The 57,475-nt window shown below is 61.7% G+C and carries 50 protein-coding genes and 1 tRNA gene (2 of these 51 running past the window's edge); 10 read left to right on the top strand and 41 right to left on the bottom strand.

The genetic code is table 11. The features are described from left to right. The 5 genes from cysW to dibA form a co-directional block, all read right to left on the bottom strand. Positions 1 to 853, bottom strand: the 5' portion of a protein-coding gene (cysW, locus tag AC1Z1G_RS01015; protein WP_483624136.1) for a sulfate ABC transporter permease subunit CysW. Its footprint begins 20 nt before the window's first position; 853 of the gene's 873 nt are visible here — the first part of the coding sequence; it begins with the start codon at positions 851 to 853; its stop codon lies beyond the left edge, outside the window. A gap of 13 nt (positions 854 to 866) precedes the next feature. Beyond that, positions 867 to 1,685 (bottom strand): sulfate ABC transporter permease subunit CysT, encoded by an 819-nt coding sequence (gene cysT, locus AC1Z1G_RS01010; RefSeq protein ID WP_347903157.1) that lies wholly within the window; start codon positions 1,683 to 1,685, stop codon positions 867 to 869. Positions 1,686 to 1,862: 177 nt separating this feature from the next. Beyond that, on the bottom strand, positions 1,863 to 2,873 hold the full coding sequence (locus AC1Z1G_RS01005; protein WP_483624134.1) for a sulfate ABC transporter substrate-binding protein: 1,011 nt from the start codon (positions 2,871 to 2,873) through the stop codon (positions 1,863 to 1,865). Between the two features lie 157 nt (positions 2,874 to 3,030). Next, positions 3,031 to 3,213, bottom strand: coding sequence for a sulfur starvation response protein OscA (oscA, locus tag AC1Z1G_RS01000; RefSeq protein ID WP_007941032.1), 183 nt, complete (start codon positions 3,211 to 3,213; stop codon positions 3,031 to 3,033). Positions 3,214 to 3,528: 315 nt separating this feature from the next. After that, complete coding sequence (gene dibA / locus AC1Z1G_RS00995; RefSeq protein WP_483624131.1) at positions 3,529 to 5,448, bottom strand: phosphodiesterase DibA; 1,920 nt, start codon at positions 5,446 to 5,448, stop codon at positions 3,529 to 3,531. A 147-nt stretch (positions 5,449 to 5,595) separates the two neighbouring features. Between dibA and desA the strand changes: the two genes are divergently transcribed. Both desA and AC1Z1G_RS00985 read left to right on the top strand, forming a co-directional pair. Then, positions 5,596 to 6,780 carry a delta-9 fatty acid desaturase DesA gene (desA, locus tag AC1Z1G_RS00990; protein WP_483624129.1) on the top strand — a complete coding sequence of 395 codons (1,185 nt, stop codon included), beginning with the start codon at positions 5,596 to 5,598 and terminating at the stop codon, positions 6,778 to 6,780. Between the two features lie 251 nt (positions 6,781 to 7,031). After that, positions 7,032 to 8,021 (top strand): GGDEF domain-containing protein, encoded by a 990-nt coding sequence (locus tag AC1Z1G_RS00985; RefSeq protein WP_483624128.1) that lies wholly within the window; start codon positions 7,032 to 7,034, stop codon positions 8,019 to 8,021. A 131-nt stretch (positions 8,022 to 8,152) separates the two neighbouring features. On the opposite strand, the gene AC1Z1G_RS00980 is transcribed toward AC1Z1G_RS00985, so the two are convergent. The 10 genes from AC1Z1G_RS00980 to AC1Z1G_RS00935 form a co-directional block, all read right to left on the bottom strand. Continuing rightward, the gene (locus AC1Z1G_RS00980; RefSeq protein WP_483624126.1) at positions 8,153 to 9,367 is read right to left on the bottom strand and encodes an HDOD domain-containing protein; all 1,215 of its coding nucleotides are present in this window, start codon (positions 9,365 to 9,367) and stop codon (positions 8,153 to 8,155) included. Between the two features lie 139 nt (positions 9,368 to 9,506). Beyond that, positions 9,507 to 10,784, bottom strand: coding sequence for a 4-aminobutyrate--2-oxoglutarate transaminase (gabT, locus tag AC1Z1G_RS00975; RefSeq protein WP_483624124.1), 1,278 nt, complete (start codon positions 10,782 to 10,784; stop codon positions 9,507 to 9,509). 175 nt (positions 10,785 to 10,959) lie between these two features. Continuing rightward, on the bottom strand, positions 10,960 to 12,402 hold the full coding sequence (gene gabD, locus AC1Z1G_RS00970; protein ID WP_483624122.1) for an NADP-dependent succinate-semialdehyde dehydrogenase: 1,443 nt from the start codon (positions 12,400 to 12,402) through the stop codon (positions 10,960 to 10,962). Between the two features lie 478 nt (positions 12,403 to 12,880). Next, the gene (locus AC1Z1G_RS00965; protein ID WP_347903142.1) at positions 12,881 to 13,198 is read right to left on the bottom strand and encodes a RebB family R body protein; all 318 of its coding nucleotides are present in this window, start codon (positions 13,196 to 13,198) and stop codon (positions 12,881 to 12,883) included. 59 nt (positions 13,199 to 13,257) lie between these two features. Next, the gene (locus AC1Z1G_RS00960; protein WP_347903141.1) at positions 13,258 to 13,575 is read right to left on the bottom strand and encodes a RebB family R body protein; all 318 of its coding nucleotides are present in this window, start codon (positions 13,573 to 13,575) and stop codon (positions 13,258 to 13,260) included. 103 nt (positions 13,576 to 13,678) lie between these two features. Further along, positions 13,679 to 14,164: a hypothetical protein gene (locus AC1Z1G_RS00955; protein WP_483624120.1), complete on the bottom strand. Its 486-nt coding sequence runs from the start codon at positions 14,162 to 14,164 to the stop codon at positions 13,679 to 13,681. A gap of 12 nt (positions 14,165 to 14,176) precedes the next feature. Further along, positions 14,177 to 14,821, bottom strand: a complete 645-nt coding sequence (locus AC1Z1G_RS00950; RefSeq protein ID WP_483624118.1) for a hypothetical protein — start codon at positions 14,819 to 14,821, stop codon at positions 14,177 to 14,179. A gap of 24 nt (positions 14,822 to 14,845) precedes the next feature. Next, positions 14,846 to 15,076 carry a RebB family R body protein gene (locus AC1Z1G_RS00945; RefSeq protein ID WP_347903138.1) on the bottom strand — a complete coding sequence of 77 codons (231 nt, stop codon included), beginning with the start codon at positions 15,074 to 15,076 and terminating at the stop codon, positions 14,846 to 14,848. A gap of 121 nt (positions 15,077 to 15,197) precedes the next feature. Beyond that, entirely contained in the window at positions 15,198 to 15,740 is a 543-nt protein-coding gene (locus AC1Z1G_RS00940) for an RNA polymerase sigma factor (protein WP_483624116.1), read from the bottom strand. An 86-nt stretch (positions 15,741 to 15,826) separates the two neighbouring features. After that, positions 15,827 to 16,525, bottom strand: a complete 699-nt coding sequence (locus tag AC1Z1G_RS00935) for a Crp/Fnr family transcriptional regulator (RefSeq protein WP_483624114.1) — start codon at positions 16,523 to 16,525, stop codon at positions 15,827 to 15,829. 264 nt (positions 16,526 to 16,789) lie between these two features. Between AC1Z1G_RS00935 and AC1Z1G_RS00930 the strand changes: the two genes are divergently transcribed. Further along, positions 16,790 to 16,866 (top strand) — tRNA-Arg (locus AC1Z1G_RS00930). A 97-nt stretch (positions 16,867 to 16,963) separates the two neighbouring features. Next, positions 16,964 to 17,809, top strand: coding sequence for a hypothetical protein (locus tag AC1Z1G_RS00925; protein WP_483624112.1), 846 nt, complete (start codon positions 16,964 to 16,966; stop codon positions 17,807 to 17,809). Here the strand turns inward: AC1Z1G_RS00925 and AC1Z1G_RS00920 are convergent. From AC1Z1G_RS00920 to AC1Z1G_RS00880, 9 genes are all read right to left on the bottom strand, one after another. After that, entirely contained in the window at positions 17,769 to 17,975 is a 207-nt protein-coding gene (locus AC1Z1G_RS00920) for a hypothetical protein (protein WP_483624111.1), read from the bottom strand. The genes AC1Z1G_RS00925 and AC1Z1G_RS00920 overlap by 41 nt on opposite strands. Before the next feature lie 82 nt (positions 17,976 to 18,057). Next, complete coding sequence (locus AC1Z1G_RS00915) at positions 18,058 to 18,732, bottom strand: hypothetical protein (RefSeq protein ID WP_483624109.1); 675 nt, start codon at positions 18,730 to 18,732, stop codon at positions 18,058 to 18,060. Continuing rightward, positions 18,729 to 19,322, bottom strand: a complete 594-nt coding sequence (locus AC1Z1G_RS00910; RefSeq protein ID WP_483627716.1) for an RNA polymerase sigma factor — start codon at positions 19,320 to 19,322, stop codon at positions 18,729 to 18,731. Before AC1Z1G_RS00910 ends, AC1Z1G_RS00915 begins: the two co-directional genes overlap by 4 nt. 16 nt (positions 19,323 to 19,338) lie before the next feature. After that, entirely contained in the window at positions 19,339 to 21,084 is a 1,746-nt protein-coding gene (locus AC1Z1G_RS00905) for a vWA domain-containing protein (protein ID WP_483624107.1), read from the bottom strand. Between the two features lie 94 nt (positions 21,085 to 21,178). Next, on the bottom strand, positions 21,179 to 21,667 hold the full coding sequence (pgaD, locus tag AC1Z1G_RS00900; RefSeq protein WP_483624105.1) for a poly-beta-1,6-N-acetyl-D-glucosamine biosynthesis protein PgaD: 489 nt from the start codon (positions 21,665 to 21,667) through the stop codon (positions 21,179 to 21,181). Further along, positions 21,664 to 23,010 (bottom strand): poly-beta-1,6-N-acetyl-D-glucosamine synthase, encoded by a 1,347-nt coding sequence (gene pgaC, locus AC1Z1G_RS00895; RefSeq protein ID WP_483624103.1) that lies wholly within the window; start codon positions 23,008 to 23,010, stop codon positions 21,664 to 21,666. The genes pgaD and pgaC overlap by 4 nt, the downstream gene beginning before the upstream one ends. Positions 23,011 to 23,013: 3 nt before the next feature. Next, a complete protein-coding gene (gene pgaB / locus AC1Z1G_RS00890) occupies positions 23,014 to 25,011 on the bottom strand; it encodes a poly-beta-1,6-N-acetyl-D-glucosamine N-deacetylase PgaB (protein ID WP_483624101.1) in 1,998 nt (665 codons plus the stop codon). A 12-nt stretch (positions 25,012 to 25,023) separates the two neighbouring features. After that, positions 25,024 to 27,489 carry a poly-beta-1,6 N-acetyl-D-glucosamine export porin PgaA gene (gene pgaA, locus AC1Z1G_RS00885; protein WP_483624099.1) on the bottom strand — a complete coding sequence of 822 codons (2,466 nt, stop codon included), beginning with the start codon at positions 27,487 to 27,489 and terminating at the stop codon, positions 25,024 to 25,026. A gap of 258 nt (positions 27,490 to 27,747) precedes the next feature. Continuing rightward, positions 27,748 to 29,259: a YdgA family protein gene (locus AC1Z1G_RS00880; protein ID WP_483624097.1), complete on the bottom strand. Its 1,512-nt coding sequence runs from the start codon at positions 29,257 to 29,259 to the stop codon at positions 27,748 to 27,750. A 235-nt stretch (positions 29,260 to 29,494) separates the two neighbouring features. On the opposite strand from AC1Z1G_RS00880, the gene parS reads away from it, so the two are divergent. Both parS and AC1Z1G_RS00870 read left to right on the top strand, forming a co-directional pair. Continuing rightward, positions 29,495 to 29,983: a type II RES/Xre toxin-antitoxin system antitoxin gene (gene parS, locus AC1Z1G_RS00875; protein WP_483624095.1), complete on the top strand. Its 489-nt coding sequence runs from the start codon at positions 29,495 to 29,497 to the stop codon at positions 29,981 to 29,983. Further along, complete coding sequence (locus tag AC1Z1G_RS00870; protein WP_483624094.1) at positions 29,983 to 30,450, top strand: RES family NAD+ phosphorylase; 468 nt, start codon at positions 29,983 to 29,985, stop codon at positions 30,448 to 30,450. The genes parS and AC1Z1G_RS00870 overlap by 1 nt, the downstream gene beginning before the upstream one ends. 9 nt (positions 30,451 to 30,459) lie before the next feature. Here AC1Z1G_RS00870 and AC1Z1G_RS00865 read toward each other — a convergent pair whose 3' ends face one another. From AC1Z1G_RS00865 to AC1Z1G_RS00830, 8 genes are all read right to left on the bottom strand, one after another. Beyond that, on the bottom strand, positions 30,460 to 31,095 hold the full coding sequence (locus tag AC1Z1G_RS00865) for an NADH:ubiquinone oxidoreductase subunit N (protein ID WP_483624092.1): 636 nt from the start codon (positions 31,093 to 31,095) through the stop codon (positions 30,460 to 30,462). 83 nt (positions 31,096 to 31,178) lie between these two features. Next, on the bottom strand, positions 31,179 to 32,627 hold the full coding sequence (locus tag AC1Z1G_RS00860; protein ID WP_483624090.1) for an efflux transporter outer membrane subunit: 1,449 nt from the start codon (positions 32,625 to 32,627) through the stop codon (positions 31,179 to 31,181). After that, entirely contained in the window at positions 32,624 to 33,499 is an 876-nt protein-coding gene (locus AC1Z1G_RS00855; RefSeq protein ID WP_483624088.1) for an efflux RND transporter periplasmic adaptor subunit, read from the bottom strand. Before AC1Z1G_RS00855 ends, AC1Z1G_RS00860 begins: the two co-directional genes overlap by 4 nt. After that, positions 33,496 to 33,705: a DUF1656 domain-containing protein gene (locus tag AC1Z1G_RS00850; protein WP_483624086.1), complete on the bottom strand. Its 210-nt coding sequence runs from the start codon at positions 33,703 to 33,705 to the stop codon at positions 33,496 to 33,498. Before AC1Z1G_RS00850 ends, AC1Z1G_RS00855 begins: the two co-directional genes overlap by 4 nt. Further along, positions 33,702 to 35,783, bottom strand: coding sequence for an FUSC family protein (locus AC1Z1G_RS00845; RefSeq protein ID WP_483624084.1), 2,082 nt, complete (start codon positions 35,781 to 35,783; stop codon positions 33,702 to 33,704). Before AC1Z1G_RS00845 ends, AC1Z1G_RS00850 begins: the two co-directional genes overlap by 4 nt. Beyond that, complete coding sequence (locus AC1Z1G_RS00840) at positions 35,780 to 36,208, bottom strand: MarR family winged helix-turn-helix transcriptional regulator (protein WP_483627714.1); 429 nt, start codon at positions 36,206 to 36,208, stop codon at positions 35,780 to 35,782. The genes AC1Z1G_RS00845 and AC1Z1G_RS00840 overlap by 4 nt, the downstream gene beginning before the upstream one ends. 342 nt (positions 36,209 to 36,550) lie before the next feature. Then, complete coding sequence (locus tag AC1Z1G_RS00835; protein ID WP_483624082.1) at positions 36,551 to 36,796, bottom strand: DUF2789 domain-containing protein; 246 nt, start codon at positions 36,794 to 36,796, stop codon at positions 36,551 to 36,553. 318 nt (positions 36,797 to 37,114) lie between these two features. Beyond that, entirely contained in the window at positions 37,115 to 37,576 is a 462-nt protein-coding gene (locus AC1Z1G_RS00830; protein ID WP_483624080.1) for an aminoacyl-tRNA deacylase, read from the bottom strand. Between the two features lie 216 nt (positions 37,577 to 37,792). Between AC1Z1G_RS00830 and AC1Z1G_RS00825 the strand changes: the two genes are divergently transcribed. Further along, on the top strand, positions 37,793 to 38,332 hold the full coding sequence (locus AC1Z1G_RS00825) for an NfeD family protein (RefSeq protein ID WP_483624078.1): 540 nt from the start codon (positions 37,793 to 37,795) through the stop codon (positions 38,330 to 38,332). A 2-nt stretch (positions 38,333 to 38,334) separates the two neighbouring features. Further along, complete coding sequence (locus AC1Z1G_RS00820; protein ID WP_483624076.1) at positions 38,335 to 39,093, top strand: slipin family protein; 759 nt, start codon at positions 38,335 to 38,337, stop codon at positions 39,091 to 39,093. A 100-nt stretch (positions 39,094 to 39,193) separates the two neighbouring features. On the opposite strand, the gene AC1Z1G_RS00815 is transcribed toward AC1Z1G_RS00820, so the two are convergent. From AC1Z1G_RS00815 to AC1Z1G_RS00785, 7 genes are all read right to left on the bottom strand, one after another. Beyond that, positions 39,194 to 40,183: a sulfotransferase family protein gene (locus AC1Z1G_RS00815; RefSeq protein ID WP_483624074.1), complete on the bottom strand. Its 990-nt coding sequence runs from the start codon at positions 40,181 to 40,183 to the stop codon at positions 39,194 to 39,196. Continuing rightward, the gene (locus AC1Z1G_RS00810; RefSeq protein WP_483624072.1) at positions 40,171 to 40,962 is read right to left on the bottom strand and encodes an aspartyl/asparaginyl beta-hydroxylase domain-containing protein; all 792 of its coding nucleotides are present in this window, start codon (positions 40,960 to 40,962) and stop codon (positions 40,171 to 40,173) included. The genes AC1Z1G_RS00815 and AC1Z1G_RS00810 overlap by 13 nt, the downstream gene beginning before the upstream one ends. Continuing rightward, positions 40,959 to 41,564 (bottom strand): adenylyl-sulfate kinase, encoded by a 606-nt coding sequence (gene cysC / locus AC1Z1G_RS00805; protein WP_483624070.1) that lies wholly within the window; start codon positions 41,562 to 41,564, stop codon positions 40,959 to 40,961. Before cysC ends, AC1Z1G_RS00810 begins: the two co-directional genes overlap by 4 nt. Further along, positions 41,548 to 43,062 carry a TolC family protein gene (locus tag AC1Z1G_RS00800; RefSeq protein WP_483624069.1) on the bottom strand — a complete coding sequence of 505 codons (1,515 nt, stop codon included), beginning with the start codon at positions 43,060 to 43,062 and terminating at the stop codon, positions 41,548 to 41,550. Before AC1Z1G_RS00800 ends, cysC begins: the two co-directional genes overlap by 17 nt. A gap of 40 nt (positions 43,063 to 43,102) precedes the next feature. Beyond that, the gene (locus AC1Z1G_RS00795; protein WP_483627712.1) at positions 43,103 to 51,304 is read right to left on the bottom strand and encodes an Ig-like domain-containing protein; all 8,202 of its coding nucleotides are present in this window, start codon (positions 51,302 to 51,304) and stop codon (positions 43,103 to 43,105) included. 111 nt (positions 51,305 to 51,415) lie between these two features. Next, positions 51,416 to 52,252 carry a sulfotransferase family protein gene (locus AC1Z1G_RS00790; protein WP_483624067.1) on the bottom strand — a complete coding sequence of 279 codons (837 nt, stop codon included), beginning with the start codon at positions 52,250 to 52,252 and terminating at the stop codon, positions 51,416 to 51,418. Positions 52,253 to 52,459: 207 nt separating this feature from the next. Beyond that, the gene (locus tag AC1Z1G_RS00785; protein ID WP_483624065.1) at positions 52,460 to 54,061 is read right to left on the bottom strand and encodes a glycosyltransferase family 39 protein; all 1,602 of its coding nucleotides are present in this window, start codon (positions 54,059 to 54,061) and stop codon (positions 52,460 to 52,462) included. 247 nt (positions 54,062 to 54,308) lie between these two features. On the opposite strand from AC1Z1G_RS00785, the gene AC1Z1G_RS00780 reads away from it, so the two are divergent. Together AC1Z1G_RS00780 and AC1Z1G_RS00775 are read left to right on the top strand one after the other, a co-directional pair. Next, complete coding sequence (locus tag AC1Z1G_RS00780; protein ID WP_483624063.1) at positions 54,309 to 54,896, top strand: phage tail protein; 588 nt, start codon at positions 54,309 to 54,311, stop codon at positions 54,894 to 54,896. Positions 54,897 to 54,949: 53 nt separating this feature from the next. Beyond that, positions 54,950 to 55,261, top strand: coding sequence for a DUF6916 family protein (locus AC1Z1G_RS00775; RefSeq protein ID WP_483624061.1), 312 nt, complete (start codon positions 54,950 to 54,952; stop codon positions 55,259 to 55,261). 75 nt (positions 55,262 to 55,336) lie between these two features. Here the strand turns inward: AC1Z1G_RS00775 and AC1Z1G_RS00770 are convergent, their stop codons facing one another. Beyond that, a complete protein-coding gene (locus AC1Z1G_RS00770) occupies positions 55,337 to 55,837 on the bottom strand; it encodes a GNAT family N-acetyltransferase (protein ID WP_483624059.1) in 501 nt (166 codons plus the stop codon). A 16-nt stretch (positions 55,838 to 55,853) separates the two neighbouring features. After that, positions 55,854 to 57,475 carry the 3' portion of a site-2 protease family protein gene (locus tag AC1Z1G_RS00765; protein WP_483624057.1) on the bottom strand. 475 nt of this gene lie beyond the right edge of the window, so 1,622 of the gene's 2,097 nt are visible here — the last part of the coding sequence; its start codon lies beyond the right edge, outside the window — the gene reads right to left on this strand; its stop codon occupies positions 55,854 to 55,856.

Raw genomic sequence — 57,475 nt, 5'->3', positions numbered from 1 at the left:
CGCGCAGGCGGTTAATACGGGACTCGCTCCACTGCTTGAGCAGCAGGATGAAGAGCGCCAGGATCAGCAACAGGCTCGCAACGGCAAACGCGGCGACGTGGTTGTATTCGTTGTAGAGGATCTCGACGTGCAGCGGCAAGGTGTTGGTCACCCCGCGAATGTGCCCGGACACCACCGACACCGCACCGAACTCGCCCATTGCCCGCGCGGTACACAGCACCACGCCGTAGATCAGGCCCCACTTGATGTTGGGCACGGTCACATGCCAGAACATCTGCCAGCCGTTGGCACCCAGCAGCCGCGCGGCTTCTTCTTCCTGCGTGCCCTGTTCCTGCATCAGCGGGATCAGCTCACGGGCGACGAAGGGCACGGTGACGAAAATCGTCGCCAGCACGATGCCTGGCAAGGCGAAGACGATCTGAATGTCGTGATCCTGCAACCACGGGCCGAAGAAGCCCTGGGCGCCGAACATCAGCACATAGACCAGACCCGCAATCACCGGCGACACCGAGAACGGCAAATCGATCAGCGTCACCAGCATGCTCTTGCCACGGAACGAATACTTGCTCACGCACCAGGCCGCGCTGACGCCGAACACCAGGTTCAGCGGCACCGAAATCAGCACGGCGATAACCGTGAGTTTCAGGGCCGACAAGGCGTCGGGTTCGAAGATCGCGGTGAAGAACGCACCGAGGCCCAGCTTCAGCCCCTGGGACACCACGATCAGCAGTGGCAGCAACAGGAACAGGGCAAAGATCAACCAGCCGAGGCCGATCAGTACTCGCCGCGAGACCGCACTGCCACGACGGGCCGCGTTGGCCGAAGAGGCGGCCGCAATAGACGATTGGGACATGTTCCGCGCCTCCTTATGGGGTTTCGATGCGCCGCTGCAACAAGTTGATCAGCAGCAACAGGACGAAGGAAACCACCAGCATCAACACGCCAATGGAGGTAGCACCGGTGTAATCGTACTGGTCGAGCTTGACCATGATCAGCAGCGGCAGGATTTCGGTTTTCATCGGCATGTTACCGGCGATGAAAATCACCGAACCGTACTCACCTACGCCACGGGCAAACGCCAGGGCGAAGCCGGTCAGCCAGGCCGGAAGCAGAGCTGGCAGCAGGATGTAGCGGAAAACCTGCAGCGGTTTGGCACCCAGGCACGCGGCGGCTTCTTCGATTTCACGCGGGATATCGGCCAATACTGGCTGTACTGTACGTACCACGAATGGAAGTGTAACGAACGTCAGTGCCAGGGTGATGCCCAGGGGGGTGTAGGCGATCTTGAAACCCAGGTCCGCTGCAAACTGACCCACCAGCCCATTGGGTGCGTACAACGCGGTCAGCGCGATACCGGCCACGGCCGTCGGCAATGCGAAGGGCAGGTCGATCATCGCGTCGATGACTTTGCGCCCCGGGAAGGTATAGCGCACCAGCACCCAGGCGAGCAGCGTGCCGATAATGCCGTTGATGATCGCGGCACACAGCGCGGTGCCAAAACTGAGCTTCAACGCTGCCAGCACGCGGGGTGCCGAGATGATGGCCCAGAACTGATCCCAGGTGAGTTGGGCGGCATGCACGAACATCGCTGCCAGGGGAATGAGCACAATCAGGCTGAGGTACACCAAGGTGTAGCCCAGCGTCAGCCCGAAGCCGGGTATGACGGGGGAGATACGACGCGACATAAGAGTCCTTGGTTGAAAAAATCAATCAGCTAAACGCATCCATGTGGGAGCGGGCTTGCTCGCGAAGAGGGGATATCAGTCAACATTTAAGTCGTCTGACACTCCGCCTTCGCGAGCAAGCCCGCTCCCACATGTTACGAGCCTAAGCTTAAGGTTCGTTGTGTGGCTCAAGTCAGGTTACTGCGCCTGATAGATCTGGTCGAACACGCCGCCGTCATTGAAGAATTTCGGTTGGGCGGTTTTCCAGCCGCCGAAGTCCTTGTCGATGGTCACCAGGTCCAGTGTCGGGAACTGCTTGGCGTACTTGGCAGCCACGTCCTTGTCACGCGGGCGGTAGAAGTTCTTTGCCGCGATCTCCTGACCGGCCGGGCTGTACAAGTGCTTGAGGTAGGCCTCGGCGATCTGCTCGTTACCCTTCTTCTCGGCGTTCTTGTCGACGACTGCCACCGGCGGCTCGGCCAGGATCGACAGCGAAGGCACGACGATGTCGAATTTGTCAGCGCCGCCGTCTTCTTTCAGTGCCAGGAAGGCTTCGTTTTCCCAAGCCAGCAACACATCGCCCTGACCGTTGTTGACGAAGGTGATAGTCGAACCGCGAGCACCGGTGTCCAGCACCGGAACATGCTTGAACAGCTCCTTGACGTACTCCTGGGCCTTGGCTTCGCTGCCGCCAGCCTTCAAACCATAGGCCCAGGCGGCGAGGAAGTTCCAGCGCGCTCCGCCGGAGGTTTTCGGGTTCGGGGTGATGACTTCAACGCCGTTCCTGGTCAGGTCGCCCCAGTCCTTGATGCCTTTGGGGTTGCCTTTGCGCACCAGGAACACGATGGTCGAGGTGTACGGCGTGCTCGCTTCAGGCAGACGCTTCTGCCAGTCGGCCGGCAGGGTCTTGCCCAGTTTGGCGATTTCGTCGATATCACCGGCCAGGGCCAGGGTCACCACGTCGGCCCGCAGACCATCGATCACCGCCCGGCCCTGCTTGCCGGAGCCACCATGGGATTGCTGGATCTTCACGGTGTCGCCCGCGTGGTCTTTCTTCCAGAAGTTGATGAACTCGGCGTTGTAGTCCTGATACAGCTCGCGGGTCGGGTCGTATGACACGTTGAGCAGCTCATAATCCTTGGCAACCGCGGAACCAGCAAAAAGGGCACTGGCCAGAGCGGCCAACGCGTAACGGCGAATCGACGACATAGTGGAGCTCCTGAAATTCTGGGTGTTGGCTTTTCTTATTGGCGCTTCAGGCCCGCATTCGTGCTTGAACGCTTGTATACACGCTGGTTGGGGTCATGGGATGACGCCCTCCGGTTGACCAGTCGGGGCTCTCACACGTGAGAGGGTGACGCGGGGTTCAACTCGGTTTGTTGCCGGGGTTCTGCAAACGGAATTTCTCTTTGCGCTCGATCTGCACCACTTGGGCGTTGTGCACGGTGATCTCCACCGCACCGAAGCGCAGATCGCGCAGGGCGCTTTGGATTTCGCGCAAGATGGTGGCTTCGTCCTGACCGTCAACGCTACGTAGAGATGCGCTCATGGTGTTGCTCCTGAAATGAGTAGTGCCTGGCAGTGGCGGCACTGCTTGCGGCGTGAGAGCAATAGTAGATAGCCGCAGATATTCTTAAAAATACTATTTAAGAATGCTTATATAACTAAAAGTAAATACCCGATAAGAGAAGGGTTTGCGGGGAAAATCCACGATTTTCACAGCCGACTTAGAACCCTGTGGCGAGGGAGCTTGCTCGCGCCCGGCTGCGTAGCAGACGTAAGATTTCTGGGGCCGCTGCGCGCTGGAGCGCCAGCCCGGCCCAGCGGGAGCAAGCTCCCTCGCCACAAAAAGCGGGCCGCATGTTTACCCAATTAACGGTGCACACGCCCAATCCAACTGCTCAGCCGGCACCGGCCGGCCAAACCAGTAGCCCTGGCCCAGGTCGCAATCATGCTCAAGCAGGAAGCCCGCCTGCTCGGCCTGTTCGATGCCTTCGGCGTGGACCTGCATGCCCATGCTTTGCGCCAGGGCGATGATGACCCGCACGATCGCAGCGTCATCTTCGTCCCACGGCAGACCGGCGACAAACCCCTGATCAATCTTGAGCTTCTGCACCGGCAAGCGCTTGAGCCGCAGCAATGACGAGTAACCCGTGCCGAAATCATCAATGGCCAGCCGCACGCCCAACTCGCGCAGACGGTGCATTTGCTCCAGCGCCACTTCCGGGTCCTCCATCACTGCGCTTTCGGTGACTTCCAGCTCCAGGTACGCCGGATCCAGCCCCGTGTCATGCAGCACCTGGGCGACGCGCTCATACAGCTCGCGACGGGCAAACAACCGCGTGGAAACGTTCACCGCCACAAACGACAACACCACACCCGCCTGCTGCCACTGGCACATCTGCTGACACGCCTGCTGCATGACCCACGCATCGATTTCGGCGATCAACCCGGTGCGTTCGGCAATCGGGATGAACTCCGCAGGCGACACCAGCCCCCGCTGCGGGTGCTCCCAGCGCACCAGCGCTTCGACGCCGATCAGACGGCTGCTCTTGAGGTCATGCACCGGCTGGTAGTACACCCGCAACTCCTGCTGCTCCAGGGCGCGGCGCAACTCGAACGCGATCTCGACCCGCTGCTGGGCATGGGCCGTCAACTCTTCGGTGTACAGCGCGTAGCCATCGCGCCCCGCGCTTTTGGCCTTGAACAGCGCCGAGTCGGCATTGCGCAACAACTGCTCGGCACTCAGGGCATCGCTGGGAAACAGGCTGATGCCGACACTGGCGTTAATGAACAACTGATGGCCGGCAATCTGAAACGGTTCTTTGAGGCCATCCAGGATCCGTTGCGCCAACGCTGCCGCCTGCACCAGTTGCGGGCAACTTTCGGCCAGCACCGCGAACTCGTCGCCACCCAGGCGCGCCAGCGTAATGCCTGGGCCGAACATGTCGCGCAAACGCGAGGCCACGGCCTTGAGCAATTTGTCGCCAACGTTGTGCCCCAGGCTGTCGTTGATCATCTTGAAGTGATCCAGATCGATCATCAGCAAGGCGCAGCCACGCTTGTGGATTTGCGCGGAGGCCAGCGCCTGCTCGGCACGGTCGGTGAATAACAGGCGATTGGGCAGGTCGGTCAGCGGGTCGTGGTGGGCCAGGTGCGCCAGCTCGTGCTCCGAATCCTTGATTGCGCTGATGTCGGAAAACACCGCCACGTAATGGCTGAGCTGGCCACGCTCGTCGTGGATGACCCGGATGGTCTGCCATTGCGGATAGATTTCGCCGCTCTTGCGCCGGTTCCAGATCTCGCCACTCCACTCGCCGCAGCCTTTGAGCGTGGAGAACATGCCTTGATAGAAGGCCGGGAGGTGATGGCCGGACTTGAACATACTCGGCTGGCGGCCCAGCACTTCTTCACTCTGGTAACCGGTGATTTCCATGAACGCCCGGTTCACATGGACAATCAGGCCCCGGCAGTCAGTGACCAGCACCCCCTCGCGCGTACAGTCGAACACCGCCGCTGCCTGACGCAAGCGCACGCGATCTTCGCTGCGGCGCCGCAGCTTCGCGCCGATTCCGATGAAACTGAACAATCGCGCCCGCGCCAGGAAGATCAGATAGGCACTGAACAGCACCCACAGGTAACCGTTGATCAGTTGCCATCGCGGCAGATCAGCGGATTGATCGAAGAATTTGTTCAATAAATAACCAGTAATGCCCAGCCAAACGACCGAAATCACCAGATAAAGCAGCGATGCACGCAAAGCATCGCGAAAAGAGGCCGACATTAGGCGATCCATGTCCTTACAAAAAGGTTGGAATTATAGAGTAAAGAAACATTCCGCCACTCTTATCTGAAAGGCCGACTGGTTTTATCTGTGTGCTGAGTGATAATGCGCGGGCTGTTTTTTTCTTTATCGAGGGCCATACAGCCTATGTGGTACGAAGGTTTACTCGGCTTGTCGCCTTGGCAACTGGTGGCAGTCACCCTGTTAATGACCCACATCACCATCGTGGGCGTCACGGTCTATCTGCATCGTTATTCAGCCCATCGCTCCCTTGAGCTCAATGCCGGCCTGAAACATTTCTTCCGCTTCTGGCTGTGGCTGACCACGGCGCAGAACACCCGCGAGTGGACCGCGATCCACCGCAAGCACCACGCCAAATGCGAAACCGTCGATGACCCGCACAGCCCGGTCATCCTGGGCTTGTCGACCGTTCTGCGCAAAGGCGCCGAGCTGTACCGTGCCGAAGCGGAAAACCCCGAGACCCTGCGCATCTACGGCAAGAACTGCCCCGAAGACTGGATCGAGCGCAACCTCTACAGCCGCTTCCCGTTGCTGGGCGTGGCGATCATGGGCGTCATCGACCTGTTGCTGTTCGGCACCATCGGCATCACCATCTGGGCGATCCAGATGATGTGGATCCCGTTCTGGGCCGCCGGCGTCATCAACGGCCTGGGCCACGCCATCGGCTACCGCAACTTCGAGTGCCGTGATGCGGCAACCAACCTGGTGCCGTGGGGCATCCTGGTCGGGGGCGAAGAACTGCACAACAACCATCATACCTACCCGAACTCGGCAAAACTGTCGGTGAAAAAGTGGGAATTCGACCTCGGCTGGGCCTGGATCCAGGTCTTCAGCTTCCTGCGCCTGGCCAAGGTCCAGCGTGTAGCGCCGATCGCCCACCGCGTCGAAGGCAAGGGCAGCCTGGACATGGACACCGCCATGGCGATCCTCAACAACCGTTTCCAGATCATGGCCCAGTACCGCAAGCTGGTCATCGCCCCGCTGGTCAAGCAAGAGCTGGAAAAGGTCGATCACTCGGTGCGTCATCAATTCCATCGCGCCAAGCGCCTGCTCTCCCGTGAAACCAGCCTGCTGGATGACAAACACCACGTGCGCATCCAGACCATGCTCGAGCACAGTCAGGCGCTGAAGGTCATTTACGAAAAACGCCTGGCCCTGCAGCAGATCTGGGTCAAGACCAGTTCGAACGGTCACGACATGCTGGCCGCGATCAAGGACTGGGTGCACGAAGCCGAAGCCAGCGGGATCCAGTCGCTGCGCGATTTCGCCAACCAGTTGAAAACCTACTCGCTGCGCCCTGCCGCCGTCTGAAGGGCTGCCTGTGGCGAGGGAGCTTGCTCCCGTTCGATTGCAAGGCAGCCGCAAAACCGGCGACGCGTTTTAACTGACAAAACGCAGTCGCCCGGTTGGGGCGGTATACCGCCCAGCGGGAGCAAGCTCCCTCGCCACAAAAAGCGGGAACTTAGCTCAAAATCCCCTATCTCAAAGAGCACTTCGCCATCCAGGCGGGCTTTGCTGTGGCCGCTGTCGAACTCACGGCATGCCCTTTGAGACGTGTGCCGATGGTCAATAAAAACCCAAAAGACTCATCCCTCCCCCAGTGGCCAGAAGCCGCGCAAACCCTGATGGCGCTGATGCACGCCCAAGGTGAAGTGGCGCGCCTGAGCGAACGCGAACAGTTGTTCAGCTCGCTGCTGGTCAGCGTCAATGCCGTACTCTGGGCATTCAACTGGGAAACCCGGCAAGTGCTGTATGTCAGCCCGGCCTATGAACGGATTTTCGGCCGCTCCGCAGGCTTACTGCTGGCCGATTACCACGAATGGCGTGACAGCATTTACCCCGATGACCTGGACTACGCCGAACGCAGCTTGGCCGAGGTGCTGGAAAAAGGTGCCGTGGAAGACCGCGAATACCGGATCATCGCCGCCGACGGCCAGGTGCGCTGGCTCAGCGACAAGTGCTTTATCAACCGCCAGGCCGAGCCTGGCCAACCGGTGATCGTGGTCGGCATTGCCGAGGACATCACCGAAAAGAAGCAACTGGAAACCGAACTGCAACGCCTGGCCACCACCGATGCGCTGACCCAGAGCAGCAACCGTCGACATTTCTTCGAATGTGCCAACCGCGAGTTCGAACAGGCGCGCCAGCAAGGCTCGCCACTGGCATTTTTGTTGCTGGACATCGATGACTTTAAAACCATCAATGACACTTACGGCCACCCGGAAGGCGACAACGTGCTGCAACGGATCGCCGAATGTGGCCGGGCGGCGCTGCGCCGAGGTGATCTGTTTGGGCGGATCGGCGGTGAAGAGTTTGCCGCGGTGTTCCCCGGCTGTGCGCCGGACATGGCCCTGCACGTGGCCGAACGGCTGCAACGGGAAATCCAGCGCCTGGGCTTCAACCATGACGACCAGACATTCGGCATCACTGTCAGTCAGGGCCTGACCAGTCTCACTGCCGACGACGAAACCCTGGACAGCCTGTTCGCCCGCGCTGACGCAGCAATGTATGAAGCCAAGCGCCAGGGCAAGAACCGCATCATCTCCGGCTGAACTCAATACCTGTGGCGAGGGAGCTTGCTCCCGCTGGACTGCATAGCAGGCCCATTTCTTGGGGCCGCTTCGCGACCCAGCGGGAGCAAGCTCCCTCGCCACAAAAACCGTTTCTACAGGGAAGGATCGGTTTACTTTTTGCGTAAGCGCATGAGTTCTGGCAACCCGATCTTGAGCAACCGTGCGGTTCGACTTTTGGCGAGCTCTTCGACGCCTTCCGAAGGCGTCAACCGCGCCAGTTGCCCGGCCATGTTCATCACCAGTGCTTCGCGGGAGTAAACCCCGCCCCCAAGCTGATAGACCGCCGCAATCAGCTCACGCAACTCCAGCGGCAAACGCCAGCGTGTGCGCAGCGCCGACCCGTAAGCCGCGCCAAAGGCCTCCAGCGTATCGCCAACCTCTTCCCACTCGTCCAGTTCGCCGCCCGCCTGTTTCCACTCCTGCAAGCAACGCAGCAGCGCCAGGTCGCCCAAACGGTGCAGCATGCCGGCGCAGTAACAGCGCTCCTGATCCAGATCCAGCAAACGTGCCAGGGTTCGGCCGTATTCGGCGGTGTGCAGCGACAACCCCCAGTAACGTTCGGCGTAGTCGGCCAGGCACGGCTCACTGAGACGCGCGCTGCGCTTGAGGGCAAGGCCCAGGATCAGATTCATGCTTTGCCCGGTACCCAGCCGTTGCAACGCCTGAGACAGGGTTTGCACCGAGTTGCCATGATGCTGCGCAGCGCTGTTGGCTGCGGCGATCAGCACCGCAGTGACCTGTGGGTCGGTGCGGACTTCCTCTTCCAGCAACTTCAGGTCCAGACCATTGGGGTTCAGGCTGCGTTTGATCGCCAGTTGCACGTCCGTCAGCAACGGTGCACCGTCCGCCTGTTCGCGGCGCCGCTCCAGGAACGTCGACAAGGTCATGCCCGGCGCCAGCGTCGGGACGTCGCAGGCCACCGACTCCCCCGCGTTCAGCAGCAAGTCCTGCAAGCGCTGGGTCAGGCTTTCCATGTTCAGGGGTTTGGTCAGGTACGCTGTCGGCGCCAGCGGCAAGGCTTCGCGCACGCTGGCGCTGTCATTGCGGCTGCTCATCAGAATAAACGGCAACACCGGGTTGCGCCGTCGCTGGCGCACACTGCGCAGTACGCTCAGGCCATCGACACCGGGCAGTTCCCAATCGGCGATCACCAGGTCATAGGGATGCTCGCTCAGCAGGTCCAGCGCATGTTGACCGTCCGCACACAGATCCAGCCGGGCGTCGCAACGCACGTTCAACAACACCTGCTTGAGCAGGTCGCGGGACCAGGGGTCGGCCTCGGCGATCAGCACTCGCGGCACAGCGGGCAATTCAACAGCAGTCATGCAGCACGCTCCGAGGGCAATGCTTGCACCTTAGACAATGCTGGCACTTCGATACAGTGCTATGAGCACGGATAGGTTTCATAAGACGAAAAAAACCCGCCGAAGCGGGTTTTTTGTCGATCAGGTCACACTCGGCTGATCATAGCTCGGAGAAACACTCTTCGATGATCGCCAGACCTTTGTCCAGTTGCTCGTCCGGCGAAGTCAGCGGCACCAGTACGCGCAACACGTTGCCGTAAGTACCGCACGACAGCAGGATCAGGCCCTTGTCGCGCGCCTTGGCCACAACTTGCGCGACGGCGGCGGCGTTAGGCTTGTGGCTGTCGCCGTTTTCGAACAGTTCAACCGCGATCATCGCGCCCAGGGCACGCACTTCACCGATCACCGGGTACTTGGCCTGGATGGCCTTGAGGCCAGTCACCAGACGCTCGCCAACCGCTTTGCAGCGATCCAGCAGGTGCTCTTCTTCGAATACTTCCATCACCGCCAGCGCAGCGGCACAAGCGATCGGGCTACCGGCGTAAGTGCCGCCCAGGCCGCCTGGGGCGATGGCGTCCATGTATTCGGCCTTGCCGCACACACCGGCCAGCGGGAAGCCGCCAGCGATGGATTTGGCGAAGGTGGTCAGGTCGGCGGCAACACCCATCTGTTCCATGGCGAAGAAGGTGCCGGTACGGCCAGCGCCAGTCTGCACTTCGTCAGCAATCATCAGGATGCCGTGCTGGTCGCACAGCGCACGCAGGCGCTTCATGAATTCTTTAGGCGCAACGTAGAAACCACCTTCGCCCTGAACCGGCTCGATGATGATGGCTGCAATGTCACGCGGCTCGGCGTCGTTCTTGAAGATCCGTTCGATGCTGGCGATAGAGTCGTCGATGCTTACGCCGTGCAGTTCGTTCGGGAACAGCGCACGGAAGATGCCGCCTGGCATCAGGCCCATGCCGGCCGAGTAAGGCACGACTTTACCGGTCAGGCCCAGGGTCATCATGGTGCGACCGTGGTAAGCGCCGGTGAACGCAATCACGCCTGCACGGCCCGTCGCGGCACGGGCGATTTTCACGGCGTTTTCCACGGCTTCGGAACCAGTGGTCACCAGCAGGGTTTTCTTGGCGAAATCACCCGGCACCTTGGCGTTCACTTTCTCGCACAGTTCGACGTAGGGTTCGTACGCCAGCACCTGGAAACAGGTGTGGGTCAGCTTATTCAACTGCTCGGTCACGGCCGCGATGATTTTCGGGTGCAGGTGACCGGTGTTCAGCACGGCGATGCCGCCGGCGAAGTCGATGAACTCGCGACCTTCAACGTCGGTCACGGTGGCGTTCTTCGCGGAATCGGCGAAGATCGGGTGAATCTGGCCAACACCGCGGGGTACAGCGGCTTCGCGGCGTTTCATCAGGGATGCGTTGGTCTTGCTCATAGTGTCCTCATTCACCGCTCATCGGGCGGCGTGGCTCAAGGAATTCATGGCGGGAGGCAACTACGGCAGCATGCGATGATCGACTGCCACAGCTTTCCCGGCCACAGAGAAAAATCGTCCTTACAAGCAGATGGGGCATCGCTCTCGTGCCCCGTCCGCTGCACACACTACCCGATCAGATGCCCAGGCAGAGGTATTTGATTTCCAGGTAATCCTCGATCCCGTACTTGGAGCCTTCACGGCCCAGGCCCGAGGCCTTGATGCCGCCAAACGGCGCGACTTCGTTGGAGATCAACCCGGTGTTGACGCCGACCATGCCGTATTCCAGGGCTTCGGCCACACGGAACACACGGCCCAGGTCGCGGGCATAGAAGTACGAGGCCAGACCGAATTCGGTGTCGTTGGACATCGCGATCACTTCGGCTTCGTCTTTGAAGCGGAACAATGGCGCCAGTGGGCCGAAGGTTTCTTCCTTCGCCACAGCGGCGTTTTTCGGCACGTTGATCAGGATGGTCGGCTCAAAGAAGTTGCCTTCCATCGGCTTGCCACCGGCCAGCAACGTTGCGCCTTTGCTCAGGGCATCGGCGATGTGTTCCTGGACCTTGGCCACAGCTTTTTCGTCGATCAGGGGACCGGTGGTGGTGCCGTCTTCCAGACCGTTGCCGATCTTGAGCTTGGCCACTGCGGCTTTGAGTTTCTCGGCGAAAGCGTCGTAGATGCCATCCTGAATGTACAGACGGTTGGCGCAGACGCAGGTCTGGCCGTTGTTGCGGTATTTGGAAATGATTGCGCCTTCGACGGCCTTATCCAGGTCCGCGTCGTCGAACACGATGAACGGCGCGTTGCCGCCCAGTTCCAGCGAGACTTTCTTGATGTCCTTGGCGCATTCGGCCATCAACTGGCGACCGATTTCGGTCGAGCCGGTGAAGGACAGTTTGCGCACGATCGGGTTGCTGGTCAGCTCGCCGCCGATGTCGCCGGCGCTGCCGGTAACCACGCTCAGCACCCCTTTCGGGATACCGGCACGGTGCGCCAGCTCAACCAGGGCCAGGGCCGAGAACGGGGTTTGCGAAGCCGGCTTGATCACCATGGTGCAACCGGCGGCCAGGGCCGGGCCGGCTTTACGGGTGATCATGGCGGCCGGGAAGTTCCACGGGGTGATCGCTGCGGTCACGCCAATTGGCTGCTTGATCACGATCAGGCGCTTGTCAGGCTGGTGGCCCGGGATCACGTCACCGTAGATGCGCTTGGCTTCTTCGGCAAACCACTCGATGAAGGACGCGGCGTAAACGATTTCGCCCTTGGCTTCGGCCAGTGGCTTGCCCTGCTCGAGGGTCATCAGGCGACCGAGGTCATCCTGGTTTTCGATCAACAGTTCGAACCAGCGACGCAGCTTGTTCGCGCGTTCTTTGGCGGTCAGCGAGCGCCAGGCCGGCAGGGCCTTGTCGGCGGCTTCAATGGCACGGCGGGTTTCGGCAGCGCCCATTTTCGGCACAGTGCCCAGAATTTCGCCCGTTGCCGGGTTGTTGACCTTGATCGTCTGACCATTATCCGCATCGACCCAAGCGCCATCGATGTAGGCTTGCTGGCGGAACAACTGGGTGTCTTTGAGCTGCATGTGGGCTTTTCCTTAACAGCACCGCGCGAGCGCGGAGCGAATTGTTAATTATAAAAAGGCGCCTCAGGCAGGTGAGGTAAAAACGTAGCGAGCGAAGGTAAGACAAGGCAAAAACAGGCGAGGGTGCGGAATTTACGTGTTTGTAAATGAGCAGTCCGAACCTGTTTTTAACGCAAGATTACCGAGCGCAGCAGTTTTCACCTCATCTGACGGGCTGCCGTCAGGGAAATCATTCACAGGGCCGAAGCACATAAATAGCGCACTGGTTGAAACACGTGCGGTTCAGCACCCAGACAAGAGCGTTTGAAATCTCAAACGAATCCTAGGATCAAAGGGGGTAAAGGACAATAGGATGTTCGAAAAAAAGAACGAAAACGCCGCATTTGCAGAAATTATCTGATCAACGTCACCTACGGCAACGCCCCTGGGCCGTTAGGCGCAGGGGCGTTGTCAGGGGGCGTTCCAGCGGTTCAGCGACTCAAGACGGGGAGAAGGACTTGAGCACGCTCAGCAGGCTGGTGAGGTTGTCGGCTACACCGCCCTGGCTGATTTTTTCCGTGGTGGCAGCGGCAGCGCCGGTGTCGACGCTGTAGATTTGCATCACGCCCTGGTTGGCCGCGGCCTGGGCCAGGGTATTTTGCTGTTGCTGCGCCGACACGGCGTTCTGGAACAGGATGCTGGTGGAGTGCCCCATCGATTGATAGACGGTGCCGAGTGACATCGCCGGTGCTTCAGCGACGACCTTGACGTTGGTTTGGGTAACGGCATCGGTGATTTGCGGGCTTACAGTGGTCATTAGTCAAACTCCATGTATGAGACAAAGGTTTTACGCAAGCGACTCAGGGTTTCAGCCAATCAGCTCTGGAAAGACTTCATGACGGCCAAGAGGCTGGACAGGTTGTCGGCGATGCCGCCCTGGCTGACTTTTTCCGTGGCGGCCCCGGCAGCGCCGGTGTCCACGCTGTAGATCTGCATCACGCCTTGGTTGGCCGCGGCCTGGGCCAGGGTATTTTGCTGTTGCTGCGCCGACACCGAGTTCTGGAACAGGATGCCGATGGAGTGGGCCATGGATTGATAGATGGTCCCCATTGCCATGGCCGGCGCTTCAGCGACGACCTTGACGTTGGTCTGGGTGACCGCGTCTGTGATTTGCTCACTTACGGTAGTTGCCATGAATTAACTTCCTTTGTTATGACACGGTGCATTCCGTGTTATTTAATGAACGTCGCAAAACAATGGATGTGAATATTCAATCGTGCAGTTCATCGGCAACTTCTTAGTTGCTGGCCGCCGCCGCACCCTGGTCGTTAAGCCGCGCCAGCGTTGACTCGACCTGTTGAACCAGGCTCTTCATCTGCTCTTCCATGGCGCTTTTAACTTCCTGGCGTATCAAGTCCATCAACAGCTCCTTAAAGTCCGCATCCTCCACTGTCAAGATGGAAGGCTGAGGCGGTTCTTCAAGGGCCGTTAACAACTGCTTTATCAACTCTTCGCGTGTTTGCGGGGTATGTTTGAGTATGTTTTCACTGGTGCGAAACTGATCGATCACCGCGTTCGTGCGCTGTTCGTCGGCCTCGATCAGCCTGACGGTCTGTTCGCGCACCTGATCGATACTCCGTTGCGCCGCCTGGGCAAACGTCTGCGGTTTGTCCTGCACAAACGCTTCCAGTACTTGCCGTTCGGCGTGTGACAGCGGGCGCTTCATGAACAGCTCGGCGAACCGGTGAATGCTCGCCATGGGACTTTCGTTTTCCTTGCTCATCGGCGACTCCTTTTACTGTGCGGGGTTGGCAGTGGCCGCGTCATCGCCGGATGCGGCACGCATAGAACGTTTCGCCACGTTGTCGCTGTACGTGGAGAGGCTTTTGTCGATCATTTCGATCGCGGCGGCAGCACCCGCCCCCTCCATGGCACCTGCGGCGGCGCTCACAGCGGCCGCGGCGGCCACCAGCAGGTCGGTGACAAACGCGCCTTCGGCATCCTTTTCGGCGACGTCGAATCTCTCCAGCGCGATGTTTTGGGTCATTTCCTTGATCATCACCGCCTGGGCCGCCAACGCCAGCTTGCTGACACCGTCGAAGTAACCCGCTGCCGACTGCGCGACCAGGCCGGCGGCCTGTCCGATCATCATGTCCGGCGCAATGGCGATCTGCGCCGGGGCATAGCTGAGGGTCTGGGAATTGGTGAATTGCACCGCCTGAACGATCTGCTGGTTCAGCGCCGCAGTGGAATCCTTGGACGGGGTGTTCACTTGCTTGATCAGATGCTCGTTCATCACGCTCATGATCGAGCGCGATGCCTGAGCCGACTCGGGTCCGGGCTTCAGCGCGTCAGCCTGGTTTCCAGGCTTGTCGGCAGGTTTCTCGGAGCTTGATAGCTGATCGGTGAGGACCGGGGGTTTTCGTTTGAACCAGAACATGGCGGATCTCCCTTACCATCAGACCTACTCACCACCAATCTTCATGATCAGCGTGACTGCCTTGGAGATCACCGCATTGGAAATCTGGTTAAGGGCCTGTTGACTGTTGACCGCGTTCTGCAAAGACAACCCGGCGGAATGGCTCGCCACCTGGTACAGCGAAGCGATGGCTTGCGCCGGCGCTTCGGCCACCACCTTGACGTTGGTCTGGGTCACGGCGTCGGTTATCTGGGAATTGACTGTCTGATCCGTCATACATCTCTCCTTGATCGAAAGCACCACAGCGGGCGCGGTGGTGGTGGACACATTCGTCAGCAGCGGTTGCTCACAGAACTAGAACGCGCCAGAGGCCTGGCTGTGAAACAACCCGCATCGTTCAACGCAATGCCGCACGCAACATCTGCACGCGCTTGCGCACCAGAGGCAAGGTGATCCCCAGCACGGCGGCGATTTCCGGGTAGGGAAGGTCTTCGACAAATTTCATTTCAAACAGACGCTGTTGGGTCAGTGGCAATTGCGCCACCACCCGATGGACCTGGGTCAGGCGTTCAAACAGCTCGGTACGCTCCAGGACCGAGACACAAGGAGCGGCCAGGATGGCTTGGTGATCCTGCTCGAGATCGATCGAGTGATCGAAAAAACGTCCCTCGCGCAACGTGCGTCGACAGCTGTCGAAAAACACATGGTCGAGGACCAGAAACAGAAAACCCTGCGGGTCCCTGATGCGTTCCGGAGAACGCCTGAAGAACAGCAGGGCTTTGATCGCCGTGGCAGACAGCCATTCCTGGGCATGTTCCATATTGCCCTTGGCCCGGTGCCTGGCCCGGCGTTTGAGCTCGGGATATACCGCCCGCCAACTCGCTTCGAACAGTTGGTCGATCACCGCAACCTGCACACCCGCGCGAATAGAACCCTCCATGCCAGCACTCCCTGTGCGTCCTAGATGAGCTGGCAGTCTGTGGCGCGGCTTTTTCCTTCGCTGTTACTTTGGGAACACTCCTGCAACTAATTCAGCGCACAGGCTTTGCGCCGCAAATGGTCGATGTCGTTGATTACGATCCGGTCGCGCTGACTGCTGATCAGCCCCAGTCGGCGCCACAGTTGCAACTGGACATTGAGCTTGGGCCGGCTGGTGTTGAGCATCGAGGCCAGGATCCCCTGGTTCTGCGGCATCAGCACACTGGGCAACGTGGCGACATTCAGGTCGGCATCCTCCATGTTGGCCAGCAGAAACCGCGCCAGTCGTGACTCCAGTCGATACAGGCAGACCATCTCCAGCAACTCCATGACGCTCTGCAGGCGCCTCATCAACAGTGCGAGCAACCGGCGCACGAACAAGGGCTCGGCGCACAACACCGAGAAATGCCGGCGCCCCAACAGCAGAATCAGGGTCGGGCCACAGGCATAGGCGGAGGTTTCCCGCGCATGCCCGTCAATCAGCGCCGACTCGCCCACCACCTGCCCGACGTCGGTAGTGCCGACGATCTGCTCACGGCCGTCCGGGCCATGCACCATCGAATAAATCCGCCCCTCCACCACCAACGCCAGGAACTCCAGCGTGTCCTGCTTGAGGAACAACACATCCCGATCACCGAGCGAACGCTCAATGCAGTGCGTGGCCACATACTGAATAAGCGGCTCGGGCATACCTTGAAACAGATCCGAACGTCCTACCAATCGCTGTCGCCGAGGAATATCGAGCATCACTGATCCTTTGAATGCATTGACGCGCCCTGAACGTCAGAGATCTGCGCGCAAATGCGCAGCAAATTAGAGCGCCGCGGCCCACGGAGCAAAGCAAACAAAGGGACGTTCACCGGAGACAGTTGTGAAGCACTCGCGCCGGAATCGGCAGATAACACTTCAACCGCACCGCAAGAAGGTGACGGGACAGGCAGGGGAATCAAATCGCTCAAAAAACCGGCATGGACGGCCCGAACCGACATGGGTATGATGTCGCCCGCACATGCACCAGTAGCTCAGCTGGATAGAGTACTGCCCTCCGAAGGCAGGGGTCGTGGGTTCGAATCCCGCCTGGTGCACCATGATTCAACGAGAAAGCCTCAGGTCTTACGGCCTGAGGCTTTTTTGTGGCTGCCGGGAAAGCCCGGCCATTGTCTGCCGATCAGGACAGGAGGTCCCATGTTGCGTTGCCCCTACGGCACTCAGCCATTCCAGCCCACACTGCGGTTGTTGGTGAGCTGTTTCTTTCAGGAAACCCATGAAACCCTCCTGAGCGCCTACAACCCTAACGACCCGGTCGAGCTTGAGCAACTGCTCCGCCAGCATTGCCTGGTGCCTGAACCACGGGAAACCTTCCGGCATCGTCAGGCCCGGTTCGAATGTCTGGAGCAGGCCCTCGCGGACCCCGACACCGACTTCGACGATGTATGGGACATCGACGAAGAGAAGGATGGATTCGACATTTACGAATACCCATCCTGGCCCAAGGGCTGGGGGTCGATCAACGATTCTCGGGGATTGTTCGAACTCTACCTGGCGACGGCCAGGGACGTGTGGCACGAGGACCTGATCCGCGCCAACCTGCCCTCTCTGGCCACCTGCCGAGAAATACCTGCGCGTGATCGCGGCGGCTGCGACTGGCTGTTCAGTGTGGATAACCCGCAGGGCTGGAGGGAGGTTTTCGGGCACGCCTCCACGCCTCAAGACCCGTACACCCAAGGGCCGGTGTTTCATGAGGGGCGATTGAAGCTGCACCTGGAAGGTTCGCTGAACCTGTTGCGCTGCCTGCCATCAAGCTGGCCCGCCAGTGATCCGCTGACCGATTGCGAATTCGATGTGTCGGTTGAAGGCATCAGCGAAATGGAGATGCGCGGCACCGATTTCAGCGGTCGGGTCAAAGTCTGCCTGACACCGCTCAAACCCGGGTATCACCTGCGGCTGGAAATCGGATTCGATTGCGTGATCGAGTGTGTCGCGCACCATGTCAGCCTTTGCGGCGTACAGGGCTCTCGCTCGGCAAAGTGATCACTCCAGCCTCGGGCTCACCCGCCAGGGGCAGCTCGGCGGGTGTTTCGTCTTCTTCCTGCGCCGCGTTGGCCTCTTTGCGGCTTTGCGCAATGGCCTGGCGTATCTCCTCGCCCATGCGCGGGCAGTTGAGGAGTTGGGCAATGCGGTCGACTCGTTGCGTCACTTTTAGTCTCCTTCGCATCAGCAATGGTGTTGATAATGCTCGCTTTGCACGACCGACACCAATGCGTTGAACATAATCGAGCTTATGGCGTGCGCAAAGCCTCCAGCCGAGCTGCCAGGTCCTCCTTGGGAAAGCGTTTGTGCAGGGCCGCCAAGCGGGCGTCCGCCGCGTGGGTCTGGCCGGCGTCACGCAGGCGCAAAACCTCACGCAACCCTTGGTCCAGCGTTCCGAGTGGTGCCGCCGCGCGCTTGCTGACGCGTGCTTCATCAGCCATGGGTTCGGCGGCTTTTTCTTCGTACTCGGCGCTGATCGATTCACGCTGCGCAGGCGGGGCGAAATTGATCACCGGTGCAGCCGGTGCGGGTGCTGACAACGCGCCAGCGGGGGCACTTGGCGCCGGTCGTGACAATGCGCGGGGCGGCGCCATTTCAGCGGCTTCACGCTTGGCCGCCGAGGGTGCTGGAAGGGAGGCCTCTGGCGCGAACTCATAAGACTGAGGCGGCTCGGGCGAGCGCTGGACCATCACCAGCATCAACGCGACACCCGTGAGGCTCGCGAAAGCGACTTGCCAACGCGGCCGTTGGCACGCGTGCAGCCAGCGTTGCCACAGGCCAGGCTTGGGCACGGGCGTTTCGCGGCGAGCGGCAGCCAGGATGAACGCATCGAGGCTGGCCGATGGCTCTGCGGCTCGGTGCTGGCGAACGTGTTTGATGAGATCGTCGCCTTCGCGATCCGGTGTGTAACGGGCGTCAGTCATGTGATTACCTCCTCGGCCAGCAGCCGACGCAGTTTTTGCTGGGCGTAACGCAAACGGCTCTTGACCGTTTCCAGTGGCGTTTCGGTCAGGGCGGCGATCTGCGGCAGTTCGAGTTCACCATGGACGCGCAGCAGAAACACTTCACGCTGATCGACCGGCAGTGCCTGCAACGCCGCTTCAAGACGCTCGCTATCACGACTCAGGCTGAGCAACTGCTCCGGGCTGGCGGTGTTATCGAGCACACTGTGAAGCTGCTCGTCGTAGCTGTCGTGCAGCGGATTGCGAATGCCGTGCTTGCGCCAATAGTCGATCAGGCGATGACGGGCGATCTGGTACAGCCAGGTGCGAAAGTTCGCCCGTCCCTCGGGTTGAGTGGTGCTGCGAATCAGGCTTAGCCAGGTGTCCTGGTACACCTCCTCGGCCGATTCGGCCTTGCCGCTCAGCCCCAGCAAAAAACCGTACAAGCCCTGGCGATGACGTTGGTACAAAACCTCAAAGGCCGGACCGTCGCCAGCGCGATAGCGCGCCAGCAGCGTTTCATCACTGCTGGCGGTGTCGACGCCGGACGCTGTTGCGGCAGAGCTGTCGATAGTGGACTCCTTGGCGCTATTCAAGCCGTGACTCAACCGATGAGGTGGCGCGCTCGCCCAGGCTCGGCGCTGGAGTTTGCAGGCTCTGCGCCAATTCGACCAGTTGCACGAACTCGCCGCGCAGGCCGAACGGGTCATCGCCCCGAGCGCCACGGGCCAGCGCCAGCGTGTCCTTGAAGCCGAACGCGCCGGTGTAGCGCCCGTCCTTGAGCTGTTGCGAAAACGCGGCCACGGCGGCGGCAAACCGCAGGTCATCACTGGCGCTGGCCAAGGTTCCGGCCGTGGTGCCAATCGGCCGTTCGATCAAACGGCTGCTGCCACCCTCCGGCACCTGATACCGCACACGCAGCATCGCCAATTCCTCTGTTTTTCCGGACGCCTCAGGTGTCTGGCCGCTGGCATAGCGCAATGGCTCCAGCCAACCCGGCTGGCCCTTGGGCACGATTTCGTACAATGCGGTGACGCTGTGCCCAGCACCGATTTCCCCGGCGTCGACCTTGTCGTTACTGAAGTCTTCGCGCTTCAACGCGCGGTTTTCGTAGCCCAGCAAACGGTACTCGCTGACCTGCGCCGGATTGAACTCCACCTGCAATTTGACGTTCCTGGCCACCACCGCGAGGGTCGAACTCAACTGATCCACCAGCACTTTGCGGGCCTCGCGCAGGGTGTCGATGTAGGCGTAGTTACCGTCGCCGGCATCGGCCAGTTGCTCCATCAGGTGTTCATTGTAGTTGTCCACGCCAAACCCCAGGGTGGTCAGGGAAATACCGGTCTTGCGCTTGTCCGCGGCCATTTGCTTGAGGCTGTCGAAGTCGCTGATGCCGACGTTGAAATCACCGTCGGTGGCCAGCAGGATCCGGTTGATGCCGTTGGGGATGAAGGCCTGTTGAGCCTGTTGATACGCCAGCTCGATCCCGGACGCACCGGCCGTCGAGCCACCCGCACTCAACTGATCGATGGCCCGGCGAATGGTTGCCTTGTCGCGCCCGGATGTCGGCGCCAGCACCACCCGCGATTCCCCGGCATACACCACCAGCGACACCCGGTCCTGCTCGCGCAGCTGGTCGACCAACAGCTTGAGCGTGCTTTGCACCAGCGGCAGGCCTTCGCGACGATCCATCGAACCCGACACGTCCACCAGAAACACCAGGTTGGCCGGCGGCAGGTCCGCCACCGCCCGATCACTGGCCTTGATGCCAATGCGCAGCAAGCGGGTATGGGGGTTCCAGGGCGACGGCGCGAGTTCGGTGGTCACGCCAAACGGTGAGCCGTCCGTGGGCAACGCGTAGGCGTAGGGAAAGTAATTGACCATTTCTTCCAGCCGCACCGCACCTTCGGGCGGCAAGCGGCCCTGATTGAGCAAACGCCGCACGTTGGCATAAGCGCCGGTATCGACATCAGCGCTGAAGGTCGACACCGGCGCCTCGGCGACGCTATGAACAGGGTTGTCCGCCAACGCCTGATACTGCTCGCGCTGCTCGTCCCGATAACCTGCCGCAAACGCCTCGTCCTGAACGACCGGCGCATACGAGGCGGCCGGTGCCGGCTGCGCTCGCAGGCTGCGCTTGGCTATTGGCGCATCGGCCATCACAGCCACCTCGGGCCCGGAGGTGGCGGGCTTCGACTCGGTGTGCAGCGCGCCCTGCGCTGGCGGCGCCGTGGCATCCGGGGTCGATGACACGCCGCAGCCCGCCATGGCCAACAGCAAACCGGCGGCAAAACCCTGGGCGGCCGGGCGAAGAACGTGCAGAGGAAGGGACATGGGAGCTGACCTCGTGGAGAAATGATCCATTCCTCCACTGAGACGGACAGCTTGGGTGATTCGGGTTAAGTCGACTCAAAAAATTTTCGCGCCATTAACCGATGTTGCGCACCAGCACCAATTCCGGCCGCTGGGCACGCGCCACCGGCAGCAACGATTCGGCATGGGAGCGATGCGCACTGACCTCGCTCAGGCCGCCCTCCTGATCGTTGTGAATCACCAGCACACCGGGCAGGCGCAGGCGTTGCAAGCGGTCCTCGGTGAGGTTGAAGCTTTCGCTCAAGCCATCGTCGCTCAACACCGGCGAGTACACCCGGCGCCGGGCAAAATGCAGGCCGCGACGTTGCTGATACCGCGCCCAGAGAATCAACAGCCCGGCGTTGAACAAGCCTACGTAGAGGTAGATTTGCAGGGTGTTGAGCGCCGCGAAAATCGGCGCATCGAGGCGCGGCCCGCCATGGGTTTCAAGCATCGGCACCAGCCCTTGCACCAGTAGAAACACCAATCCGCCCCAGGCCAGCGCCGTGAGCAACGTGTCCACCAGACGCAGGACCGGACGTTGACGGGTTCGAATGATTTTCATGGGGTGTTCTCCTCGACAGTCGGTTTGATGCCACGGTCGGGGCTGACCCAACGGGCACGTTTCTGGTGTTGGCGGAACAGCACTTTGGGGAAACTGACCAGGGTCGTGAACAGGCTGACCAGCCAGAACACCAGCGGATACCAGACCACCCAGAACAGGGTTTTCCACAAGTCGCGCTCATAGCGGCGGTCGATCAGGATGCTCACGGCAAACTGCAACAGGCAGACCATCGCCAGCACCAACCCGGTGAAGGCCGGTGGCACCAGGTGTTCGACGGCGATGGCGGCCGGCAGGTCGACGAACTTGCCCACCGCCCAGAAAATCACCGACAGCAGAAAGGTGAACGCCCAACCGGTGGACAGGCAGTACTCGAACAGCAGCGGCCACAGGTAGCGATGGCGCCATTGCCAGATCCCGCGGATGTTCTTGAACAGCACCTCGGCGCCACCCTGGGCCCAACGCAGACGCTGCTTCCACAGCCCGCCAAGGGTTTCCGGCATGAGGATCCAGCACAGGGCGCGGGGCTCGTAAAAAATGCTCCAGTGATCCAGTTGCAGTTTCCAGCTGATGTCGATGTCTTCGGTGATCATGTCCGGGCTCCAGTAGCCCACCCGGTCCAGCGCGGCGCGGCGGAAGGCGACCACTACACCCGAGACGGTGAAGATCCGTCCGAACACCCGTTGCGTGCGTTTGATCAAACCGATGATCGATGAGAACTCCCCGACCTGAACCCGCCCCACCAACGTGGAGCGCGTGCGAATCCGCGGGTTGCCAGTGACCGCGCCCACCCGTGAATTGCCGAGCATCGGTGCCACCAGATAGGCCGCCGCATCCGGCGCCAGCAACGCATCGCCGTCGATGCACACCAGGTAATCGCTGCGCGCCGCCACCGCGCCCATCCGCAGGGCCACGGCCTTGCCTTGGTTCTCGGCCAGGTGCAACACACGCAACCGGGGTTCGGTGGCGGCCAGGGCGTCGAGCACGGCAGCGGTGTTATCGCTGGAGCCATCGTTGATGGCGATCACTTCCAGGTTCGGGTAGTTCTGCGCCAGCGCTGCGCCAATCGTGTCGGCGGCGTTGTCGCCCTCGTTGTAGCAAGGCACCAGAATCGAAATCAGCGGCTCACCGGCCAGCACCGGCGCCGGAGTGTCCGCCGCCCAGGGCCAGTGGCGCTCCCAGTGCAGCCAAAAGTACAGGCCGCCGGCAATCCACAGGCCGGACATGAACAGTGGATAAAAGAACACGAAGTCCATCAGCACTTGGCCGGTGAGCAGGAAAATCACCCCCAGCGGCACGCCGAGCACAATCAACAGAACGAGCAGAGCCAGCAGTCGGTCCAGCATGATTTATGGATTCCACTTGTTGGAGAGCGCCGAACGCACGGTGTTCAGGTCGGGCTGGTTCTCGAGGAAATTGTCCGGGTAGTAACCGAAGCTGGTCGCACCCTGGCGCTTGAGTCGGCCCATCCAGTCCGCCAGTTGCGCGCCGTCGATGGCCGATGCCGGTTGGCTCGCCCAGTCGCGGGCCTGCAATTCGAATACGGTGCGTTCAAGCGCGCCGGGACGGGATTTGAGCGTTGCCACGAGAGCTTCTAGCCAGGCACCGGATTGAGCGCGGGTCTGGCCTTCCATCAAGGGCATGGCCATTGGCGCGGTCCAGGTGTAGGCGCCCAGGAAGTCGTCGAGGTTTTGCGCAAACCAGGCTTCGCTGTGGGGGTTGAGCATCGGTTCGGCGAACAGGTTGCGTGCGGTTTCCACCTGCGGCCCGCGAATGGCCCGGACCTTGGCGGTCAGCTCGTGGGTGAAGTCGATCAGGTAGCGGCTCTTGAAGCGGCTCCAGCGCTGCATTGTCGCCGGGTCGGCGCGCAACGCGGCCATCGAGTCCGGCAGGCCGTTGGCGGCGTACACCCGCAAGGCTTCGGGGCTCGCGTCTTCGAAGTCCGAGAGCAGCGCGTCGTCGTGGTAGAGAATGCCGTCGACCGAGGTCAGGCGCGCCACGTCTTCATAAAGCTCACCGATGATCCGCCGCACGTTCGGGTCGAACGGCGACAGCCGTTGATACTGCCCTGGGTCCACCGACACCTGACCCGTCGCCGGGTCCCAGCGGCTGACCCGCGGCAAGGCCGGGTCGAGGGCAAAACTGAGCACCGGCATCCAGGCGTACACCTTGACGTGGGCGCGGGTTCGCAACTGCCAGGCCACGCGGTCGAACAGGTCGGCGCGCACCGGCAAGTGACGGTTGGGGAAGTACAGCGAGCGCACCAGGCCGTCGCCCTTGGGGTCGGCAAACGCTTGCAGAAACACGGTGTTGGCGCCCATGTCGGCCATGCGCTGGATCAGCTTGCCGAGGTTGGCATCCTGCTGCACCGGGTCGGGGTCGTAGACGTTGTCCAGGTCGACATGCACCACGCGCATCGCCGTTGGGGCCTGCACCGCGACGATGCTGTTGGCGAAGTGCTCACCGTCCGGGTCGGAGGCCACCAGAAAGCGCGAGCTGCTCATCAGGTTGTTCAGGCTGTCGAGGCCGTCGTCAAGGGTCAGCGCCATCTCGTAGCCCTGCTCGCCGACCACCTGCAACGCCGTGCCGTCCGCTGCGCCGTACGGCCACACCCAGACCCGTGGCGCGGTGCCGGTGGCGGCGCGGATTTTCTCTGAAATGGCGGCGACGTCACTGCGCAGACGCGCCTGGAATTGCGCTTCGGTTTCGTAGCGCCCGCTCGCGGCGTTGTAACGACGGGTGGCGGCGGCCGGTTGCAGGTTGCCCTGCGGGTTGGCCAGCACGCCTTTGTGATTGGCGTCCGTGTGGGCGGCGATTTCCACCAGCCCGGAGCGGGAAATCTCGCGAATTTGCTGCCACGTCAGGAAGTCCGAACGCGGGCGCGGCGTGCCGGCGAAATCCACTGGTTGGTTGAGCGGCGTGTCGATCCAACTGCCGACCGGCGCCAGCAGCGCCGGCCAATGGTAGGCGCGCAGCACCGGCATGACGCGGGTATAAAAACTCGAATAGCCGTCGTCGAAACTCAACAGCACGGCCCTGGCCGGCAACTCGGGCCCACCCCGGCGGGCAGCCATGATCTGGTCGACCGTCACCGGCCGATAGTTGTTCTCACGCAGCCAGGCCAGTTGTTCCAGCAGGCGCTCGGTGCGCACCGCCACCACCGCCTGATCGGGGTCGCGGTCCTCGACATCGTGGTAGGCGATTCCCAGCACGTGGTTCTTTGGCCAGGGTTGTTCGTTGGGCGGCAGCGGGCGCTGGGACGGCGGCGCAAAGGCTGGTGCTTGCTGGGCGCAGGCACTGAGCAACATGACGCCCAGCAGCAGAATGCAACGGGTAATGGCAGGCATGATCACACTCTTCTAAAAGCGATAGGTGAGGTCGATGAGCAGGCGCAGATCGCTTTCGCGGTCGCCGTCATACGGGCGGTTGAGCCAGCTCAACGCGGCACCGGCCTCGAACACGTCGTTCCACATGACACGCTGGCCGTAACTGAGCAGGCCGACCGCGCCGGTGCCGTGATCACGCTGGCTGTACGTTCCCGCACCCGCCTGGAACTGCTGGCTCCAGACCGTTTCATAGCGGTGGTACAGCACGTGATTGACGCTCACCGTCGGCAGTACGCTGAAGTCCGACTTGGGGTTGAAGTACGGCGTGTCTTCTTTACTGTTGCGACTGCTGCCGACTTCCAGCCCGAGGTCGACCTGCACGCCCGGCGCGCTGTACACGCCTTCGCGGCCGGTCAGCAACGCTTCGAAGCGGTTGTTGCCATCGCTGAAGTGCGAAGGGCTCAGGGCCAGTTTCCATTCGCGACTTTCATTGGCCCGCCAGCGAATGAAACCGCTGCCGCCATTGGCGCTGATGTCGCTGTTCAAGGCGCGCAAAGGCGTGTTGGCCGACAGGTAGTCCAGGCTTGCGCCGTACTGCCAGTGATCATCGATGTCACGGGTCAGCGCCAACCGTGCGCCTTGTTTGTCGCCATGGCCGTAGGAATGACTGGAGACTTCGGCTTCGAGGGTCATGTCGCGGGTCCGCCGCTCGACACCCAGGCGTTGCCAGCGATGCCGGCCGGTGCCTTCCTGAAAGTCGCCAGTGGCATAACCGGCGCCACCGAACAGGCGCCAGTCCTCGTCGATGGGCGGGCTGTACAGCAGGGTTTCGATGCCAAAATCACGGCTACCGCTGACCGCGCCCGCGCCGCCACTGCCGCCGCCGTAACTCTTGCCGCCGTAGGTCGACACGCGCAGCTCGGCCATGTCGTGAACCTCACGCTGGCGTTGCAACCGCTGCACCTGACGGTTCTCGGGAAACCGCGCCACCACGTCGTCGGTCAGCGCATCCAACTGACGCCACTCCTGCAAATCCTGAGCGGTGTGCCCTTGGGCGACTTCCAGGCCAATGTCTCGCGGCGCGGCGCTCTCGACTTCCTTGAGCAGGTTTTCTGCGCGCCGTGGCCAGTCCCGCGCCAGGTACAGATCGGCCTGAGCCACGCGTAAACCGAGGTTGCCCGGTGCTTGCCCGACCAGCGCCGCGAGCCGTTGCTCCGCGTTCGGCAAATCGGCGCCATAGGTGCCGGCCTGAGCGGCGAGTTGCTGGGCGTCGATCCATTCGTCATTGGGATTGCCCACCGGCAAACCCTTGAGCTCGACACGAGGCTTCTGGCTCAGGGCCAGGCTGTCGGCCAGTGCACGGGCCTCCAGCGGTTGATCGCTTTCGAGCAGCGCGTAATACAGCGCGGTGCTGTCTTCCAGACGATCACCGACATCGGCGTCAGGCGCCGCCAACACCTGGCGATACAGGTCGACGGCCACCTCAGGCTGGCGTCGGTCCAGGTACGCCGACGCCACCCAACGCCGGGCGTAGGTCGGAATGGCCACGCCTTCGGCTGTCAGCTTCTGGTATTCGGTGATGACTTCAGCGGTGCGCGTGCGGGCCTTGAGCGCGCCCATCCGGTCGATGCGCCAGCGCAGCACATCGTCGTGAGCCTGCGGAACCGGCGTCCAGGTTGCGAGCAATTGGTCGTAGTCGGCCAACGCACGGTCGGCGATCAAATAGCGCTCTTTCTCGCTGCGCGTCGCCAGCTCCGCCAGGCGCACGCGCTCGGCGGCCACATCGCCTTCCAGTCGCCGCTGCACGCCTGGGTCGATCAACCCCGGACGCTGTTGCGCCAGGCGCAACGCCGGTTCCGGCAAGCGCGCCCGTTGCAACGCAAACAGGTATTCGCGGGCGATCTCCGGCGACTTCCCGGCGCGCACAAACGCCTGGTCATATTCAAACAACGCATCGTAAGTGGCCCCCGAACGGGTCAAGGCGTAGCCCAGCGCCATGCGTCGGGCCGGGTCGTCTGGCCTGGCCGCCACCAACGCCCGGGCCCGGCTGACCGCCTCGGCCGGTTTGCCCGAATCGGCCTGCGTCATCGCCAGGCCCAGTTGCAGGTCTGCGTTAGACGGCTCACGGGCCAAGGCCTTCTGGTATAGCGCAATGGCCGCGTCCCAGCGTTGCAGGTTGCGGTAAGCGCGAGCAGTCGCGGTCAGTGCCTGAACCGGCAAAGAACGGCCAGCGCCCTGGGCTTCATAGACCTCGACCACTTCGGCATCAAGTCCGGCCCAACTGGCGATTTGCAGGTGGTCACTGAGTTGGGCGGTGCTCGCGCGGTCACCCGGCACCTGACGCAGGGTGGTCAGCGCGGGGGCGTAGTTGCCGGCACGCGCCTGGCGCACGGCGTTGTCGTAGGCCGTGTCGGCCAGGGCAAACCCGGGCCAGAGCAATTGGCTGCACAACGCCATGCGAACAATGGGCCGGAAATGGGGATGAAAGGTACGCAACATTCGTCAGCTTCCTTACGAGGAGAGCTGGAGCGATGGGTTCCCCTGAGCACTACACATCAGGCGGCCGGTGCCCTGTGACCCAGCCAAGCTTTCCTGTTGAGCAGTCTTCCATGTCGCTATCAGGCAAAAGACGAATCCGCATATTTCTTCAGATTCGCCCCACAAAGCAAAACGCCCAGCGGCTCCGTGAAAAACGGACGCTGGGCGTTCGGTGGTCAACGGCGCATGCGCGCCGTGACCATTGGGTTGTGCGGGGCCTTATTGCAGGGCGCCGGCACCGCCCGCTTTGCTGTTGACGAAGGCGACGAATTCTTCGACGGTCATTTTCTGGCCGTTGAAGTCCACCTTGTTGTCGGCATAGTGCAGCTTGGACACGATGTTGTTGCCTTCCAGCTTCGCCAATTGCGTGCCTACCGCCATGCTGCTGACCATTTCACTGGCAGCGGTGGCTTGATCGGCAACAGCCTTGAGGTCGGCCTGGCCTTCCATTTCGCCTTGCAGGGTCATCAGGTCGATGATCATCGGCTTGGACACTTGCAGGTTCACGCTCAGCTGGGAAATCATCTGGCGAGCCAGTTGATCCACCGGCAGCTCCATGGAGGCAGGCTTGGTCAGCTCGACCGACAGGCTGGCGCGGCTTTCACCGTTAGGCGTGTTGAACGAGAGGTTTTCCATGGCGATCTGTGGCTTGGCGGCCAACAGCTTTTGCAGGTCCAGCTTGACCTGCGCCTGTTCGGCTTCGGTCAGCTTCAGCTCAGGCGTCGGCAAGCCGGCCTCTGCCGCTTCGGTGGAAGCTTTTTCGTACGGTTGCAGCTTGGTCTGGTAGATCTTGACCAGCGACATGGTCGCCGGCAGATCAAGGTTCTTCAGGCTCCAGGCCATCTGTGCGCCACCGATGACCTTGCCGTTGAACGCAACTTCACCCATTTTGTATTCGGCACGGCCCGAGCCGTTGGTGCCGGATTCTTGCGAGGAAGTCTTGATCTCGGAGTTCTTGAAGACCAGCAGCGTCTTCTGCTCCGGCAGCGCCACGCGGGTGCTGCTCAGTTCCAGGGTGTTGTCACCCATGTAGGAACCGTAGGCACCTTTGGTCATGTTGCTGACCAGCGTCAGGCCGTTCAGCTCAACCTCGGAAGGACCCTGGCCCTCAGTGTTCGCAACCAGCTTCAGGCTGTCCATGTAGCCTTTGGCCTTGACGTTCTTGGCCTCGGCACTGGCCGAGATCTCGACGTTCAGACCGGAGAACTTCAGGGTGGAGGTGTCTTCCATCCCGAGCTCCAGCGGCAACAACTCCAGGGTGCCGTCGGTGGAGCGGTCATACCCGATGCTGACCATGCCTTTGAGCGGAGCAGCATCCTTGGTCAGCGCGAACCATTTTTCGGTCAGTGGGGTCTTTTCCAGTTCGTAGTGACTGGTGGCCATGACGGGCATCAACTTCAACGAAGTCAGGCGCGAGAGTGGCAGCGGGCCGTGCTCGATGCGGTCGACGAACAGCAGCTCGACGCCTGCCGGGTCTTCACCGAACATCGCGCCCTGGCCTTTGAGGCGGTAGTGGGCGGTGCTGCTGAACAGTTTGCGGTCCAGGGAAACCAGTTCGACGGTCATCGTGCCGTCAGAACCGATCAAGGCTTCTTTCAGCTCTTTGTTGGCGTCCGAAATCGAGGCCTGCAACACCCCTTCCAGCTTGGTGCCGGTGTACCAGGCGCCGCCTGCACTGATTGCACCGATTGCGACGACGATTCCTAACAGTACGCCTGCTGACTTATTCATTTTTTACCCGATCAATATCCGTTGTTGAACATGTGGTCGTCTTCCCTGAACCCTTCACGGGTGCAGCTAGACTGCGCGTGAAACGCGCAAATACTAGCATTTGCTACGCCAGACAGCGCTGTATTCCCCATAAAAAAGTGTCGATAGGCCACTGGTCAGCCGCAGGTGAACCTTTCCCCCGATTGGCCTATGCTTCTTTTGACGACACATAACGCGTCAAATGACAGGAGCCGCCATGAGCGTCGAAACCCTCGCCCGCAAACCGGCCACAGTCCGCGCTGCCCGTAACGTGCAGGCCCATGAAGGGGAGCTGCCATCATTCTGGGACAAGGCCCGGGCTTTGCTGGGCCACAGTGAAAATCAACGCCTGCAACTGATCCTCGAAGGTTTTCCGGCATCGTGGATCGATGAAACCAAAGCCACCTTCGGGCTGAGCAGCCGATTGGTGGAGGTGCTGTTCAACACCTCGACATCGACCCTTGAGCGCCGCCGCAAGGACGACAAACCCCTGAGTGCCGTGGCGTCCGAGCGGCTGGACCGGATCGCCACCGTTGCCACCCAGGCGGCCGACGTCTTCGAAGACAACGTCAAGGCTGCACGCTGGATGGCCACGCCAAACGCCGCGCTGGGGAACAAGACGCCCATCGAACTGTGTGAAATGGAAATCGGTGCCCGGCAGGTTCGTCGCGTGCTCAACGCCATGGAATGGGGCGGCGTCGCCTGATGCTGGCGTGGCGTATCGCCAAGGCCAGACGGGCGAAAGACCTGAGCGGCATGGGCGCCGCCATCGAAGGCGGGCGCTGGAACGACGTGGACGTGGCGGCGGTGTACATGGGCCTGACGCCGGCCATCTGCGCCCTGGAGACCTTCGTCCACGCCACGCGCATGCCGGATTATCCGGTAAAAATCACCTGCTTCGAGCTGCCAGACGAACCTGAGTTGTACCTGAAACCTGCACTCCAGAGCCTTCCCGAAGGCTGGGATACACGGCCCTGCGACCGTCCGAGCATGGACTTCGGCACCGCCTGGCTCAATGGCTTGGAACAGCTCGGGTTGATGGTGCCGTCGGTGATTCTGCCGCTGGAGCTGAACCTGGTGGTCAACCCCAGGCACCCCGCCGTCAGCCAGATCAAGGTGCTTGAGGTGTATGACTTCAGTTACGACCCGAGGATGTTCGACCCCCGCGGCTGACCGCGCCGCTCACGAATACTGCACCTCGATCTCGTCCAGTTGATGGTCGAAACTCTTGAGCCGCGCGGTCCACGTGTAGACCAGCACTTCAAAATCCCGATTGATCACCGCTCCGTTGGGTGATTCGGAGCGCGGGTCGCAGAAATCCAGTTGATAGCGCTCGCGGGCCATGGCGTTGGCCACGTCGCTGAGTTCACGGGCGTTGTTGAGCCAGTGCCAGCCTTCTTCGGTGACTTGCTTGTCGAGGGCCAGGCATCGGGTTTTCAGGGTTTCGAGGCTTTTTTCCAGCGGGGTGCCGGTAAGCTCGCCCATCACTTCCTGAAAGGTGCGGCCCGGCTGCCAATAACTGCCCCAGAAGTAGCGATCAAACACGGTTTCAACCCGGCGCAAGGCCACTTTGGTGTCCCAGATCATCACCAGGGTTTTGCCTTGTTCAAGATGCTTGCGCTTGATGCGCTGGCCCTGGAACGAAGCCCAGGCCACGACCATGATCGACATCACACCGATCAGCGCGCTCGCGCTGTCGAGAAAAACCAGGGCCTTGTCGATCTGGTGGGTCAACATGACGCCGTAGAAGTAAGTTGCCGAGAGCAGCACCAGCGCGACTATTGCGCACCAGAAGCCGGGAGCATAAGGGTTTTTCATTATTGGAATCCCCATGACCAACGCACGCCTTGATCGCCGGGCTCACCCGCGTAAACCCGACACTTCAAAGCATAGCAACGGCCTCAGGGTTTCGTCGGCGACAAGCCTTGCGTTCGTCCGCTTTCCCAACCGCCACCCAGCGCCAGGAACAAATCGATCTGGCTCATGGCAACCTGGGTGTTGGCCGACGCCAGTTGCGCCAGGACATCGGTGTAAGTGCGCGTGGCTTGCAAGTCGGCCAGGAAGGACGCGCGACCAGCCTGGAAGAAGCGGTGCGTCTGGTCTGCCGCCTGTTGCGCCGACTGCTCGGCATCCGCCAACGCGTCGCGACGTTGCAACAGCGCCGTGTACTGCGCCAGACCGGTCTGGGTTTCACGAATCGCGTTAAGCACCACCCCGTCAAAATGCGCCAACGCACCTTGGGTCGCAGCTTGGGCCTCATGCACGCGCGCCCGGGAACCGTTGGACGGCACCGTCCAGCTCAGTAACGGGCCGAACCCCCAGCGGTTGGTCGAGGGTTTGCCGAGGTTTTCCAGAAGCCCGACCGTGCCGATGCTCGCGCCGATGCTGATGTCCGGGTAAAGCTCCCCCGTGGCGACACCAATGCCGGCGGTCGCAGCCGCCAACCGACGCTCGGCCTGGCGCACGTCCGGACGGCGTTTGAGCAGCGTGGCGCCGTCACCGACCGGCAACAATTGGGCAATCTTCGGCAGCTCATGGCAACGGCTGATGCCGACAGGCAGTTGATCCACCGGTTTGGCCAGCAACATCGACAAACGGAACAGTCCGGCTTGCCGCGCCGCTTCATAACGCGGCAGATCGGCGCGCAAGGATTTGAATTGGGTCTGCGAACGCGTGACCTGGGTTTCGTCGCCACGTCCGGCATCGCGCAGGCGCTGGATCAGCGCGGTGCTCTGACCTTGGAGGTCCAGCGAGTGCTCGGCGATTTCCCGCTCTTCGTTGGCCGCACACACCTGTGTGTAGGCCCGCACGACGTCGGCGACCACAGTGATGCGTGCGGTGTCGGAGGCTGCCTGGGTCGCGTCGGCATTGGCCTTGGCCGCTTCAATGCCGCGCTGCAAGGTGCCGAACAGGTCGAATTGATAAGAGGTGGTGATGCCGATATCACCGACATTGGCCACCGGGACTTTCTCCGGCAGCAAAAACGCTTCGCCGGACTCTTGCAAACGCTGGGCGCCCATCTTCACACCGCCGCTCCAGCCCCCTGCGGACTCGGCTTCTTCGACCTGGTAACGGGCACGCGAGAGGTTCGCCGCCGCCACCCGCAAATCTGTGTTAGACGCCAGGGCCTGGCGCACCAACTCATCCAGTTGCGGGTCTTGGTACAAGCGCCACCAGTCGCCCGGCACCGGTGCGGAAACCACGTTTTGACTGCGCGTGCTCAGTTCGCCCTGAAAGTCATCGCGCTGCACCGCGGCGTCCTTGGGCAACTGGTAATCCGGGCCGACCACCTGACAGGCCGACAGCAGCAGGCCCAGGCCTACCGTGGCTAAACCGGTGGCCGCTTTCATTGCGCCGGCTCCTCGATGATCGACACGGTCGCGGTGCGCCCGGCGATCATCCGGAAATCTGCCGGTACGTCGTCAAAGGCAATGCGCACCGGAATCCGCTGGGCCAGGCGTACCCAACTGAACGCCGGGTTCACGTTGGGCAGCAGGTTGGAACCGCTGCTGCGGTCGCGGTCCTCGATGCCCGCGACGATGCTCTCAACATGCCCGCGCAACCGCGCAGGGTCGCCGATCACGCGAATATCGACGCTCTGGCCGATTTGGATACCGTTGAGCTTGGTCTCCTCGAAGTAACCGTCGATGTGGAAGGACGTGCTGTCCACCACCGACAGTACCGGACGACCCGCAGTGACAAACTCCTGAGCCTGCGGTGCACGATCGTTGACGTAACCGTCCACCGGGCTGCGAATCACCGAACGGTCGAGGTTGAGCTGGGCGCTGTCCACCGCCACCTGGGCTTCCATCAGCGCCACCTCGGCGCGAGCCACGCGAGACTGGCTTTCTTCCAGTTGCTCGCCCGGCACCAGATTGCCCAGGCCCCGATTTCGCTTGGCTTCCCGTTGGGCCTGCGCCAGGGTTTCCTGACGGTCCGCGACCGACGCCTTGGCCTGACGCAAGGCCAGTTTGAAACGGTCCTGATCGATGCTGAACAGCACCTGGCCGCGTTTTACCAACTGGTTGTCGCGCACTTCGACTTGCTGGATCAGCCCGGAAACGTCCGGGGCGATCTGCACAATGTCGGCCCGAATGTGCCCGTCCCGGGTCCACGGCGCGAACATGTAATACATCACCATGCGCCAGACCACGAAGCAGGCCAGCGTCACGATCAGCAGGGTCAACACCACACGACCAAGGGTCAAAACAGGTTTTTTCATGTCATCAGGTATCGACTGAGTGAATCCACGGCGCCAAGCAGCAAGGCGTACAGACCCACGTTGAACAACGCCCGGTGCCAGACCAGACGATAAAAGTGCAGGCGCGTCAGCGCCCCGTGCACCAGCAGGTACAACACGTACGTAATACCCATCAGCACCAGCAAGGTGGGCAGGAACACCCCGCTGACGTCCAGATCACCGATCATAAAGGCGCTCCATCAATGCCATGTGGAAGCAGTTCTTCAACCTCGCTGCCACCGATGAATTCCACGCCGGGCAACAACGCCAGTCGCAGACCGGCGAGGGCGTGCAGAAGGTTCAGGCGGGTTTCGTCATCACCTTGCAGCCCCTGGCCATTCAACGCACGACGGGCGCGGTCCATGGTCATCAGCAACGGTGCCGGTGCCGGCAAGCGTTCGCCAGCCTTGAGGCAGGCCTTGAAGTACTCGCCCACCTCGGCCACCACCTGGCGCAGCAACACATTCGGCACGCCCGGCACTCGTGGCGCATAGGCCAACAAGTCAAGCAGGTTCAGCGCCACACGCACTTCGCGCAGCGCGATGCCGGTGTCCTGGCCGGTCATGGCCAGGCGCGGCAAATGCTGCATCAGCCGGTCAAGCATCTGCACGCCCAGGTGCCGGTGTTCGGCAAGGTTCGCCGGTTCGGTCATGCCGACGATGTCGCGCCAGCTGAAACGGGTCAGGCGCTTGGCCGCCAGTTCCGAGCCGAACGGACGCGCTACCAGGGTCCAGATGAAGGCAAACAACAGCCCGATGGGACCTGCAAGGTTGGAATTGACGAAGTTCAGGAAGTCCGCGTCGTAAACGCCCTGAAGGCTGATAAACGATGAGGTGTTGACGATGGTCAGCAGCATGCCGAGGTAAAAGGCAGGCTGTACCGTCAGGGTGCCCACGCAGATGTAGGGCACGGCAAACGCCAGCACCAGCATCGGGAAATCATGCAGGTTCGGCAGGATCAGAAACAGGTAAAGGCTGGCGAACAGCACCGACAGTGCGGTCCAGAAAAAGAACCGGTAAATCTGCGGCGCCGGGTCGTCCATCGCCGCGAAGAAGCTGCACGCCACCGCTGCCAGAATCACCGCGCTGCCGCCGTCGCTCCAGCCGAGCAGAATCCACAGCACCGAGGCGACGATGATCGCCAGCACCGTCGACGCCGCCGAGTAGAGCATCAGCCCACGGTCGAGAAACGGCGTCAACCGACCCAGCCGCCAATGGCGGTAAACGGCGCGCCAGTTGTCCTGGCTTTCACAGTGAATCGCCACTTGCAGGCTGCGCAGGTCTTGCCACAAATCGATCCATTCTCCGAGTCGATACAACGCGTTGGAAAACAGCAGTTGCTTGCGATCATCCAGCGCCTCAGCGCTGGGTTGCAGGGCTTCGAGTCGATGACGCAGCGCTTCCCAGCGCTCGACCGAAGCGTCTGTGCTGTCGAGCCACTCAATGCTTGCGGCCAGCAGCGGTGCAAACTTATCCACAAGCTCGGGAGTGCGGCGCTGCAAGGCGTAGAGCGCATCGTCCAGCGCATCCACCACTGGCAGTAGATGAATCATCCGCCCGCGCAGCTCTTTGGTGTTGCGCACGGTTTGCGGGCGCGCGCCTTCGTGAGGCAACTGGCCAATCATCACTTCAAGGGAGTTGAAGGTCGCGACCATCGAGGCCCGCAATGCACTGACTTCTTCAGGCTTCACTTCACGGGTCAGGAAGCGTTGGCTGTAGGTCACTGCGGTACCGAACCATTTGCTCACCGCATCATCGAACACCGGCGCCAGCCGCCGTGGCCAGAACAGGCTGCCGACCACCGCCGCACAGACGATACCGAGGAAGATTTCTTCGGTTCGTGCCTCCGCCACATCCCAAATCGCCAACGGGTTATCCACCACCGGCAAGGAGATCAGCGGCAAGGTGTAGCCGGCGAGCATCAGCGCGTAGCTGTTGGCCGTGCGCAGGTGCATCGACAAAAACAGCAGGATGCCGGTCCACAACGCAATGACCACCACCAGCACATACGGGCTCTGGACGAACATCGGCACAAACAGCAACGCCGCGGCCGCCCCGGTCAAGGTGCCGATGGCGCGGTACAAGGCCTTGGAGCTGGTTGGCCCGACGAACGGGCTGGAAACGATGTACACCGTGGCCATCGCCCAATACGGACGCGGCATCTGCATGAGCATGGCGATGTACAGCGCGATCATTGATGCCGCGAAGGTGCGCACGCCGTAAAACCAGTCGCGGGCCGGCGGCACTCCGGCAAAGAACCCTTTCAAGACGGGCTCACCGGCTCGTGTTCAGCGCTCTCGAATGCACGAATCACCCGCAACGCGGCTTCCAGATCCGCCGCTGCGATGCCTTCCAGCACGCCACGGCGCAGGCGCACCAATTCAGCTTCCACCGCCTGCACCAACTCGCGACCGCTGTCGGTCAGGCTCAGGCACTTGGCGCGACGATCAAGGGGATCTTCAGTGCGGCAGACGTATCCGGCCTGGCACAACTGGTCGAGCAGCCGCACCAGCGAAGGGCTCTCCATCCCCGCCGCGTGCGCCACGGTCACCTGGCGCACACCCTCGCCCAATCGCCCGATCATCAACAACGGGGCGGCGCAAGCTTCAGAAATACCGTAGTTGACCAGCGTGGTCTGGCAGATCTTCCGCCAATGCCGCGCGGCCACCACCATGGTACTGCTGATGTTCATCTGAAGGGCGTCGAGGGTCTGGGACACGGGGAATCTGCACACTGTTAGTTTGCTAACTATCAATATCGCACTGGAGGGGAAATTCAGTCAAGTTTTGAAACAAATTAGCGTAGTGCGCAAAACCTGTGGCAAGGGAGCTTGCTCCCGCTGGGTTGCGAAGCGACCCTAAAATCAGCCGCCGCGAGTATTTAGATAGAACGCGATTGCCGGATTACGACCGCTTCGCAACCGAGCAGACGAGCTTCGGATTTTACTTCAGGCCCATTACCCCATTCGTACACCGAAAGCCTGGATAGCCTTTAGTACAAAGGACTCAGGCATTCTGCGAACTGTTAGATTTTTTTACACCCCCCGTCCCTTCCGCAGCAGCACATCCAGTTGATCCACCACCTCTGCCCAATCGGAATCGTCGAGGATGTCCTCGCGCAAGAAATCCGCCTGGCTTTTGGTCCAGAAGAACGCGTCGGCCAAGTGCAGTTCGGGTTTTAACGGTGAATGGGTGGCGATGAATTTGTCGATGCTTTCGGCATCGTCGGGCAGGCCGAGTTGTTTGAACAGGTTGGGGAGGGTGTGGGTCGGTGATTCCATGGGGTTGGCTCCTGAGTTGTTTTTGGGGAAAGTGGGGGGACTGCTGCGCAGTCCATCGCGGGCAAGCCTTGCCTCTACAGGTTCCGGGGAGCGCCTAGGGTCTGTACGAAAAGTCGCCGAGTGGCGATCAGGCAAGGCAAAAACAGGCGAGGAAGCGGAGTTTACGGGTTGTAAATGAGCATTCCGAGCCTGTTTTTAACGCAGCATGATCGACACGCAGGCAGTTTTCGTACAGAGCCTAAATCCCGCACCCAACACGAACCCCGTAGGCGCAAGGCTTGCCTGCGATGGCGTAGGCCCTGCCACTACAGATTTTGGCTACTGACTCAGCTCCAACACTTCGGCATGCGGCACCATTTTCAGGTACTGGTCCATGCTCATGTGGACGAGGTTATTGTGGTTGCCGGCTTCGACGTAGATCTCTTTTTGACGGGTCAACATCGGGTCGATGACCATGTCCAGGCCATAGGATTCGCCCAGGGCCGGCACAGCGCCGCGCTCGCAGTCGTTGAACAGGTGGGCCAGGGTGCTTTCGCGGGTAACTTGCCATTCGCCACTGCTGCGCACTTTGGTCAGGTCCAGGTGGCGGCTGGCCGGCAACACGGCCATCAGGTAGTGGCCATGATGGTCGTCGAGGATCACCGATTTAGCCACGCGTTCAGCAGGAATGCCCGCCACCCTGGCGGTTTCCAGGCTGCTGGCCGAATGTGGGTGAGTCACCACGTCAAATTCGCAGCGCGCCTCTTCCAGGCTGCGCTGCACGGTTCTTGCCATACGCATGATGCACCTCGGTGTCCGCAAAAACGGCTGGCGGACGATGGTTAAACCTCTTGGTCTCACTACAAAGTCTAGGCCCGATACCGGGTGGCGACGAAAAATCTGCCCACTGGAAGTGTCGACTACAGCTGATCAAAATTCGTTCAACTCCAAGCTCAACTAGACTGTAGACAGGGCCGCCGTGTGGCTCGCAAACGGATGGCTCTCCTGGAGGGTCAAGTGAACATTCGTGGGTGGTGTTGTGCAATTGCGCTGCTGTTGGGGCTGAGCGGATCGGTGGTCGCCGCAGACACGCTCGTGCTGTTGGTCCCCAACCCGCTCGGCGTCTGGCTGATGATGTTTGGTATCACGTTTCTTGTGGCCGAGGCGGTGCTGCCCAATTACGGCGTGATCGGGCTGGGCGGCATTTTGATGTTCGTGATCGGTGCAATCATTTTGAGCAACGCCGACATCCCCGCCCCCCTGCTCATAGGACTTTCGCTGGTCAGTGCGCTGTTGTTGATCGCGTTGCTGATCCATGCCCTGAAAACCCGACCACGCCAGACTGTCAGCGGCGATGCCGGATTAGTCGGCAGTGTGACGGCGGTAACGGCGTTGCAGGCCGGCAGTGCCTATTACGGCTGGGTGCATTTGCAAGGCGAGCGTTGGCAGGTACTGAGTGCCACACCGCTGCAACCGGGGCAACAGGTACGGGTGGTGGCGCGCAAGGGAACGCTGCTGGAAGTGGCCGCGGCTGACGCGGCGCCGCAAGGAGAATGATCATGGGCTTGCAAGTGGGTTTTGCCGCGCTGTTGGTGCTGTTGATTGCACTGGCAGGGTCGACCTTCCGTATCCTGCGCGAATACGAACGCGGGGTGGTGTTCCAGCTCGGACGTTTTTGGCAGGTCAAGGGCCCGGGGCTGATCCTGCTGATTCCAGTGGTCCAGCAAATGGTTCGGGTCGATCTGCGCACCGTGGTGCTCGATGTCCCGCCGCAAGACGTGATCACCCGCGACAACGTCTCGGTGAAGGTCAACGCGGTGCTGTACTTCCGTGTGCTTGACCCGCAAAAAGCGATCATCCAGGTCGAAGATTTCCTCATGGCCACCAGCCAACTGGCGCAAACCACTTTGCGGGCAGTGCTCGGTAAACATGAATTGGACGAATTGCTGGCCGAACGCGAGCGCTTGAACTTCGACGTCCAACAAGTGCTGGACGCACAGACCGATGCCTGGGGCATCAAGGTCGCCAACGTCGAAATCAAACACGTCGACCTCAACGAATCAATGATCCGCGCCATCGCCAAACAGGCCGAAGCCGAACGTGAACGGCGGGCGAAAGTGATCCACGCCGAAGGTGAATTGCAGGCCTCGGAAAAACTCATGCAGGCCGCCGAAATGCTCGGTCGGCAGCCCGGTGCCATGCAATTGCGCTACATGCAGACCCTGAGTTCGATTGCCGGGGACAAGAGTTCGACGATTGTCTTTCCACTGCCGATCGAATTGCTCAAGGGCATGGCGGATTTGTCGTCGAAAAGCTGAGCGGTTAATTCACCTGTGGCGAGGGAGCTTGCTCCCGTTCGGCGGCGAAGCCGTCGCAATTCAGCCAATGCGGTGTGCCTGAAAAATACCGCCGCCGGATTCAGGGCCGCTCCACGGCCAAGCGGGAGCAAGCTCCCTCGCCACAAGACGCGGTTCGCCAGTGTTCCAGTGCTTCATAAGGTCCACGCGTCCAGAACTCTACGCGTTCTCTGAGCAGAGGCGAGGCCTCTTGCTGCTTGTTTTCGCCGTCGGCCAGAAACGTTTCGCTCGGTTGCTTGGAGTGCTGATTCACGGCGCTGAACACCCGCGTTTGCTGCTCGGAATCCAGCGCAAAAAACTCGGCCAAACGTCCTTCCATCGCTCCCGGCAACTCACTGTAGTTGACCGCCAGCCCGGAAAATTCGCGGCAATGCTCAACTGCTGTTTGCAGCAACGTGCCCAGGCGTCGGGCGATGAAGTCTTCTTGCCCTTCAAACGCCGCCCCATCGTCCAGTACGCTCGCGCCGATCAACCCCGGCACCATGTGCATGCCTGGTCGACGCAGATGAGAGACAGCGATTTCCAATGGGTCGCGGTAAACAAACAACCAGGGCGTGTCAGGAAAACACTCCCGCAATAGCGCCAGCTCACCGAGGTTCCAGGCGTCCAGCTTGATCACCAGCCGTTGCTCCACGCCTCGCCGTCGCTGGCCGTACGCCGAGAACAGGCCGCGAATGGCCGCATTACGCTCCAGAGCCGGCAAGCCGCTGCGCAGCAAGGCGTCCAGTGGCGGCGGTTCGGAAATGACGATGTGGTTATCGAGTTGCGCGAGCATCTGAGCGATCAGTGTCGAACCACAGCGTGATGCGTGAAAAATGAAGGCGCCTGGCGCCAGCCCCGGGCTGATCGACTGCCAGACACTCAACACTCGCAGCGGTGTTTGACGGCCAAAGGCCTGATTGAACGGCAGGCGCAACGCCTCCTCCACCGCGTCGCGGAAAAACGGCTGGTGCAACGGCTGATTGCCAAACCAGCACCAATCGACCCGCCACTCCCCGGTCTGTTGCCAGAGGCGAATCGGCAGCCAGCCGTCAAGGTTCAAGCGCTCCATTGTTCGTTCCATTGGCGCCGGCCATTGCGCATCGCGGCGCGTAGCTCTTCACGGGAAAACGACAGGCCACGCTCGGCGGCCAGCGTCAGGGTGGTGGCAATAAAGGCTTCGCTGTCGGTCACGCCCTGCAAGGTCTGGCAGAGCTGCGGGTCGCGCTCCAACAGGCGTCGAAACTGCACCAGCGCTTGCGCCGCACGGCCAGCACCCGGTTCCGGCGTGGTGGCCGCACCCTCGACAATCGCCTGCTCCAGCCAAGGACCGGGACGGCAATCCATCACCAGATGCACCCGCTCGCGGCGATCGCGGTTATCGACGCTGTGGGGCCGCGACAAGTCGAGAAACCAGCATTCGCCGGCACTCATCGGAATGCGTAAGCCGTCGAGCATGAAGTCGACATCAGGTGGGCTGAGCAAGGGAATGTGTAGTCGCACATCGGCCTCGGTCCCTTCAAGGTCGTAGTCGCGGTGCTCGTGAATGCGACTGCCCGGCCCCAGTCTCAGCAACCGGGCCGATACGATGTCCAGGGGTAGATTCTGCAACGCCTGGCGCCAGCGATCATCGAGCAGCCACGGCGCCCGCCGCAGCGGCGCCCCGTGGCCGGGGGACAGTTCCGTCAGCGCATCGGCCGCGCTGATCAGCGCCACGCCGCTCCACTCACCGCTGAAGTAGTTGCTGTTGAAATGGCAGTGCCAGTCGCTGTGTTTGATCTGCGCCAGCGCCTGCAACAGCAACGGCAGATGCACCGTCACAGGCAGTCGGGAAAATGCCGGCCGGTTCATCGTTTCGGCAGCACCGCGCACTCGCCGAGCCAGGTCAGTAAACGGTCGAGGCAGGAGTCCACCGACAACTGGCCGGTATCGAGTACCAACGCTGCCGACGCGGGCGGTTCGTAAGGTGCAGAGACGCCGGTGAACCCCGGCAGTTCACCGCTGCGAGCACGGGCGTAATGACCTTTGGGGTCACGCTGCTCGCAGACGTCAAGCGAGGCACTGCACCAGACTTCGTGGTAGTCCTCGCCCAATCGCCGGGCGAAGACTTCGCGCAGCTCCACCAACGGCGCAATCATCGCCAGAATCACGATCTGCCCGTTTTCCACCAGTAACGCCGCCACCTCGCTGGCGCGGCGAATGTTTTCCTGACGGTCCTGGTCGGCAAACCCCAAGTCGCGATTGAGCCCGACCCGCAGCCCGTCGCCGTCGAGCACCAGGCTCTGCACGCCGCGCTCGAACAACACGGCGTGCAGCGCCTGGGCGAGGGTCGACTTGCCTGCTGCCGGCAACCCGGTCAGCAAGATGGCCACCCCGCGATGACCGTGGCGGTCTTCGCGTTGTGCCCGACTGATGCTGGCGGTGGGCGCCAGCAGATTACTGCGCAGGGGCACGGGCCACCGGCACGCTGATGTTGCCCGACGCCCATGCCGACTCACGACTGGCCAGCGCCGTGGCGATGGACTGTACCTGCGTCGATTGCACTTGGTCCGGCAACGGATCAAGCCCGGCACTGGCAAAAATCTGCCCATACGCGTTGCGCAGGTCGGCGTACGACAGGTCGCGACGCAAATCGGCTTTCAGGTTGTTCAACTCGCCCTGAATCAGGTCCAGCTCACCGATGCCGGCAGCCTCATGACGGTTGCGCAACTGACCGACAATTTGCCCGTCGATGTCCGACAGTTGCTGGTTGGTCTTGAACTGGCGCAGTGCTTCTTGATAGTTGGCCCTGGCCACGTAGAGCTGCGCCAGGATGGCGATCGACATCGCCTGACGCCGCGCGGCCGCCACTTCTTCGCCGGCCTTGGCCACGTCGATGGCCGCCGGGGCGGAAATCACGTTGAACAGGTTCCAGGTGACTTTCACGCCATAGTCGGCCCAGCTCGAATCCACCAGGAACGAGTTGCTGTCGTAATGCCCGCCAGCGGAGAACTCCAGACCCGGCAGCAGGCGCAGCATGGCTTTGCGGGTTTCAGCGGCGCTGATGCGCGTCTGGTAGTCCTGCTCACGCAGCTCCGGACGACTGGTAAGGGCTTCCTGCTCCAGGGCGGCGAGGCTGACTTTCAACTCGGGAATCGGGTAGTCGTCCGGTGTTGCCAGTTTCAGGTCGGTGCCCAGCGGCAGGTTGATCAGGGTCGCCAGTTCGGTCTTGGCCAGGGATAACGCCCGACGCTGCTCCTGCAACTGGCGGGTGGCCTCGATCAGGGAACGCTGGTAACTCAAGGCCTGTATCGGGTCGCCAATACGTTGCTCGCTCATGCTCTGGCTGTTGGCCTGGGCTTGCTCGACCCGTGCCATGAGGCTGTCGATCTGACCGAGCAGACGCTCGGCTGCCACAGCGCGCCAATAGGCGGAGCGCACGTCCTGAACGATGGTGTTGATGACCTTGCGCCGCCGCTCTTGCACGATCAGGCGCTGGTCGCCCTGCTGCTTGGCGCTGATGTAGCTGACACCGAAGTCGAGCACGTTCCAGACCATGGTCAGGTCCGCCACATCGCGGTCGCGGTCCTGCGAGGTGGACGGTTCCAGGGACTGGGTGCCGGTGCGCACGCTCTGGCTGCTGGAGGCGCTGACGTTGTTACGCCCCACATACCCGGCGTCCAGCGCCATGCGTGGCAGCATGTCGAAACTGGCGAGGTCGAGTTGGCGCTTGGCCAGCGCCTCTTCCATGATTTTCAACCGGCCTTCGAGGTTGTACTTCACCGCGCGGGCCATGGCCTGGTGCAGGGTCAGCGGGCCACTGAGCGGCTCCTGCCCCTTGTACATATTCAGCAGATCGGTTCTGCCACGTTGCTCACTGACACTGCGCTCAATCGGATCACTGGTGACGGCGCATCCGCTGACCATCAACGCCAAGAGGCTGGCGCCGAACAACTTCTGACTTTTCTTCATCCCTGTCTCGCCCCTGGGTACCGCATGGTTAAGGTGTCTGTCAGGCCTGCATTTCGCTGATGCCAACCTGTTGTAAAGCGGCGGCTAATACGTCGATTTGCCGTTGTTCGGTGTTTCTCAGGTGTTGCAGTTGCTCACCCAGGGTCGGCGCGCCGAACATCCCTTGCGCCGTCTGGGCAATTTCACCGCCGTTGACCGCAGAACGATCAAAAACGTTGAACGAATCATCCTGTGACGCGGCGTCCTCATGGAACAACGTCGACAAGGTGCTGTTGCCGAACACCCCGCCATCACCACTGCCAAAGCCTAAGAAACCGTGACTGGCACCGTCACCCGCGTTCTCGCTGCTACCAAATACTTGAGCGAGGTAACTGGGGGCCAATTCGCCCCGGCTGATGAAGATATCGCCCAGTGGACGGATGCCATCGCCCAGCACGCGCTGTTCGAACAGCGGCGCAAAGGTCAGCGGTGAGCCGAGGTTGCCGGTCGGTGGTGTGAACACAATCGGTTGCAGCGGCACATTCGGCACGTCTTGCGGCAGTACCGGGTCACTGATGCGGAACTGCGGATCGCCGAACGAAACCCCGGCCGTCGGTGGTGTCGGTGGTTTCACCGCAGGCACGGTGTTGATTGCAAAGTTGTTGGAGATCGCGACACCTGACCCGGTGTTCCCCGCGCGATCGGCCACATTGGCGGCATCCAGCCCGATGAAGTTGGTCGCATCGTTGGTATTGGCTGCCGGTGTCAGGGTGGCGGTCCAGATCTTGCCGCCGTTGCTGCTGACCAGGTTGGACAGCGTGCCGTTGGCCACGCTGATGTCGGACAACGTGAAATTCTTCACGGCCTCGCTGAAGGTGAAGGTCACCTGCGAGGTCTGGCCAATACCCAGGTTCGGGTTGTCGATCACGATGGTCGCGGTGGGACGGTCACTGTCCAACCCATAGTTGTTGGAGATGCCCAGGCCTATTCCGGCATTGCCCGCGAGGTCGGTCACGTTGCTGTTGTCGAGCACAATCAGGTTGGTGGGATCGGTCACGTTCGGCGTCGGTGTAAATGTCGCGGTCCAGGTCTTGCCACCGTCACTGCTGGCCAGGTTGGACAGCGTACCGTTGGTCACGCTCAGGTCGGAGAGGTCGAAACCGCTCACCGCTTCAGTGAAGGTGATGGTTACCAACGAGGTCTGGCCGATACCCACAAGCGACTTGGCGACGACAATGGTCGCGGTAGGGCGGTCGACGTCGAGCACGTAGTTGTTGGACAGGGCAACGGTACTGCCCGCGTTGCCGGCCGCATCCAGCACACCGGCAGTGTCGAGGGTGACCTGGTTGGTGGTGTCGTTGATGTTCGCGGTCGGTGTCAGGGTTGCGGTCCAGGTCGTGCCGCCGTCACTGCTCAGCAGATTGGACAGCGTGCCGTTGGCCACGCTGAAATCGGACACATCCAGACCACTGACGGCCTCACTGAAGGTGATAGTGACCTGCGAGGTCTGGCCAATGCCCAGCAGCGGATGGGCGACGACGATGGTCGCCGTAGGACGGGCGGTGTCGATGGCGTAGTTATTGGAATCCGTGGTACCGGAGCCGCTGTTGCCCGACCCATTCGTGACGCCGCTGTTGTCCAGGGTAATGAGGTTGCTGGTGTCGGTGATATTGCTGCTTGGGGTAAAGGTCGCCGTCCAGGTGATGCCGCCATCGCCCGTGCTGAAAATGCCCAGCGTGCCGTTGGCCACCGTCAGGTCGGCGCCGGTGAGTCCGCTGACCGCCTCGGAGAAGGTGATGGTCACCACCGTGGTTTCACCGGCCTTCAGCGCCGTGTCGGCAATCACGATGGTGGCGGTCGGACGCACGGTGTCGATGGTGAAGTTGCTCGAACTGGTGATGCCTGAACCCGCGTTACCGGCCAGGTCCGCCACACCGCTGTTGTTCAGGGTGATCAGGTTGGTGGTGTCATTGATACCGCTGGTGGGCGTAAACGTCGCGGTCCAGGTAATCCCGCCGTCGCTGGAGCTGACCGCGCTCAAGGTTCCGTTGGGCACACTCAGGTCGGCGTTGGTGAAACCGCTCACGGCCTCACTGAAGGTGATGGTCACCAGCGAGGTTTCGCCTGCGCTCAGCGTCGGGTCGGCCAACACAATCGTGGCGGTCGGACGCTGGGTGTCGACCGCATAGTTGTTGGAGTCGGTGGTGCCGCTGCCCGCGTTGCCGGCCAGGTCCGCCACACCGGTGTTGTCCAGGGTGATCAGGTTGGTCGCATCGGTGATGCTGGCGCTCGGCGTAAAGGTCGCCGTCCAGGTAATACCGCCATCACTGCTGCTCACGGCGCTCAACGTGCCGTTGGCAATCGTCAGGTCGGCATTGGTGAAGCCGGTCACGGCCTCGCTGAAGGTGATGGTCACCAGCGAGCTCTGACCAATGGCCAGTGTCGAGTCCGCGATTACGATGGTCGCGGTTGGCCGCACGGTATCGATGGCGTAGTTGTTCGAATCCGTGCTGCCGCTGCCGACGTTGCCCGAGCTGACAGCCTGGACGCCAGTATTGTCCAGGGTGATCAGGTTGGTCGCATCGGTGATGCTGCTGCTCGGCGTAAACGTCGCCGTCCAGGTGATCCCGCCGTCGCTGCTGCTCACTGCGCTCAACGTACCGTTGGCGATGGTCAGGTCGGCGTTGGTGAAGCCGCTCACGGCCTCGTTGAAGGTGATGGTCACCAGCGAGGTTTCACCGATTTTCAGTGCGTTGTCGGCCACGATGATGGTCGCCGTCGGACGCACGGTATCGATGGTGAAGTTGGCGGAACTGGTGGTGCCGCTGCCCGCGTTGCCAGCCAGGTCGGCCACGCCGGCGTTGGCCAGGGTGATCAGGTTGGTGGTGTCGTTGATGCCCGCAGTAGGAGTAAAGGTCGCCGTCCAGGTGATACCGCCATCGCTGCTGCTGACCGCAGTCAGCGTACCGTTGGGGATCGTCAGGTCGGCGTTGGTGAAGCCGGTCACCGCCTCGCTGAAGGTGATGGTCACCAGCGAGGTTTCACCGGCGGCCAGGGTCGAATCGGCCAGCACGATGGTCGCGGTCGGGCGCTGGCTATCGATAGCGTAAGTATTGGAATCGGTGGTCGCAGTACCGGCATTGCCGGACAGGTCTGTCACGCCGGTGTTGTCCAGCGTGATCACATTGCCGCTGTGAGTGACGCCGTTCACCGGCGTCAGTGTGGCGGTCCAGGTCACGCCGCCATCGCTGCTACTCACCGCACTCAGCGTACCGTTGTCGATCGTCAGGTCGGCGTTGGTGAAACCAGTCACTGCTTCACTGAAGGTGATGGTCACCAGCGAGGTCTGACCGATCCCCAGCGCGTTGTCCGTCACCACGATGGTCGCCGTCGGACGCTGGGTGTCGATGGCATAGTTGTTCGAATCCGTGCTGCCGCTGCCGACATTGCCCGAGCTGACAGCCTGGACGCCGGTATTGTCCAGGGTGATCAGGTTGGTCGCGTCAGTGATGCTGCTGCTCGGGGTAAAAGTCGCCGTCCAGGTGATACCGCCATCACTGCTGCTCACGGCGCTCAACGTGCCGTTGGCGATGGTCAGGTCGGCGTTGGTGAAGCCGCTCACGGCCTCGTTGAAGGTGATGGTCACCAGCGAGGTTTCGCCGATTTTCAGGGCATTGTCGGCCACGATGATGGTCGCCGTCGGACGCACGGTATCGATGGTGAAGTTGTTCGAATTGGTGACGCCTGAACCCGCGTTACCGGCCAGGTCCGCCACACCGGCGTTGTTCAGGGTGATCAGGTTGGTGGTGTCATTGATACCGCTGGTGGGCGTAAACGTCGCGGTCCAGGTAATCCCGCCGTCGCTGGAGCTGACCGCGCTCAGCGTACCGTTGGGGATCGTCAGGTCGGCGTTGGTGAAACCGCTCACGGCCTCACTGAAGGTGATGGTCACCAGCGAGGTTTCGCCTGCGCTCAGCGTCGGGTCGGCCAACACAATCGTGGCGGTCGGACGCTGGGTGTCGATGGCGTAATTGTTCGAATCCGTGGTGCCGCTGCCCGCGTTGCCGGCCAGGTCCGCCACACCGGTGTTGTCCAGGGTGATCAGGTTGGTCGCATCGCTGATGCTGGCGCTCGGCGTAAAGGTCGCCGTCCAGGTGATCCCGCCATCACTGCTGCTCACGGCGCTCAACGTGCCGTTGGCAATCGTCAGGTCGGCATTGGTGAAGCCGGTCACCGCCTCGCTGAAGGTGATGGTCACCAGCGAGGTCTGACCAATCGCCAGTGTCGAGTCCGCGATCACGATGGTCGCGGTTGGCCGCACGGTGTCGATAGCGTAGTTGTTCGAATCCGTGCTGCCGCTGCCGACGTTGCCCGAGCTGACAGCCTGGATGCCGCTATTGTCCAGGGTGATCAGGTTGGTCGCGTCGGTGATGCTGCTGCTCGGCGTAAAGGTCGCCGTCCAGGTGATCCCGCCGTCGCTGCTGCTCACTGCACTCAACGTACCGTTGGCGATGGTCAGGTCGGCGTTGGTGAAGCCGCTCACGGCCTCGTTGAAGGTGATGGTCACCAGCGAGGTTTCGCCGATTTTCAGGGCATTGTCGGCCACGATGATGGTCGCCGTCGGACGCACGGTATCGATGGTGAAGTTGTTCGAATTGGTGACGCCTGAACCCGCGTTACCGGCCAGGTCCGCCACACCGGCGTTGTTCAGGGTGATCAGGTTGGTGGTGTCATTGATACCGCTGGTGGGCGTAAACGTCGCGGTCCAGGTAATCCCGCCGTCGCTGGAGCTGACCGCGCTCAGCGTACCGTTGGGGATCGTCAGGTCGGCGTTGGTGAAACCGCTCACGGCCTCACTGAAGGTGATGGTCACCAGCGAGGTTTCGCCTGCGCTCAGCGTCGGGTCGGCCAGCACAATCGTGGCGGTCGGACGTGCGGTGTCGATGGCGTAATTGTTCGAATTCGTGGTGCCGCTGCCCGCGTTGCCGGCCAGGTCCGCCACACCGGTGTTGTCCAGGGTGATCAGGTTGGTCGCATCGCTGATGCTGGCGCTCGGCGTAAAGGTTGCCGTCCAGGTGATCCCGCCATCACTGCTGCTCACGGCGCTCAACGTGCCGTTGGCAATCGTCAGGTCGGCGTTAGTGAAGCCGGTCACCGCCTCGCTGAAGGTGATGGTCACCAGCGAGGTCTGACCAATGGCCAGTGTCGAGCTCGCGATCACGATGGTCGCGGTTGGCCGCACGGTGTCGATGGCGTAGTTGTTCGAATCCGTGCTGCCGCTGCCGACGTTGCCCGTGCTGACGGCCTGGACGCCACTATTGTCCAGGGTGATCAGGTTGGTCGCGTCGGTGATGCTGCTGCTCGGGGTAAAGGTCGCGGTCCAGGTAATACCGCCGTCGCTGCTGCTCACCGCAGTCAATGTACCGTTGGCAATGGTCAGGTCGGCGTTGGTGAAACCGCTCACGGCCTGGTTGAAGGTGATGGTCACCAGCGAGGTTTCGCCGATTCTCAGGGCATTGTCCGCCACCACGATAGTGGCGGTCGGCCGCGCCGTGTTGACCACGTAATTGCCCGAGTCGGTGGTGCCGCTGCCGGCGTTACCCGCCAGGTCCGCCACACCGCTGTTGTTCAGGGTGATCAGGTTGGTGGCGTCGAACACCCCGTCGGTCGGGGTGAAGGTCGCGGTCCAGGTGATCCCGCCATCGCTGCTGCTCACCGCGCTCAGCGTGCCGTTGGCGATGCTCAGGTCCGCGTTGGTGAAACCACTCACGGCCTCACTGAACGTGATGGTCACCAGCGAGGTTTCGCCTGCGGTCAGCGTCGGGTCAGCCAGCACAATCGTGGCGGTCGGACGTACGGTGTCGATGGCGTAGTTATTGGAGTCGGTGGTGCCCGTCCCGGCGTTGCCGGCCAGGTCCGCCACACCGGTGTTGTCCAGGGTGATCAGGTTGGTCGTGTCGGTGATGCTCGCGGTCGGGGTGAAGGTCCCGGTCCAGGTAATGCCGCCATCACTGCTGCTCACGGCGGTCAGGGTGCCGTTGGCAATCGTCAGGTCCGCGTTGGTGAAACCACTCACGGCCTCAGAGAACGTGAAGGTGACCAGTGAGGTGTCGCCGATTTTCAGTGCGGTATCGGTGAACACAATGGTCGCGGTCGGCCGTACGGTATCGATGGCGTAATTGTTGGACGTGCTGGTGCCAACCCCGGCTGTGCCCAGCGACACACTCTGGACCCCGGTGTTATCCAGGGTGATCAGGTTAGTGGTGTCAGTAATGGCGTTGGTCGGGGTGAGAGTCGCCGTCCAGGTCACCCCGCCATCGCTGCTGCTCACCGCGCTCAGCGTGCCGTTGGCAATCGTCAGGTCGGCGTTGGTGAAACCGGTCACCGCCTCAGTGAAGGTAATGGTCACAAGCGAGGTCTGGCCGATGTGCAGGGCGCTGTTCGCCACCACGATGGTAGCGCTCGGTGTCGGTGCATAGGCGGTGTTCACGGTGCCGCCGTCGTTGAAGATATTGTTCACGGCCGCCACGCTGGCACCGGTACTACCGCCACCCAGCGCCGGACCGCCGGAGCCACTGCCACCGACGTTACCGGACAGCGCCGCGAAGTTGGCGGCGGTCATCAATACCGTACCTTTGTTCCAGATCGCACCGACGCCTTTACCGGCCGCACCGCCGGAGTCGGCGGAACCGCCCAGGCCACCACCGCCACCACCGCCACCACCGGCGGCGATGTTGCCGGAAATCACCGAGGTGCCAATGACCGTCAGGGTGCCGCTACTGGCGTTGTAAATACCACCGGCAGCCGACGCCCCGGCCCGGCCGGGCTTGTCCCAACCGGAGCCGCCACCGCCACCGCCGATGGAAATCGTGCCGTTGTTCGCCGTACCGCCCGCGCCACCGCTGCTGTAGTTGGCAGCTCCCACGCCGCCCGCGCCACCGCTGCTGCTGCCGCCGCGACCGCCCATGTAGTTGGGGTTGTACCCGCCGCCGTTACCGCCCGTGTTGGCACTACCGCTCGTACCGCCGTACACACCCGTGCCGAAGCCGGAGGTGCCACCATGACCGCCGGCTTGCCCGCCCAATGCACCACCACCGCCGCCGCCGCCACCGACCGCGCCACCGACGTAAGGTGCGGTAACCCCGCCACCGCCACCGCCGCCCGAAGCGGCGTTGCTGGTCACGGTGACGTTCTTGAGGGTCAGGTTGCCGGAATTGAAAATACCGCCGCCCATGGCCGCCGTGCCGTCCGTACCGGCGGCGGCACCATTGCCGGCCACCAGGCCTTGTTTGATGATCAGCCCGTCGAGGGTCGCAGTGACCCCGGAAGCGACCTGAAGCACCCGGGTTTTGTACTGACCGTTGAGGGTCACATCGGCAATGCCGTCATGGTTCAGGTCACCTTCCACTGTGACGTTCTTGGTAATGGTCAGTTGCGCGTTCAGATTGACCGTCATGGTGGTGCTGAACGTCACCGTGTCACCCACCACGGCATCGCTCAGCGCCTGACGCAATGAGCCGACCCCACTGTCACCGTTGTTGGTGACCGTCAGGGTCGCCAGGCTGTACTGATACGCAGTCATGGACTGGGCCGACAGCACGTTATGGCTCTCGATGGTGCCGGTCGCGATTTCCAGATCCCAGTCACCGCTCACACCGGTACGGTTGTTCGACGCGGCGATATCGCGCCCGGTAAGTTGCGCCAGCGAGTCGACAAAGTTGATGCCCTTGTCACCTGCGGCGGTGTTGCAGGCGTAGATCAGAATGTCACCGCCGACGTTCATGTCATTGCCGATGCGCGCCAGCACCTCGCTGCGAGCCGCCACGTTATCGGCCGACAGGTAAGTGTCGCCCAGCCACAAGTCGCCGCTATTGCCGTGGGCGATGATTTCCACGGTGCTCACGCCGTGATGGGTATCCAGATAATCAGCGATTTGCTGCAAACCATCCTTGGTCGGGTCGAGCTGGACCACCTGGGTGCCGGGTGCCACGCCTTTAAGCAGGCTATCGGCGTCCTTGATGCGCGAGTCGACGAACACCACGCTCTGACCGGGTACGGCGGTGGGCGTCGCAGCAGGCGCGGGCGTAGCCGCTGACGTGTTGTCCGTCTGGCCGTGGGTGTCCTTGCTGGCCACCGGGTGATCGGCAACCGGTGCCTTGGCAGCGTCCGCCGTGGCGTGGCTGTCAGCTTGGGCGGCGGTATCGGCAACCGTGGCCGCCACTGCGCCGTCGAACAGCATTCGCGGTTCCAGGGACATGATCATTGGCGATGCCAGGACGCGTGCGCCCTCCGTGACCCGCGACTTGCCTTTGCTCCACCACATGCTGCTCACCCGGACTCGAACATTCATACCGCGTCAATGAAAACGCTGCGATCAACTGACCGCGGCGTCGGCTTTCATACGAATGACATTGGCAGCGCTGGCAGAGCCATCGTGCCAAAAGGACAACTCTGCGTATTTGTCGAACAGGTCCGGCGGCAGAATGGTGCGCCGCGACTCCAGGCGAACCCTGGGTTTGACCTTGTGCAGCCCCGATACCCCGAGCGCCTGATCGAATTCCGGCGCGTCATAGGCGAGGTTGTTGAAATCGTGCTCGAACCAGGGTTCGTCGATGAAATCGTAGATCAACCGCATGACCCGATCAGGGGCCTGGCTCAGCAGGTCGTAATCGACGATCAGCAGCGAGTCGGCGTTTTCGCCGTAATAAGCCTCTTTCAACGCCGTCCAGGCAAACCCCACCAGGCGATTGCGCTGCGCCAGGGTTTCGCAACGGCTGTAAACGGTATTGCGCTCGATTTCATCGTTGAACAGTTTGGTGTTCTCGAAGGGGTTAGCGCGGTACAGACGCTCAAGGCTGTCCATCACCCAGGCGACATTGCGCACACAGGCAATGGTTTTGGCCTTGGGAAACAGCTCCCGTAGCGCAGGCTGACGCGAGCACCATTGGCGATTGGTATCGAAGATAACGGGTGTATCTGCCTGATCGGCATAGAAGGAGTCGAACAGACCGCGCAATAGACGACGGCGTAGCGGAGTGTCGATCACCGCGCCAAATTCGCTGCCGGCACTGCATTGCTCCAGGACACTGGAGAACAGCGATCCGAGGGGGCTGCTCATGCCGGCATGAAAGCGCGGGTTCTGCAACAAAATGGCAGAAAGCAGGGTCGAGCCTGAGCGCGGCAAGCCGGAGATAAAGTGGAACTGCTGCATCCCTTCACCCTAAATGTCAGTCCTTTTGTGGCAGAGCGTAGACCATGAAATCACAATCAACTAGTGGTGTTTTGATATCAAATCGGAGCAAGACCACAACAAAAGCATGCTCAAAAAGTCACCGAGCACGCGGCCACGCGGGGTGAAGCGTTTAAGCTTGAAAGCGTTGCGCAGCGGCGATGAATCGACCTGAAACCGATGGCCCGCTCAAGAAGCGTTCGGCCTGGCCTTGCCCATCAAAAACAGCCGCGCCCGGGCATTGCCTGACTCGGTCTCGCCGAGGACCTGCCAACCGGCGGGCAACGGTGCAAACTCATCCGGCTGGTCATACGTGCTGATCAACCAGACTCGCCCGGTGCCACGGGCCAGGGTTGTCAGGCTGTCGAGGTAGATATGCGGCGCTTGCGCCTCCACCAGCGTGCCAAAGCCGTATGCGTTCGGGCGGCTGGATACGCCGTCGGCCGAGGGTGGGGTGTAGAGCAACGGCTGGGCGTCGGTACGGTTGTAATAGACGTAACTCAAGTACCACAGCAGGTCACTGATGACGATCCGGTCACCCGGCACATAATGCCGGTTTACGTAATCGACCATGACGCTCACCTGATCATGCACATCGACGGTGCTGTTGTTTTTCAACCCTGCCAGCTCGACCCCGGCAATCAGCACCAGCACTGTCACTGCCAGCCACCGAACATGCCGATACAAGCGCGCACAGGCCAGCGCGATGAGCAACGGGAAAGCGATGGCGTACGCCGTCAGGTATCGCTCGATGAAGACCGGCGAAATGAATGACACGCCAAACACCGTCAGCAGCGGCAACACGGCATAGATCGCCAGCAAAGTGCTCCAGCGGTAACGGCTGCGATCCGTCACCACCGCCCAGCCCACGACGCCCAGCATCAGCAGCGGTAATGCGGCGAAAACCGGCCAGGGCAAGGCTTCGCCATCATCTTGCAGCAGGAACGACCAGATCATCGAAGGCAGCGCGTCGAAGGTCACCGGCGACTCCCAGCCCACATCACCATTGGCCTTGAGCTCATCGACATGGCGCACCAGGTCCACCAGCCCCGGCACCCAGGGCAGGTAAAGCAACACAATCGCCACGTTCGCCAGCCACCAGGCCGGGCGGTTGACGTAACGCATCGGGCTGGCCGGTTGCCAACGCAGCACCAGCAAATAGGACCAATGGGCGAGCACGCACAGTGCGGTGAAGTAGTGGGTGTAAAACGCAGCGGTCATCAACAGCACGTAAATCAACAGGTAACGCGTGCGGTTCGGGTACTTGATCCAGTACACCAAGGCAAGGGTCGCGCCCAGCAGCCACAGGCCCAGCAACGAATACATCCGCACTTCCTGGCTGTAACGCACCGCCGTGGGCAACAGTGCGAGCAGCAACCCGGCCAGCAGCGCCGCACGGCGACTGGCGATCAGCCGCGTGAGCCAGACCCCGAGCGCCACGGTCGCGATGCCGGGCACTGCGCTCAGGCAGCGGATCGAAAAAATGCCATCGCCAAACAGCGCGATCCAGCCATGCAGGATCACGAAGTACAGCGGCGGGTGCACATCATGGGCGGCATGAAACCAGATACCGGCCAATGAATACTGGCTCATCAACAGGCTGGAGCCTTCATCTCCCCAGATGGCGGCGGCCGTGAGGTCATAAAAGCGCACGACGGTCGCCACAACCATAATCGACAGGAACCAGTATCCCCCGACCCACCGCCACACCTGTCGGGCAACCGACTCCTGCCGCAACGCCGAGAACTCCCCGGCCGGTTTACCCGCCTCGATCACACGTCGGCTCGACATTCTGTCCATTACCCATTGGTCCGCTGCATCACCCGGTAACTGTAGGACAACCCTCGACGGCCCGCGCGACGTGCACCGCTCGGCACCGAAACGGCCGACACCCGGCAACACGCATCATCAGCGTCTACGCTCAGCACTGCGTGACCGGCCCTTGCAGTGAATGGAATCGGCTGTATCGACACGGCCTCTCCAGCGCCTGAAGCGCACCCAAGAAAGCGCCCTACCATAATCAGAAGGATGAGGATCTATGGAAGTTTTCATCGGCACCATTCAGGCATTTGCTTTTAACTACCCTCCCAACGGCTGGTCGACCTGTAATGGCCAGACACTGGGTGTCTCACAGTACCAAGCGATGTTTGCACTGCTCGGGACCTACTACGGCGGCAACGGCACCACCAATTTCCAGTTGCCGAACCTGCAAGGACGGTTTCCCGTCGGCCAGGGTAACGGGCTGGGCCTGACGCCCCGTGTCATCGGCCAGTTCTCGGGCACCGAAAGCGTCGTCCCCACCCTCAACAACCTGCCCACCCACACGCACACCCTCGCAGGCCTGAGCGCCACCACCACGGTGAAACTGGCCAACCCTGCCAGCAACCCGGTCAGTGTCCCGACGGCTACCAATTCATTCATCGGCACCTCCGGCGGCGGTCCGGGCACGGCCACGGTCTATTCCGACGGGCAAGGCGCCACGCCGGTGCCGTTGCAGGGTGTGAGTACAGCCATCACCGGCACGGTATCCGCCACCGGCACCGGGTTACCGCTTGAGGTGATGAACCCCTTCCTGGTGATCAACTTCAGCATAGCCCTGAACGGGCTGTTTCCTTCACGCAACTGAGGTTCCAGCCGGGGGCTCAGCCCCCGGCACCTTCCCTTCCCCGGAGTCGCGCCATGCTGCAACTGGTCAAGAGTGAGCATTTCCAGCCTCTGCTGGGGAAACCCTGCACCCTGTCTCTGCCAGACGGCAGCGTCCTGCCGATCCAGATCGAATCCATCAAGGACACGCCGCAGGCACGTATGCCGAACAGTACGCGCATGCCCTTCAGCGTCGAGTTGAACAGCCTGGAGCCGACCTCCTTTGTCGATGGTTTATGCGAGTTGGAACTACCCGGATTCGGCTGCTTGAAGGGTGTATTCGTGTCGCGGATTCCGGCCATGGGCCGCGACCCGACGCTGGGTTACTTCTTTATCGCCTTCAACTGAAAAGACCGTGTTTGAAGCCCATCAAGCACGCGCCGTGGCGAGGTTTTTTACGCCCTCCTCAGCACCCCAGCGCCATCAGCGCGGCCCCGGATACCAGACCAGCCGCTCGGCCGCCGGGTTTTGCTCTTCAACCTGAAAGCCCAGTGCCAGGTAATGCTGACGGGCATGGGGGTTGCTGGCCCAGACCACCGTGGCCACCGGGCAACGGATCTGCTCGGCGGCTTTCTGCACGCCTTTGAGCACCGTACGGCCATAACCCCGGCCACGAGCAGCGGGGATAAACGCCAGGTACAGCACCCGGATCTCGTTGGGCCCAAAGTCGGTGCTCAAGGCGCCAATCGCAGTGCCGAGCTTTTCGATCACGTAGTGCATGGCATTGGGAAAGTTCTCGCCCGCGCCCGTTTCCTGTACCTGAAACTGCTGTGCGATGACCTGTTCGACCTGCTCCTGTTCGCCATCGATCCATTGCAGATCACTGCGTGCCGAACGATAGAGGCTTTGCAGAAACGGCCCGTCAGTGCCTCGCGACGGGCGCACGACCAAGCCATCCGAGGCATTCGCATTGTTGTTCAGCATGAGCCTTCTCCCTGCGCTAAAAACCACTCTCCCTGACGCCCAGCGCCGCCAACCGACGCCAGGCAGTGCCCACGATTGACTCACTGCGCCCCTGCAACACCACCACGCCCCGCAATGGCTGGTGCGGCGTGGCCGTGGCACCCGGTGCCTCGAACCGGACCGCGTATTGCGCCTGCACCGGCTCGGCGCGACGGCTTTCATCGCGGCGCACGGCAATCGGCCCATGGTGGTCGGAGGTCAGCGCCTCCTGCTCGACATACGCCGCACCGTTGGTGTCGATCTCACTGAGCTGCACCTCGACCGCCGGGTGCATCGGGTCATCGGCGATAAATCGCCCCGTGGCGCCCGGCGCAACCCGCCACAACTCGGCCTCGGCCAGATAGCCGCGCAACCGCACGCCCTCCTCGACCACCCGGGCCAAGGCATCCTTGGTCGACAACCAGCGACCGACACTCAGTTGCGGCAACAGATCGCGCACGGTGCCCGCCTGAGGCGCACGCAACAGCAAGCGTTCACGCTGCGCCGCCAGGCCACGGTACTGCGCCACCGCTTCGGCCAGCCGTTGTTCGACGATCCCGGCATCGGCCGCGGTCTCACTGCGCCCGGCCTGTCGGCGCATCTGCAACTGCTGAATCTCGATTTCCCGGCGCACAATGGCCTGGCGTGAATCCAGGTCCGGTGATTCCAGCTCGATCAATACCTGCCCCTGAGCAACCACTTGCCCGTCGCTGACGTTCACCTGCTTGACCCGCGCCGCCACCGGCGCATGCAACGCGCTGACGCGCCCGGCCTCAAGCATGCTCGGCAACTCCACCGCGCTGCGCCATGGCAGCGCGAGTACCAGCAGCAGCACCAACACACCCAGCGTGCTGAGCAACACCCGTGGCGCATACGCCTGCTCGCGACGGGTCCACCATTCGCGCCACTCGCGCACAATCGGCAAAAAGATGAACCACACCAGTTCCACCAGCATCAGGAAGATCCCAAGCAGCTTGAAGAACAGGTGATACACCGCCAGCGCGATCCCGAAAAACAGCACCGCCCGCCACAGCCACGCCCCGTAGCCCCAGATCAGCAAACGCCGCTGCATGTGCGGCGACCACGGCTCCGGGGCCAGTTCGTCGTAGCCGAACAACGCCTCGCGCAGGCGCCAACGGCACAGGGCAAACGCCCGGCCCTGGAGATTGTCCACTTCCCAGAAGTCACTGAGCAGAAAGTAACCATCAAAACGCATGAACGGGTTGAGGTTGATCAGCAACGTGGTGATCCAGGTCGCGCTGGCGAGCATGAAGGCAGCAGTGCGCGCCGGCCCATCGGGCAACAGCGACCAGGCCAGCAGCGCCACACTGGCCAACAGCAACTCCGCCAGCACGCCGCCCGCGCCGATCAGCAGCCGCGCACGCCGGTCATTGACCCGCCAGGCATCGCTGACGTCGGTGTAAAACATCGGCAGCAACACCATGAATGCCACCCCCATGCTCTGCACCCGACACCCCGCACGCTTGGCCATGAACGCATGGCCGAACTCATGACAGAGCTTGGCGAAGAACAACGCCACGCCAAACGCCATCGCCCCACCGAGGCTGAACAAGTGAGGGAACGTCCCGATGAACCGTTGCCAGTCCCGCGCCACCAGAA

Source organism: Pseudomonas sp. JL27(2026), from assembly GCF_056933555.1.
The sequence above is the reverse complement of the archived record's forward strand: the minus strand, read 5'-3'. Positions and strand labels throughout refer to the sequence as shown.

Coding starts and splice junctions, on each gene's coding strand:
- cysT (WP_347903157.1), bottom strand. CDS start 1,685: ATGTCGCGTCGTATCTCCCCCGTCATACCCGGCTTCGGGCTGACGCTG.
- AC1Z1G_RS01005 (WP_483624134.1), bottom strand. CDS start 2,873: ATGTCGTCGATTCGCCGTTACGCGTTGGCCGCTCTGGCCAGTGCCCTT.
- oscA (WP_007941032.1), bottom strand. CDS start 3,213: ATGAGCGCATCTCTACGTAGCGTTGACGGTCAGGACGAAGCCACCATC.
- dibA (WP_483624131.1), bottom strand. CDS start 5,448: ATGTCGGCCTCTTTTCGCGATGCTTTGCGTGCATCGCTGCTTTATCTG.
- desA (WP_483624129.1), top strand. CDS start 5,596: ATGTGGTACGAAGGTTTACTCGGCTTGTCGCCTTGGCAACTGGTGGCA.
- AC1Z1G_RS00985 (WP_483624128.1), top strand. CDS start 7,032: ATGGTCAATAAAAACCCAAAAGACTCATCCCTCCCCCAGTGGCCAGAA.
- AC1Z1G_RS00980 (WP_483624126.1), bottom strand. CDS start 9,367: ATGACTGCTGTTGAATTGCCCGCTGTGCCGCGAGTGCTGATCGCCGAG.
- gabT (WP_483624124.1), bottom strand. CDS start 10,784: ATGAGCAAGACCAACGCATCCCTGATGAAACGCCGCGAAGCCGCTGTA.
- gabD (WP_483624122.1), bottom strand. CDS start 12,402: ATGCAGCTCAAAGACACCCAGTTGTTCCGCCAGCAAGCCTACATCGAT.
- AC1Z1G_RS00965 (WP_347903142.1), bottom strand. CDS start 13,198: ATGACCACTGTAAGCCCGCAAATCACCGATGCCGTTACCCAAACCAAC.
- AC1Z1G_RS00960 (WP_347903141.1), bottom strand. CDS start 13,575: ATGGCAACTACCGTAAGTGAGCAAATCACAGACGCGGTCACCCAGACC.
- AC1Z1G_RS00955 (WP_483624120.1), bottom strand. CDS start 14,164: ATGAGCAAGGAAAACGAAAGTCCCATGGCGAGCATTCACCGGTTCGCC.
- AC1Z1G_RS00950 (WP_483624118.1), bottom strand. CDS start 14,821: ATGTTCTGGTTCAAACGAAAACCCCCGGTCCTCACCGATCAGCTATCA.
- AC1Z1G_RS00945 (WP_347903138.1), bottom strand. CDS start 15,076: ATGACGGATCAGACAGTCAATTCCCAGATAACCGACGCCGTGACCCAG.
- AC1Z1G_RS00940 (WP_483624116.1), bottom strand. CDS start 15,740: ATGGAGGGTTCTATTCGCGCGGGTGTGCAGGTTGCGGTGATCGACCAA.
- AC1Z1G_RS00935 (WP_483624114.1), bottom strand. CDS start 16,525: ATGCTCGATATTCCTCGGCGACAGCGATTGGTAGGACGTTCGGATCTG.
- AC1Z1G_RS00925 (WP_483624112.1), top strand. CDS start 16,964: ATGTTGCGTTGCCCCTACGGCACTCAGCCATTCCAGCCCACACTGCGG.
- AC1Z1G_RS00915 (WP_483624109.1), bottom strand. CDS start 18,732: ATGACTGACGCCCGTTACACACCGGATCGCGAAGGCGACGATCTCATC.
- AC1Z1G_RS00905 (WP_483624107.1), bottom strand. CDS start 21,084: ATGTCCCTTCCTCTGCACGTTCTTCGCCCGGCCGCCCAGGGTTTTGCC.
- pgaD (WP_483624105.1), bottom strand. CDS start 21,667: ATGAAAATCATTCGAACCCGTCAACGTCCGGTCCTGCGTCTGGTGGAC.
- pgaC (WP_483624103.1), bottom strand. CDS start 23,010: ATGCTGGACCGACTGCTGGCTCTGCTCGTTCTGTTGATTGTGCTCGGC.
- pgaB (WP_483624101.1), bottom strand. CDS start 25,011: ATGCCTGCCATTACCCGTTGCATTCTGCTGCTGGGCGTCATGTTGCTC.
- pgaA (WP_483624099.1), bottom strand. CDS start 27,489: ATGTTGCGTACCTTTCATCCCCATTTCCGGCCCATTGTTCGCATGGCG.
- AC1Z1G_RS00880 (WP_483624097.1), bottom strand. CDS start 29,259: ATGAATAAGTCAGCAGGCGTACTGTTAGGAATCGTCGTCGCAATCGGT.
- parS (WP_483624095.1), top strand. CDS start 29,495: ATGAGCGTCGAAACCCTCGCCCGCAAACCGGCCACAGTCCGCGCTGCC.
- AC1Z1G_RS00870 (WP_483624094.1), top strand. CDS start 29,983: ATGCTGGCGTGGCGTATCGCCAAGGCCAGACGGGCGAAAGACCTGAGC.
- AC1Z1G_RS00865 (WP_483624092.1), bottom strand. CDS start 31,095: ATGAAAAACCCTTATGCTCCCGGCTTCTGGTGCGCAATAGTCGCGCTG.
- AC1Z1G_RS00860 (WP_483624090.1), bottom strand. CDS start 32,627: ATGAAAGCGGCCACCGGTTTAGCCACGGTAGGCCTGGGCCTGCTGCTG.
- AC1Z1G_RS00855 (WP_483624088.1), bottom strand. CDS start 33,499: ATGAAAAAACCTGTTTTGACCCTTGGTCGTGTGGTGTTGACCCTGCTG.
- AC1Z1G_RS00850 (WP_483624086.1), bottom strand. CDS start 33,705: ATGATCGGTGATCTGGACGTCAGCGGGGTGTTCCTGCCCACCTTGCTG.
- AC1Z1G_RS00840 (WP_483627714.1), bottom strand. CDS start 36,208: ATGAACATCAGCAGTACCATGGTGGTGGCCGCGCGGCATTGGCGGAAG.
- AC1Z1G_RS00835 (WP_483624082.1), bottom strand. CDS start 36,796: ATGGAATCACCGACCCACACCCTCCCCAACCTGTTCAAACAACTCGGC.
- AC1Z1G_RS00830 (WP_483624080.1), bottom strand. CDS start 37,576: ATGCGTATGGCAAGAACCGTGCAGCGCAGCCTGGAAGAGGCGCGCTGC.
- AC1Z1G_RS00820 (WP_483624076.1), top strand. CDS start 38,335: ATGGGCTTGCAAGTGGGTTTTGCCGCGCTGTTGGTGCTGTTGATTGCA.
- AC1Z1G_RS00815 (WP_483624074.1), bottom strand. CDS start 40,183: ATGGAGCGCTTGAACCTTGACGGCTGGCTGCCGATTCGCCTCTGGCAA.
- AC1Z1G_RS00810 (WP_483624072.1), bottom strand. CDS start 40,962: ATGAACCGGCCGGCATTTTCCCGACTGCCTGTGACGGTGCATCTGCCG.
- AC1Z1G_RS00800 (WP_483624069.1), bottom strand. CDS start 43,062: ATGAAGAAAAGTCAGAAGTTGTTCGGCGCCAGCCTCTTGGCGTTGATG.
- AC1Z1G_RS00795 (WP_483627712.1), bottom strand. CDS start 51,304: ATGATCATGTCCCTGGAACCGCGAATGCTGTTCGACGGCGCAGTGGCG.
- AC1Z1G_RS00790 (WP_483624067.1), bottom strand. CDS start 52,252: ATGCAGCAGTTCCACTTTATCTCCGGCTTGCCGCGCTCAGGCTCGACC.
- AC1Z1G_RS00785 (WP_483624065.1), bottom strand. CDS start 54,061: ATGTCGAGCCGACGTGTGATCGAGGCGGGTAAACCGGCCGGGGAGTTC.
- AC1Z1G_RS00780 (WP_483624063.1), top strand. CDS start 54,309: ATGGAAGTTTTCATCGGCACCATTCAGGCATTTGCTTTTAACTACCCT.
- AC1Z1G_RS00775 (WP_483624061.1), top strand. CDS start 54,950: ATGCTGCAACTGGTCAAGAGTGAGCATTTCCAGCCTCTGCTGGGGAAA.
- AC1Z1G_RS00770 (WP_483624059.1), bottom strand. CDS start 55,837: ATGCTGAACAACAATGCGAATGCCTCGGATGGCTTGGTCGTGCGCCCG.